Source organism: Nonomuraea sp. NPDC004580, assembly GCF_040609855.1.
In the GTDB taxonomy this organism is placed as follows: Bacteria; Actinomycetota; Actinomycetes; order Streptosporangiales; family Streptosporangiaceae; genus Nonomuraea; species Nonomuraea salmonea.
Genome location: NZ_JBEXLH010000011.1, coordinates 113,720 through 169,283, shown reverse-complemented (window position 1 = coordinate 169,283; position 55,564 = coordinate 113,720). Strand labels below are relative to the sequence as shown.

The following is a 55,564-nucleotide window of genomic DNA, read 5'->3' as shown; positions in this document are numbered from 1 at the left end:
ATCGGCGACCCCGACTTCCCGAAAGACGGAAACGGCGGCTACGACGTCGCCCACTACGACCTCGACGTCACCTACACGCCCAAGGGCAAGCGCCTCGACGGGGTCGCCACCATCCGCGCCGCCGCCACCCAAGACCTGTCCAGCTTCAACCTCGACCTCACCGGCCTGCACGTGCGGGGGGTGACCGTCGACGACGCGGCGGCCACCTTCACCCGGCAGGGCTCCGAGCTGTCCGTGCGCCCGGCCAAGGCGATCGGCGCCTCGTCCTCCTTCACCGTCAAGGTCACCTACTCCGGCCGGCCGAGGCCCGCCAACGACAGCGCCAACCTCGGCACCTACGGCTTCATCCCCACCCCCGACGGCGCCTTCGTGGCCTCCGAGCCCAACGGCTCCAAGACCTGGTTCCCCAGCAACGACCACCCCGCCGACAAGGCCACCTTCGACTTCACCATCACCGTGCCCGCCGGGGTGACCGCGCTGGCCAACGGTGAGATGACCGCCAAGCCCGCCACCAAGGGCGGCCTGACCACCTACAGGTGGAGCGAGCGCCACCCCATGGCCACTTACCTCGCCACGGCCACGCTCGGCAAGTTCGACCTGCGCGAGGGCAAGACCGCCGCCGGCATACTCAACCTCGCCGCCACCGACCCCAGGTTCAAGCGCTCGCTCGACCGCCTCTACACCGCCTCAGGCGAGATCACCGACTACTGGACGACGGTCTTCGGCCCCTACCCGTTCTCCTCCACCGGCGGCGTCGTCGACGACTACTCCGCCGGCTACGCGCTGGAAAACCAGACCAAGCCCCTTTACGGCGGCTTCGAGCCCGACGAGTCGATCATCGCGCACGAGCTGGCCCACCAGTGGTTCGGCAACAGCCTGACCATCAAGCGGTGGAAGGACCTCTGGCTCAACGAGGGCTTCGCCACCTACGCCGAATGGCTGTGGTCCGAGCACAAGGGCACCAAGACCGCCGACGCCAGGTTCAACGAGCTCCACGCGCGGCCCGCGTCCGACCCCATGTGGTCCTACCCGCCCGGCCGCGCCAAGCCCGACGACCTGTTCAACCAGTCCGTCTACACGCGCGGCGGCATGACGCTCCACGCGCTGCGCAGGGCCATCGGCGACCCCACGTTCTTCACCCTGCTCAAGACCTGGACGGCCGAGCACCGCTACGGCAACGTCACCACCGAGCAGTTCATCGACCTGGCCGAGCGGCTGTCGGGCAAGGACCTCGGCCCCCTCTTCGACGCCTGGCTCTTCCAGCCCAGCCGTCCCGCCTGACCGCGCTCGGAAACGCTTCCCGCCGTCCGGTCCAAGTAGGGGTGTAAGGGCGAACGACGAAGGGAGCGAGGCCGGTGCGCCTCAACGAAGACCCCGGGGCCTTCGAGGCCTTCTATCGCCGCCACGTCGACGCCGTCCAGCGGTTCGTGGTCCGCCGGGTCAGCGACCCCCACCTGGCCGCGGACCTGACGGCGGACGTCTTCCTGGCGGTGCTCGACTCCGCGCACACCTACCGCGCCGGCCGGGGCAGCGAGGTCGCCTGGCTGTACGGCATCGCACGCAACGTGGTGTCGGCCCAGCACCGGCGGGCGGCTCGCGAGTCGCGGGCCACGGGCAGGGTCGCCGGGCGGCGGCTGATGGACGACGACGACCTGGCCAGGATGGAGGAGCGCATCGACGCCGAGCGGCAGATGCGCGGCGCTCTCGAAGCCATGGCGGTGCTGGCCGAGGGCGAGCGGGCGGTGCTTGAGCTGGTCGCGATCGACCAGCTCACCGTCACCGAGGCCGCCGCTGCGCTGGGCATCAGGCAGGTGACCGCGCGGGTCAGACTCCACCGGGCCAGACGTGCACTCTCCGGCGTCGCTTCGCCATCGGCCGTGTACGTGGAAGGACAGACGTGAGCACCTTCGAGGAGCGCCTTCTCAGTGCACTCAAGGACGAGATGAGGACGAGGATGGCGACAGAGACGACGCCGGAAGTGACGCCGGAAGTGACGCCGGGAGTGGTGCCGGGAGTGGTGCCGGGAGTGGTGCCGGGAGTGGTGCCGGGAGTGGTGCCGGGAGGGACGCCGCCCGCGGGGCGCCAGCGCCGGCTGGTGGGGCTGACCGCCGCGGTGGCGGGGGTCGCGGCCGCCGCCACGGCGGTGGTGGTGGTGCTGGCCGGGGTGGGATCGGAGCCCGCGTACGCGGTCAGCAAGAGCTCCGACGGCGGGGTCAGCGTACGCATCCACGCGTTCACCGACCCCGGCGGCCTCGAACGCGAGCTGGCCGCGGCCGGCGTCCCTGCGGCGGTGGACTACCTGCCCGAGGGCCAGACCTGCAAGGCGCCGCGCGGCCGTCACGCGGACGCGGGAGGGGCCTTCACGACGAGCGTCCGCAAGGACGGCGACGGCATCGCCTTCACCATAGGGAAGGGCCAGGTCCCCCAGGGGTCCACGCTGGTCCTGACCGTCTCGAAGAGCGCCCGGGGCGACGCGGCGCCTCCTTCCGCCACCTCCCTGGAGGTCGTCGAGGGCCAGGTGGCCCCGTGCGAGCCCACCTCCCTCCCCCTGCCGCCTCCCGGCCAGGGCAGATCCGGCGGGCAGCAGGACGAGGGCCCGTCGACGAACACCCGCACCGAGCCCGACGACGGCCCCACCCTCACCACCACCCACCCCTGACCGGATCCGGCCCGGTGCCCCCTCCCCAAGCAGCGAGGCGGCACCGGGCCTTCACGCTGCTGTGGACTGGGCTCCCCGGCCTCAGCAGGCAAGGAGCGCGTCGCTTTCCGGGCCTCGTGGGTCGGGGGTCAGGTGGGCCAGTAGCGGTCGGCGGCCAGGTGGAGGGCGGCGGCGCCGACGAGGCCCGCGTCCTGGCCCAGCGCGGCGGGCAGCACCTCGACGTGCCGGGCGAACCCCATCCTGGCGTGCTCGCGCAGCGCCTCCTCCAGTGGGCCGAACAGCGGCTCCCCCGCCTGCGCCAGCCCGCCACCGACGGTGACCAGGCCGAGGTCGCACAGGTGCGTGGCAGAGGCGATCGCCACGCCGAGCGCCCGCCCGGCCCGCCGCATCGCCCGTACGGCCACCGGATCCCCGGCCAGCGCGTCCGCCGCCAGCTCCCGCGCCGTCACCTCCCGATCCTCCCGGTACGGGACCCCTTCCCCGTCGAATGCGCTCCCGGTCATCACGCGGCCCCCGGCGGCATCGGGGTGCAGCACGCCCTCGCCGTCCCGTTCAGCTGTCCGCACGTGCGTCCCGTCAGGCCGCCCGGACTCGCCACCTGCGACGCCGCCGAATCTCACGGCGGCGTCCGGCTGTTGGGGGGTGTCTGGGGACACGTCGAAGACCCGGCGGGCGGTGACCGGCGCGGGGACGGGAGTCGTGGGTCTTCGGGGGTTCGGGTGCCAGCCGTTCGCCAGGGCCCAGGCGGTCAGGGCGGGTCCGCGGGCCACTGCTTCGAGGCAGCCGTGGCCGCCGCACGTGCAGCGGGGGCCGTCGTGGGGCTCGACCACGACGTGGCCGATGTGCCCGGCGTTGCCGGTGCGCCCGTGGGCCAGGCGGCCGCCCAGGATCAGGCCGCCGCCCACGCCGGTGGAGACGACCATCCCGAGCATGTCGGTGCTGCCGCGCCCGGCGCCCAGCCAGTGCTCGGCGACGGCCAGGCAGACGGCGTCGTTGTGCAGGCGTACCGGTAAGGAGGGGAACCGCTCCGCGAGGCGGGCGCGCAGCGGGAAGCGCCGCCAGCCGGGGATGTTAAGCGGCGAGACCTCGCCGTCCGGCCAGCTCATCGGGCCACCGCACCCCGCACCCACCGCCTCCGCGTGACCCGCGAGGGGCTCGACCAGAGCGATGAGCGTACGCCAGAGAGTCTCGGCGTCCGCGCCCTGCGGCGTCGCGACCCGCCGCCGTCCGGTCACCGTCCCGTCGCGGGAGACCAGGCCGGCGGCCAGTTTGGTGCCGCCGACGTCGATGGCGAGGATCACGAAGGCCCGGCCCGCAGGACAGGCACGGCCGCCTCTGAGCCCCGGTCCGCTGGCAGCGTCACGGGGTGCTCGAAGGGCTGCTGAACACCAGGACGGAGGCGGTGAAGCCGTGGACGTGGTTGTGGCCGGCGACCGGGCCGACCTCGCCGGCGGCGAAGAAGCCCGCCACGCCGATCGGGCCCAGCGTGTCGCGCAGCGCTACCGGGTCGTGGTCGGCGGTGCCGAACATGGCGGAGCCGCGGCCGTTGCAGGAGAACAGCAGCGCCCCGTCCACCTTGCCGATCTCCTCGCGGTGCGCGTCGAGCAGGTCGTAGAGATCCTCGTCGGCGGTGGCGGCGTCGCGGACCTGGAAGCGTACGGTCCTGCCGACCTCGACGACGTCCCCGATGGCGACGGCCTCCCTGTCGGGGTCGATGCCGATGACGCCCCGGATGAGGAAGTCGCCGCGTTCGTGGCGTTCGGCGTACTCGTCCATGGCCAGGCCGATCTGCAGCCCTGAGGCGACCAGCTCGCGGTCGTCCTCGTCGAGGTCGCTGACGATGTCCTCAAGGCGGGCGAGCGCGGGCTGCCCGGCCAGTTCCAGGAGCAGGTTGTCCTCGGCGGCGGTGACGACCATGCTGGGGCCGATCGGCCGGCAGCCCTGGCTCACCACCGTGCTGACCTTGACCGGCCCGCTGAGCAGCACGCCGATGGCGCCCTCGGTGTAGATCTCGCCGTCGGCGAAGAGGCGTACGGACCCGCGTCCCTGCAGCCCGTTGGCCAGCCCGCCGATGAGCGGCAGCTCGCCGAGCACGTCGACCGAGCGTTCCACGAAGGCGTCGGTCGGGAAGGTGTACGGGTCGGCCAGCAGGATCGCCACGTGGTCGTCCCCATTGCGCTCGGGCAGCCCCACGACCACGAACCGATCCTCGGCCGCCAGCGTCTCCAGCGCGAACGTGGTGAGCCGGGCGCCCTCCAGTGTCGCCGCCCACGCGCTCACGGCGGGCGTCAGCTCCACCCCCTGACCGTCACCGATCACTCCGGTGGCGCTGCATCCGATCACGTGCGCTTCGGGCGCGAGTTTCATCGCGGCCTCGCCGGCCCTGGCGACGTCGTCGGGGTCGTCGCCGCAAATGAAGAAGCAGACCAGATCTGCTTGGCCGCTGAGCCTCGACAGTGCCTGGCCGACGGCGTTCTCCGCGGCCTCCACCAGGTCGGAACCCACGGCGAGGCCGTCGGCGAAGCGGCTTGTCATCAAGGCCACGGATCTCGCCTCCCTCGACATGTCCAAGTTCCCTAGGCCCGATTCTCCCCACTAAAGGGACAAGCACGCGCACGAACCGTCACCTAATAGTCAAGATCCGAAATCTCCGCCAGGTGCGAAAGTCTCTGCCACATTCCTCGCGGGGGACGTAGTCTCGTTCCCGTGCATCAGCCACGTATTCTCCGCGAGTTGCGAGAGAGCGGCCACGTTCATCGCAGCGTCAAAGCCGAGGTCCGGGAAAACCTGCTGGCCAAGCTGCGGGCGGGTGAGCCCCGCTTCCCCGGCATCGTGGGCTTCGACGACACCGTCCTGCCCCACCTGGAGCGGGCGCTGCTCGCCGGGCACGACCTGGTTCTGCTGGGCGAGCGCGGTCAGGGCAAGACCCGGCTCATCCGCACGGTCACGGGCCTGCTCGACGAGTGGACGCCGGTGATCGAGGGCTGCGAGATCAACGACCACCCGTACGCGCCGGCCTGCACCCGCTGCCAGGCTCTGGCGCGGGAGCTGGGCGACGAGCTGCCGGTGGCGTGGAAGCACCGCGACGAGCGCTACGGCGAGAAGCTCGCCACTCCCGACACCTCCGTGGGCGACCTGATCGGCGACGTCGACCCGATCAAGATCGCCGAAGGGCGCCGGCTCGGCGACCCCGAGACGGTCCACTACGGCCTGGTGCCGCGCACCAACCGTGGCGTCTTCTCCGTCAACGAGCTGCCCGACCTGGCCGAGCGCATCCAGGTCTCGCTGCTCAACGTGCTGGAGGAGCGCGACGTCCAGGTGCGCGGCTACAACCTGCGCCTGCCGCTCGACCTGCTGCTCATCGCCAGCGCCAACCCCGAGGACTACACCAACAGGGGCCGGATCATCACGCCGTTGAAAGACCGGTTCGGCGCCGAGATCCGCACCCACTACCCGCTGACCGTCGAGGACGAGCTGACGCTCATCCGCCAGGAGTCCATGCCCGACATCGGGGCCGACGTCCCCGAGCACCTGATCGAGGTGATCGCCCGCTTCACCCGGCTCGTCCGCGAGTCGACCGCGGTCGACGCCCGTTCCGGCGTGTCGGCCAGGTTCTCGATCGCCGCGGCCGAGACCGCGGCCGCCTCGGCGGTGCGCCGTGCCGCCATCATGGGCGAGGACCAGCCGGTCACCCGCGTGGTCGACCTCGGCTGCGTGGTCCACAGCCTGCGCGGCAAGGTGGAGTTCGAGGTCAGCGAGGAGGGCAGGGAGACCGAGATCCTGGCCCATCTGCTGCGCCGGGCGACGGCCGAGACGTTCAGGAGCCGGCTGGGCGGCATGGACCTGTCCCCGGTGACCGACAAGTTCGCCGAGGGCAACCAGGTGGAGTCGGGCGAGCTGGTCTCCGCCGGTGACCTGCTCACCCGCATCGGGCCGGTCGCCGGTCTCGCCAAGGTCATGTCGCGGCTCGGCATGGGCGCGGGCGAGGAGTCGCCCGGGCACGCGGCGGCGGCGCTGGAGTTCGCCCTTGAGGGTCTTTACCTGATGCGGCGGCTGTCCAAGGAAGATCTTGACGGCGTGACCGTTTATCGCACGTGAACATGTCGGCGGTCTCCCGCGTCAAAGGGGGTGAGTTCATCACTTAGCCGGGGGAGACCGTCATGCGCCTGCTTGCCTGCGCCACCGCCGCCGCTCTCGTCCTGGGCGGGTTCGCGGCACCCGCCGAGGCCGCCACGTCCGCGTACGGGTACGCGTGGGCCGACGGCCAGGGCCGCCTGCGGCTCGTGCCCAAGAAGGCGGCCCGCGTCAAGGGCACCACGTTCCACCGGCTGGCGAGCGCCGCCGGCGCCAAGGAGCTGCGGCTCGGCTACGCCAAGGCCGCGTACGGGCGGGTCACGACGGCCTGCGACCTGAAGGAGACCGAAGGCAGGGTCGCGCTCGACGGCAACGGCCTGGGCCGCACCCGCTGCGCGCCCGCCGACCTGACCGCCGCACTGGCCCGCGGGCCCGTGCCGGTGCGGGTCGAGTACCGCAGCGGCGCGGCGGTCCGGGTCAACGAGATCCTGCTCAACGAGTGGCCCGAGCCGCGGACGGCCACGGGGACGATCAAGCGGGTGAACGACACGACCGTGTTGTTCGCGAGCGGCGGAAAGACGGTCAAGCTGGGTTACACGTACGCGACCACGTTCTCCCGCACCACGGCCCGCTGCGGCGACGGCTGGCTCACCGGCCGCCCGGTCAACGCGGACAAGAACGGCCTGGGCAAGAAAGCGTGCAGGTGGACGGACCTGACGAAGGCCCTCAAGACCGTCAAGTACCCCGTCCTGGCGAAGATCGACTACACGCCCGGCTCCGGCGCGCTCCACCAGGTGTGGGAGGTCTTCGGCGACGCCTGAGCTCTCGGCGTAACACCACGGGGCTTGTTTCGGGGTTAGCGTGGTTTCGTGATGGCCTTCCGCTATGGCGAGTACCACGACGGCCCCGATCCCCTGGCGCCTCCCTATGACGTACGCGCCGCGCTCGACGAGATGGGCGACGCCATCCTGTCGGGTTCGACCCCGGTCCACGCCCTGCGCGACCTGCTCAAGCGCGGCCTGCCGGGCACCCAGGAGCGGCGCGGGCTCGACGACATGCTCAGGGAGGTCCGCAAGCGCCGCCGTGACCTGCGCGAGCGCGGGCGGCTCGACGGCACGCTGGAGCGGGCGAGGGCGCTGCTGGACAAGGCGATCGGGCAGGAGCGCGCCGAGCTGTTCCCCGACCCGTCCGACGACGCGCGGCTGCGGGAGGCGGGCCTCGACGCGCTGCCCGAGGACACCGCGAGCGCGATCCAGGAGCTGAGCTCTTACGACTGGCGCTCCCAGGCGGCCAGGCAGACCTTCGAGGAGCTGCGCGACCTGCTGCGCAGGGAGGTGCTCGACAGCCAGTTCAGAGGGCTGCGCGACGCGCTGGCCAACCCCGACCCCGAGGCGATGCAGCGCGTCCGCGAGATGATGGCGGACCTCAACGGGATGCTCGACAAGGACGCCCGCGGCGAGCACACCCAAGCCGATTTCGAGCAATTTATGGCGAAATATGGCGACCTGTTCCCGGAGAAGCCCCGCAACCTCGACGAGCTGGTCGACATCCTCGCCCGCCGCGCCGCCGCCACCCAGCGCATGCTGGCCTCGATGACGCCGCGCCAGCGCGAAGAGCTGGGCAACCTGATGAACCAGACCCTTGAGCAGGCGGGCCTGGCCGACGAGATGCGCCGGCTCGGCGAGGCCCTCTACTCCCGCCGCCCCGACCTCGCCTGGAACGCCCCCGAGCGCCTCACCGGCGAAGAGCCGCTCGCCATGGGCGACGCCGTCACCGCCCTTGAGGAACTGGCCGACCTCACCCAGCTCGAGACCGCCCTGCGCCAGGACTACCCGGGCGCGCGGCTCGACGACATCGACGAGGCCGCCGTGCGCCGCGCGCTCGGCCGCTCCGCCGTCGACGACCTCGAAGCGCTCAAGCGCATCGAACGCGAGCTTGAGGAGCAGGGCTACCTCCTGCGCCGGCGCGGCAAGCTGGAGCTGACCCCCAAGGCCGTGCGCCGGCTCGGCGAGACCGCGCTGCGCCGGGTCTTCTCCTCGCTCGACGCAGGGCGCCGAGGTGACCACGACCAGCACGACGCCGGCTCGGCCGGGGAGCTGACCGGGTCGTCGCGGCCGTGGCGGTTCGGCGACGAGCAGCCCATCGACGTCGTACGCACGCTGGTCAACGGCGTGCGCAGCGGCGGTGTCACGCTCGGCGACCGGGTCGGGGTGCGGCTGTCCGTCGACGACTTCGAGGTGGCCGAGACCGAGCGGCGCAGCGCGGCGGCCGTCTGCCTGCTGGTCGACCTGTCCTACTCCATGGCGTTGCGCGGCACGTGGGCCGCCGCCAAGCAGACCGCGCTGGCCCTGCAGGCGCTGGTGGCCTCGAAGTTCCCGCAGGACGCCGTACAGATCATCGGCTTCTCCAACTACGCCAGGGTGCTGCAGCCCGACGAGCTGGCCGGGCTCGACTGGGACATGGTCCAGGGCACCAACCTGCACCACGCGCTGCTCATCGCCGGGCGCCACCTCGACCGCCACCCCGACTTCGAGCCGGTGGTGCTGGTCGTCACCGACGGCGAGCCGACCGCCCACCTCATGCGCAACGGGCGCTCGGCGTTCGAGTGGCCGCCGTCGCACGAGACGCTGGAGCTCACGCTGTCCGAGGTGGACAAGATGACCCGGCGGCGGGCCACGATCAACGTCTTCATGCTGGCGGCCGACGACCGGCTGAAGGAGTTCGTGGACGAGGTGGCGCGGCGCAACGGCGGGCGGGTCTTCTCGCCGAGCGCCGACCGGCTGGGCGAATACGTGGTGAGCGACTTCCTGCGGTTGCGCCGCACGCGCTGACGGCCGCGAGATTGTCGGTGCCGCCTGCGAGGCTGCCCGGCATGGACGTACGGCTGAGAGACGTGACGGAGGCCGATCTGGAGGTGTTCCTGGCGCAGGAGCACGATCCCGAGGCGGCGCGGCGGTCGAGGTTCGCGCCACGCGAGCGTGAGGCGTTCCTGCGCCACTGGAAGGCCGACATCCTCGGCGACCCGACCGTCTACGTGCGGGCCGTGCTGGCCGACGGGGAACTGGCGGGCAACCTGGTGGCGTGGTGGGAGGAGGAGCGGCGCTACATCGGCTACTGGTTCGGGCGTGCCTTCTGGGGGCGCGGCATCGGCAGCCGCGCGATGGCCCTCTTCCTCGCCGAGGAGCCCAACCGCCCGCTGTACGCCGACCCCCACGAGGGCAACACCGCCTCCGTCCGCCTGCTGGAGAAACACGGCTTCCAGCGCGAGGGCATCGTCCACCACGGCAACGACCACCACATCATGCTGGCCCTCCACGCCCCCAAGCCCTAGCCACCACCACAGGCAGGGCACGCGCGAAGGCGTGCCCGGGCTGGTCTTCGTCGGGTGTTGCTCAGCGCTGCACTTCCAGGACCAGTTCGCCGGTGGTGGCCAGGTCGGCGTCGGTGACCGACTGGCACTCACAAAAAACACCATAAGCGACAAGACCGCTACGGACCGGCCTCCCGGGCGGCTGCGAGGAGGCGGGCGGACAGGGCTTGGCAGCGGGCGGCCAGCTCGGGTGGGTCGAGGACGTCGAAGTCGTGTCCGAGCAGCACCACGTGCATGAGCACGAAGTCGAGGTCGTCGGCGCCGGCGACCACCTCGCAGCCGTCGCTCCCCCGGTCGTGCACGACGCCCGCCGCCGCCGGCACCTGCGCCCGCACCACCTCGAACGGCGCGTGCACGAGGAAGCGCGCCTGGTGCCGGTAGACGCGGGTGGTGACGTTCTCCTGCACGTACGCCGCCGCGTCCGGCGCCTCCCGTAGCCGGAACCGCCGGGTCCGCGCGGCCACCTCGCTCATCCGATCGACCCGGAAGTTACGCCAGTCGCCGCGGTCGAGGTCGAAGGCGAGCAGGTACCAGCGCCGGGAGGAGGCGACCAGCCGGTACGGCTCCACCGTCCGCGTCCGCTGCCCCTCCCGCGACGGGTAGGCGAAGGCGACCTCCACCTCGTCCCGGCATGCCCTGGCCAGCGTCATCAGCACCTTCGGGTCGATCGGCTCCCGGCCGCCACCGGCGAAGGACTCCACCGAGCCGGCCAGCGCCCGCACCTCGTGCCGCAGCCGCGTGGGCAGCACCCGGTCGAGCTTCGTGAGCGCCCGCAGCGCGGCGTCACCCGCGCTGGCGACCGCGCCACCGGCCCCGACCAGCAGGGAGACGGCGGTGGCGATCGCCTCCTCGTCGTCGAGGAGCAGCGGCGGCAGGTCCTGCCCCGGGCCGAGCTGGTAGCCGCCGCCGACCCCCTGGCTGGCGTGCACCGGGTAGCCGAGCGTGCGCAGGCGTTCGACGTCGCGCCGCACGGTACGTGAGGTCACCCCGAGCCGGGCGGCCAGCTCGGGCCCGGTCCAGATCTGGCGCTGCTGGAGCAGCCCGAGCAGGGTGAGCACCCGCTCCGTCGTTCCGCGTTCGTCCTCGCTTGCCAGGGTCATTCTTTCAGCCTGCCAGAGATTGCGGACCGATCCTGTCCGCTAGGGGTGTCATCGTGGAGCCATGAGCACAACCGCGTTCGACTGGAACAGGACGCTGCGCGAGCAGTTCACCTGGCACTGGACCAACCAGCTGCGGCCCCGCTTGGAGGGGCTCACCGACGACGAGTACTTCTGGTCGCCGGTGCCCGACCCCTGGAACGTGTGGCCGCGCGGCCGGTCCACGGCGCCCATCCAGGGCGGGGCGGGAGACTTCATCATCGACTTCGCCTACCCGACACCGGTCCCAGCGCCGTTCACCACCATCGCCTGGCGGCTCGGGCACGTCATCGTCGGCGTGCTGGCCGCTCGCACCGCGTCCCACTTCGGGGGGCCGCCGGCGTCGTACGAGACCTGGGAGTACGCCGGCACCGCGGCACAGGCGCTCGGCCAGCTGGACAGGGAGGTCGAGGCGTGGCTGGCCGGCGTCCAGGGGCTGGGCGAGGACGAGCTGCGCGTCCCGGTCGGCGACAAGGAGCCGTACCCCGAATCCCCCATGGCGGATCTGGTGCTCCACATCCACCGCGAGCTGATCCACCACCTGTCCGAGGTCTGCCTGCTGCGCGACCTCTACCTGCACACCCATCTTGCGAACGACGCACGAACCACGGAAGGCGCCCAGCGATGAGCCGGAACGTTCAGGTCACCTTCGACGCTCACGACCCGAGGGCGCTGTCCGTCTTCTGGCGCGACGTGCTCGGGTACGTCCACCCCGCCCCTCCCGGGGTCGAGCTGCCCGCAGGCGCCGACCCGCTGGCCGCGTGGGACGACTTCCTGGAGCGCATCGGCGTGCCGGAGGAGCGGCGCAACAGCAGCTCGGCCATCGAGGACCCCGACGGCGCCGGGCCCCGGGTGTTCTTCCAGCAGGTGCCCGAGGACAAGGTCGCGAAGAACCGCGTGCACCTCGACGTGCGTGCGGCTCCCGGTCTGGCGGGCGACGAGCGCATGGCGGCGCTGGAGGCGGAGTGCGAGCGGCTGCTCAAGCTGGGCGCCACCCGGGTCCAGAGATACGAGCCGCAGCCGCCGATGAGCGGCGGCCACATCGTGATGCTCGACCCGGAAGGCAACGAGTTCTGCCTGGACTGACGGCACCCCGGGCGAGAAACCGGGACGGCTGCTCGCGGATCAGGCGCTCGCGGAGGCGCGAGGGTCAGGCGTCCACGAGGCGGGAGTAGAAGTCGAGGGCGACGTCGAAGCCGTCGCGGCAGTTGCGGTGGGAGCGGTAGCAGGGGCGCCAGGCCGAGCTGGCTCCCACCCCGGCGCGCGCGTCGCGCAGCGCCTCGCGGACCCGCTCGGGCCGGGGCAGCAGCCCATGACCGAGATAACGGACGCCCGAAAGCTCGGTGTGCTGCCCGCGCCCGCCGGCGACGAACCGGCCGAGCCGCCACCCGCTCTCTTCGTCCCACACGAGCGCGGTGCCGTCGGTGAGCTTGACCGTGGCGTCACGCGGATCGCAGGGGCCCTCCCACCAGTCCGAGACCTCTGACCCGAGCAGTTCGACAACGCGCTGCACGTAGCTGATCGGCTGCTGCAGCCACTCGTCGGAGTACGGCTCGACGTGCTTGATGGCCACGGACGGCACCTCCTTGTGCCCAAACGGTAAGGAAAAAGCGGCGTTGCCCAACCATACCCGCGCTGAACTTATTCCGTTGCACAGCCGTCTAGTCATTACGGACGATATTTACGTCCCCGACGGGGAAGGAGGAGGACCCATGATTACCGCGGTGCTCCTCGTCGTACTCATGGTCGTCACGGTGACGGCCATGGAGCTGTGCATGCATTGCTCTGCCAAGAGCAAAGAGAGTGTCGAATCCCCCAGCGAGATCATCGGGGACTAGTCTCTCCCGCATGGACCTGCTTCTCTGGCTGCACATCGGATTCGCGATCTTCACGCTCGGTCCGATCACCGCGGCGACGATGTCGGCGCCCCGGGTCATCCGCGCCAAGAACGTGCCCGCGCTGCGCTTCATCCAGCGCACGACCAGGATCTACGCCATCGGCAGCATCGGCGTGTTCGTGTTCGGCCTGATCCTCGGCATCGTCATGGGCGGCGGGCTGCTCGGCCGGTGGTATATGACGGCGTCGATGACGTTGTTCATCGTGGGCATCGTGCTGCTCGTCCTCATCGACCGCGACCTGCGCGCCGCCGTGCAGGCGCTCTCCAACGAGAGCGCCGAGGACGACGCGAAGGTCGAGAACGGGCGGATCGCCGCGATCAGCAGCCTGCTGTCGGTGATCTGGCTGGTGATCCTCTTCCTGATGGTGGTGCCCGAGTAGGGCCCCACCGTCAGGAACGGCTCAGCCCAGCGCCTGGGTGAGGTCGGCGAGCAGGTCGTCGGCGGTCTCGATGCCGACCGACAGGCGCACCAGGTCGGCGGGCACCTCGAGCGGCGACCCGGCGGCCGAGGCGTGCGTCATGCGGCCGGGGTGCTCGATGAGCGACTCCACTCCCCCGAGCGACTCCCCCAGCGTGAAGAGCTTGGCGCGGTCGCACACCGCCACGGCCTCCGCCTCGCCCCCTGCGACGCGGAACGACACCATGCCGCCGAACCTGCGCATCTGCTTCGACGCCACCACGTGGCCGGGGTGGTCGGGCAGCCCCGGATAGAGCACCTCGGTCACCTTCGGGTGCGACAGCAGCAGGTCGACGACGCGCTCGGCGTTGGCGCAGTGGCGGTCCATGCGCACGCCGAGCGTCTTGAGCCCGCGCAGCGTCAGCCAGGCGTCGAACGGCCCGGCCACCCCGCCGATGGAGTTCTGATGGAAGGCCAGCTCCTCGCCGAGCCCCGCGTCGGCGGCCACCAGCGCGCCGCCCACCACGTCGGAGTGCCCGCCGACGTATTTGGTGGTCGAGTGCACGACCACGTCGGCGCCGAGCGCGAGCGGCTGCTGCAGGTAGGGCGAGGCGAAGGTGTTGTCGACGACCAGCAGCGCGCCGTTGTCGTGGGCGAGCTGCGCCAGCGCGGCGATGTCGGCGATGCCGAGCAGCGGGTTGGTGGGCGTCTCGACCCAGACGACCCTGGTCTTCTGCGTCATGGCGGTGGCCACGGCGTCGAGGTCGTGGAGCGGCACGGGGTCGTAGTGCAGGCCCCAGCGCTCGTGGACCTTGGAGAAGAGGCGGTAGGTGCCGCCGTAGGCGTCACCGGGGATGATGACGTGGTCCTGCGGCTTGCAGACCGTACGCAGGAGGGTGTCCTCGGCGGCGAGACCCGACGCGAACGCGAGCCCGCGTGCTCCGCCTTCCACGGCGGCCAGCGCGGCTTCGAGCGCGGTCCTGGTCGGGTTGGCCGAGCGGCTGTACTCATATCCGGACCGCAGGCCGCCCACGCCGTCCTGCTTGTACGTGGACGTGGCGTAGATCGGCGGCACGACCGCGCCCGTCAGCGGGTCGGGCTCCTGACCTGCGTGAATGGCCAGGGTCTCAAAACCGTTGCTCATACCAGCCACGTTAGTGGACGCGCGCCGCGCTCAGGCCGCCCCGCACCCCCGCCCCGGCGTGACGGCTCGCGCTCCCTGCCCGCGCGAGCCGGGCCGCTCAGGCCGCCCTGGTCTCGTGCCGGTCCCCGCCGGACCGCGCGGGCAGCCGTACGACGTCCGCCTTGATGAATCGGCCGCTGCCGCCCTCCGCGTGCTCCCCGTTGATGCGCGAGAGCAGTACCGGGTCGGCCAGCGCGAGCATCACCGCGACGACCAGCCCGACCCCCAGGAGGGCGAACCCGATGGCAACCATGTCTGTCCCCTTTCCGACCTCTCCAGCATCGGCGAGGAACCCCGTCCGCCACCTCCCCTGAAGGACTGGTCTCTGGAACGCCCGGTCGGCCGAACGGTCGATACGCCTTGTCCGACTTCAGGCTTAGGCTCGACGCCGTGGGGGACTCGAAACGCGTCGTGTACTGGATCCGCCGGCTCAGCGAGCTGGCCATGTACGGCTGGCTCGGCCTCCTCCTGCTGATAGATCTCGTCTTCGCCGTGGGCCTGGGGCCTCAGCAGTGGCTCGTCCCGATCTGCGGAGCGGCCGGCATCACGGCGCTGGCGCTGCGGCGCAGGTTCCGTACGCAGGGCTACCTCGTCCTGCTCGGCCTGTCGTTCGCGACGTCGATGGCGCTCGCCGCCATTGGCAACGGCGGCCTGCCCGGCATGACGGAGACCGGCTCGCTGCTCATCCTGACCCTCGGCGTGCTGCGGCACGTCGAGCCGGTACGCAACGCCGCCCTGCTGTCCTGCCTAGGCCTCGCCGTCCTGATGGCCGAGGCCGGCGGCCGCGAGTACCACAACGCGGGGCTGATGTTCTCGTTCCTGCTGTTCGCGAGCTGGTCGCTGACCGCGGGCGTCGGCGGCTACCTGCGCTTCCAGCAGGAACGACGGATCGAGGCGGTCCACTCGGTACGCAGGGCGGAGCGCCTGGAGCTGGCCAGGGAGCTGCACGACCTGGTCGCCCACCACATCACCGGCATCGTGGTGCAGGCCCAGGCCGCGCGTACGGTGGCCGAGGGCAGCCCGCAGGCCGTGCTGCCCGCGCTGGACGCGATCGCCTCGGCCGGCTCGGACGCGCTGACGTCGATGCGCCGCATGGTCACCGTGCTGCGCGCGGAGGACGAGGCAGGCAGGACGCCCGGCGTCACGCTGGCCGACCTGCGCATGATGACCGAGCGGTTCTCGGCCGAGGGGCCGAAGGTGGCCTTCGAGATCGGGCAGGGCATCGACGACCGTACGCTGCCGCCCGAGGTCATGACCACCCTGCACCGCGTGCTCCTGGAGGCGCTGACGAACGTGCGCAAGCACGCGGCGCGCACCGCCTGGGTGGAGGCGGAGCTGCGCCGCCTGGAGCAGCTGGTGACGCTGCGGGTGCGGAACTTCGGCTCGGGCTCGGATTCGCGCGTGTCCCGGCTCGGCGGCGGGTTCGGGCTGGTGGGCATGGCCGAGCGGGTGGAGGCGCTGGGGGGACGGCTCTACGCGGGCCCGTCCCCCGAGGGCGCATGGGAAGTGGTGGCCGAGTTCCCGCTCTCCTGACGGGGAGCGGGAACCGGTCAGTGGTTGGCCAGGAAGGCGAGCAGGTCCTGGCGGGTGATCAGCCCGGCCGGCTTGCCGTCCTCCAGCACAACGGCCGCATCGGCCTTCTCCAGCGCTTCCACCGCAATGGCCACAGGTTCACCAGAGCCGATCGTGGGTAGCGGCGCGGACATGTGATCGGAGATCGGATCGTCGGAGGAGAGCCTGCCGTGATAGAGGGCTTCGAGGAGATCGCGCTCGACGATGGAGCCGACCACCTCGGCCGCCATGACCGGCGGCTCCTCCTTCATGACCGGCAGCTGCGACACCGAGTATTCGCGCATGATCGAGATGGCCGTGCCGACCGTCTCGTGCGGGTGCACATGGACGAACTCCGGCAGCCCCGCCCCCTTGCGGGCCAGCACGTCGCCGACCGTGCCCTCGTCGGAGGACGTGGTCAGGAAGCCGTAGTCGGCCATCCAGTCGTCGTTGAAGATCTTCGACAGGTAGCCGCGGCCGCCGTCGGGCAGCAGCACCACCACCACGTCGCCGGGCGCCGCCGTGGCCGCCACCCGCAGCGCCGCCACCACGGCCATGCCGCACGACCCGCCGACCAGCAGCCCCTCCTCGCGGGCGAGCCTGCGGGTCATGGTGAAGGAGTCCTTGTCGGACACGGCGATGATCTCGTCGCAGATCTCCGTGTCGTACGTGGCCGGCCAGATGTCCTCACCGACGCCCTCCACGAGGTAGGGCCGCCCGGACCCGCCGGAGTAGACCGAGCCCTCGGGGTCGGCCCCGATGATCTTCACCCGGCCGCCGGAGACCTCCTTGAGGTAGCGCCCGGTGCCGCTGATCGTGCCGCCGGTGCCGATGCCCGCCACGAAGTGCGTGATCCGGCCCTCGGTCTGCTCCCAGATCTCGGGCCCCGTCGAGTGGTAGTGGGAGTCGGGGTTGTTCGGGTTGGAGTATTGGTCGGGCTTCCAGGCGTTGGGGACCTCGCGGGCCAGCCGGTCGGAGACCGAGTAGTAGGACTCGGGGTGGTCGGGCGAGACGGCGGTCGGGCAGACCACCACCTCGGCGCCGTACGCCCGCAGCACCGAGATCTTGTCCTGGGCCACCTTGTCGGGCACCACGAACAGGCACCTGTAACCCTTCTGCTGGGCCACGATGGCCAGGCCGACACCGGTGTTGCCCGAGGTCGGCTCGACGATCACGCCGCCGGGGCGCAGCGCGCCCGACTTCTCGGCGGCCTCGATCATGCGTACCGCGATGCGGTCCTTGACCGAGCCCCCGGGGTTGAAGTACTCGACCTTGGCGAGCACCTGCGCGGGGACGCCCGCGGTGACTTTGTGCAGCCTGACGAGCGGCGTGTTGCCCATCAGGTCGACCAGGGAATCGTAAACGCGCACCGAGGTGTTCACCTTCTTTGCCGAAGCTTGGTCAGCTTGTCGATGGCCGAGGTCCAGTGGGGGTGGCCGGCCCTCGGTTAGTTTCATGCAAACGCTACCGCCGAGTTCGACTGGGGAGGGCACGTACGTGGTGTGGCCGGCTGGCATGGCACGCGCGGCGAGGAAGATCGCTACCGCTGCGGCGTTCGGAGGTGGCGGGCTGACGGCTCTCGGAGCCACGGCGTACGGCCTGCTGATCGCCGAAGGGCTGCTGGCACGCAAGGCCATCGGCCGCCCGCACGGCCTGGACGGCCCGCCGTCCGACGGCGTCTACGGCGTGGATTTCCCCGGTGAGCCGATCAAGATGGCCATGCTGGGCGACTCCACGTCCGTCGGCCTGGGCATGACCGACCCGGCGCGCACGCCCGCGGTGCTGCTGGCCAACGGCCTGGCCGCGGTGGCCGACCGGCCGGTCGAGCTGAAGGTGGTGGGCAAGTCGGGCGCGCCGTCGGCGGAGCTGGCCGAGCAGGTGGACGCGGCGCTGCCCATGGGCCCCGACCTGGCGGTGATCTTCGTGGGGGCCAACGACATCATCACGCAGACGCCGCCCGCGAGCGCCGTACGCCATCTGGTCAAGGCCGTGCGGCGGCTGCGTGACGCGGGGGCGGAGGTGGTCGTGGGCACGTGTCCCGACCTCGGCACCGTGCGTCCCATCGCGCAGCCGTTGCGCTGGGTGACGCGGCGCTGGAGCCGGCAGCTCGCCGCGGCGCAGACGGTGGCGGTGGTGGACGCGGGCGGCCGTACGGTGGCGTTCGCCGACGTCCTGGGCCCGGAGTTCGCTACAAATCCGACAGAAATGTTCGGACCGGATCGTTTCCATCCATCTGACCGAGGTTACGCGCAGGCCGCTTACGCGGTGCTACCGTCGGTGTGCGCTGCGTTGGGGCTGTGGCCTGAGCCGCGGCCCGCGCGCGGCGAAGCACTGCAACCGATCTACCTCGCGGCGGCTACGGCCGCGGAGGAGCCCGGCACCGAGGTCTCCGCGACCCGGGTCGACGGGCGGGCGACGGGCCTGCACGGCAAGTGGGCGACGTTGTTCCGCCGGCGGCTCGGCGAGGCGGTCAACGACACCTGACACCTGCACACCCTCGGCCGGTCACCCTCCGCGCCCGAGTCGCCACTCCCCGTCCTCATTGGAGTGGATTGCCCGTGCGCCGGCCCTCGTGGAAACCGTCCCTCGCCCTCGCTGGCACCTTCACCGCCGGCCTCGCCGTCGCCGGCTGCTCCGGCAGCGACGCCGCCACCTCCGCCTACCCCTCCTGGCACAACACCAGGATCAACGTCGTCAGCAGGATGGCGGTGGGCGCCGACGTGGTCGCCGTCACCTCGATGAGGCCGGAGGGCGCGCTGGAGACCGTCGCCATGAGCCTGCGCGACGGCCGGCAGCTGTGGGCCCATCCGGCCACCATGGCGGGCCGCCTGCCTGGCATGGGCGTCTCGGCCCCCGCGCTCGTGCGGCAGGCCGACGGTCACAGCGTGGTGGTGGCGCTCGATCCCGCCAAGCAGGGCCGCTGGAACGCCACGCTCATCGCCCGCGACGCGCGTACGGGGGCGAAGAAGTGGACCAGGCCCGTGCACTCGACGTTCGGCCCGCAGCGCTGCGGGCCCTACGTGTGCCTGTCCGAGCACACCGCGCTGGCCAAGGCCCGCATGGTGGTGCTCGACCCGGCGACAGGCAAGCAGCTGTGGAAGCTGCCCGGCATCTCCGAGGTCGAGTGGTCGGACAAGAACCGGGTGCTGCTGCTCAGGCTGGCCGCCAACCCCATGGTGGAGTCGTACGAGCTGAAGACCGGCAAGCTGCAGTGGCAGCAGCCGATCGAGCAGGCGCTCGGCCCCGGCATCGACCTGTCGGGCGGCTGGGCGTTCGGGGCGGCGGGCGACGACCTGGTGGGCTACGTCGCCCCTTACACGAACCCGAAGACGAAGAAGGTCTCGGCGTTCGGGCTGTTCAGCGTCAAGATCGCCGACGGGACCATCAACTGGATGCGGCCCTCGGTCGTACGCGTCTATCCGAGCGGCAGCCCGGGGCTCGCCCCCGTCGTCCGTCCCGTCGACCCCAACGGCGCCTACGGCGGCTTCGCCCGGCTCGACCCGGCCAGCGGGCGGGTGGTCGGCCAGATCACCGCCTCCGAGGTGCCCGGCTCCGGCTGGTGGCTGGCCTTCCCCGACCGCATGGACAAGCTGGGGTTCCTGCAGCACCGCGCCAAGGGCACGGCCTTCGACCTGGCGGCGGGCCGTCCGGTGCCGGCGGAGGGCGAGCGCGGCTGGTCGTTCTGCGTCACCGACCCCAAGCCGCTGCCGCTGCGCGGCCAGCCGCCCGGCTTCTACTCCACGGCCGCGCTCTGCGAGTACGACCTCGGCACCGGCAAGCGCATCACTCCCCCTTCGACGCCGCCGCCCTGGTTCACCGGCAGCCAGGAGGGCTGGCGGCTGTGGCGGGACGAGCGGGGCGGCCTGCACGCGGTGAACGACCAGACGGCGAACTCGCCCGGAATGTACGGATAAGCACGGCCCCGTCGGCCCTTGCACAGAGAACTGGAATATAGTTCTACTATTAGCGCCGACAAAGGAGGGGCCATGCCCGAGGCAGTCATCGTCGCAACCGCGCGTTCCCCGATCGGACGAGCCTTCAAGGGGTCGCTCAAGGACATCAGGCCCGATGATCTGACCGTGCAGATGATCAAGGCGGCGCTGGCCAAGGTGCCCCAGCTCGACCCCGCCTCGATCGAGGACATCATGCTCGGTTGCGGCCTGCCCGGCGGCGAGCAGGGCTTCAACATGGCCAGGGTCGTGGCGGTGATGCTGGGCCTCGACGACGTGCCCGGCACCACCGTGACCCGCTACTGCTCCTCGTCCCTGCAGACCACCCGGATGGCCTTCCACGCCATCAAGGCGGGCGAGGGCGACGTGTTCGTCTCGGCGGGCGTCGAGACCGTCTCCCGCTTCACCAAGGGCAACTCCGACTCGCTGCCCGACACGCACAACCCGGCCTTCCTCGGCGCCCGCGAGCGCAGCAAGGGGTTCGCCGAGGGCGGCCACGTCTGGCACGACCCGCGCGAGGACGGCGAGGTGCCCGACGTCTACATCGCCATGGGCCAGACCGCCGAGAACCTCGCCCAGCTCAAGGGCGTCACCCGCCAGGAGCAGGACGAGTTCGGCGTGCGCTCGCAGAACCTCGCCGAGAAGGCGCTGGCCGACGGGTTCTGGCAGAAGGACATCACGCCGGTGACGCTGCCCGACGGCACCGTGGTGGCCAAGGACGACGGGCCCAGGGCGGGCACCACGTACGAGAAGGTCTCCACGCTGGCGCCCGTCTTCCGCCCCGACGGCACGGTCACGGCGGGCAACTGCTGCCCGCTCAACGACGGCGCGGCGGCGGTCGTCATCATGAGCGACGTCAAGGCCGCCGAGCTGGGCATCACGCCGCTGGCCAGGATCGTCTCGACCGGCGTGACCGGCCTGTCGCCCGAGATCATGGGCCTCGGCCCCGTGGAGGCGTCGAAGCAGGCGCTGGCCAGGGCCGGCATGTCGATCGACGACATCGACCTGGTGGAGATCAACGAGGCGTTCGCCGCACAGGTCATCCCGTCATACCGGGAGCTCGGCATCGACATCGACCGGCTCAACGTCAACGGCGGCGCCATCGCGGTGGGTCACCCGTTCGGCATGACCGGCGCGCGCATCACCTCGACGCTGATCAACGGCCTCCAGCACCACGACAAGAGCATCGGCCTGGAGACGATGTGCGTGGGCGGCGGCCAGGGCATGGCCATGGTCATCGAGCGCCTGAGCTGAGCGTGCGGGCCGCACGCCAAGGCGGCGTGCGACCTCAGTGCGGGCCGCGCGACCGGGGACGCCTCCCGGCGCGCGGCCTCAGCCGTGGCGGTCGGGGCCGGCGTGGACCGGACTGATGCGCATGAGGACGCGGCGCTCGCGTTCCATGGCGGCGCGGTAGTCGTCCCAGTCGGGGTGCTCGCCCGAGATGTCGCGGTAGTAGGTGATCAGCGGCTCCATCGCCTCCGGCAGGTGGACGATCTCGGCGGTGCCGTCGACCTGGATCCACTCGCCGAAGAAGCGGTCGGTGAAGACGCACAGCGACACGTGGGGGTCGCGCAGCGCGTTGCGCACCTTGGCCGCGGTCTCGCGGGTGCTGATCACAACGTGGTCACCCTGCACGCCTGCCGTGACCGGCGACATCTGCGGGCGCCCATCGCCGTGCCGGGTCAGCAGGACGGCGTGGTGGTGATCGCGGAGGAAACCGAGGGCCTTGTTGAGATCCATACCCACATGATGACGCGCCCGCGCTTGCGGCACGGGCGCGGGACGGTTGGGCTTAGATGAAGCCCATGCGGTTACGGCGGTGCCGCTCGTGCTCGTGGACGATCGCGGCGGCGTAGCCGTGGGTCAGCCCGTGCTCGTCGGCGAGCCAGTTGGCCCGTTCGTCGCACCTCAGGAAGCTCGGGCCGTTGTCGATGGCTTGGAACCACTCTGGGAGTTCGCGTCCCGTGATGGTCGGGACCCTGGCGATGAGCTTTGTCTGCGTCTCCGGTGAGTGGTTCAAGGACATGGGCACCTCCGCGGATTAAGGTCCTTTGCTTGACACTGCAACACGGACGTGCGAATGGCAAGCCCTCAGTCCGGCATCATTTTGTGACGGCAGGTAGATTTTCCGTCGCAGAGCGAAAGGGCCCCGCCGGTGCGGCGGAGCCCTTCACGAGACGGTTGCGAGCAGGTCAGTCGCTACTGGTGAAGTAGCTGACGAACCGCAGCACCTCCAGGTAGATCCACACCAGGCTCAGCGTGAGGCCGAAGGCGCACTGCCAGGCGAACTTCTCCGGCGCGCCCTGCTTGACGCCCTGCTCGATCGAGTCGAAGTCGAGCAGCAGGAAGAAGCAGCCGAGCAGGATCATGGCGATGCTGAAGATCCAGCCGAGCGGGCTGTCGGTGCGCAGGCCCAGGCCGCCGTCGACCCAGATGCCCATGACGAGGTTGACCAGGACCAGGCCGAGCGCGGCGAGACCGGCCGCGATGGTGAACTTCACCAGCTTGGGTGTCACGCGGACGATGCGCAGCGCGTAGACGGTCAGCACCGCGCCGAACGCGAACGCCGTTCCCAGCACCGCCTGCAGCACGATGCCGCTGATCATGCCTTCGAAGACGGAGCTGATCTTGCCGAGGAAGACGCCCTCGAACACCGCGTACGCCAGGATGAGCGCCGGGTTGGTGCTCTGGGTGAACGAGGCGATCAGCCCGAGGACCAGCGCGACGATCGCCGCGCCGATGGCGACCATCGGGGGGACGTCGAGGATCCAGGCCGCCGCGGCGGCGACGACCAGCGCGCCGAGGGTCAGGAACCCTCGGACCACGACGTCGTCGAGCGTCATGGTCCGGTGCGCCGGCCGGGACGGTGGTGCGTACGACGGCGAGTCGTACATGTTCTGCAGCTGGTCGGGGGACGGGGTGGGACCGGCCCAGCCCGCCGCGGCCTGCTGCCGCGACCTGCTGAATACGGGGTTCTTGCTCTCCATCGCTGCCTCCTGTGACGACGAGCCTACGGTGCGCGCCGCCACCTTGGTCAACTGACGCTCATATGGATGTTCATACGGGATGTCGGCTGCGTTCACAACGATCCGGCCCGTCCCGGAGTTCCCGCGGTCCTGAATCGCCCGCGGGCGGCCTCCGGCAGGGCATCGACGTGCGCCGATGCGCCCAGGGGAAGAGTATGGCCCCTTTCGGCCGCGGGAAAGGGCGGTTGTCAGGCGTAGTCAGGCATTCACAGAAAGGAATCTCCGCAATGCGCGGAAGAAAGCAGAAAACCCGGGGTCTGTCAATGTCGGGGAGCCGGCGAAAACTTTTCGGCCGGGCAAACAGCGGCCGTCGGCCGGTCCGTACGCACCGGAGGTCAGGACCGGCGGCGGGGCCGCTCGGCGGGCGCGTGGCCGGGTATCCACCAGCAGTGATCACCTGGTGACAGGACAAACTCGATAACAACTCGATATCGGCTGGTAACACCGCAGCGCTGGTCTGTCCCGCGATGGCGGTAAACCTCCAGGTCAGAGACCTGGAGTCAATGGAGATGGCAAGTGCCCCCGGCGGGATTCGAACCCGCACGTCAACCCTTTTAAGGGGTTTGCCTCTGCCATTGGGCTACGGGGGCGCCGCAATCATACGAAACAGACCATGCTTCCGAGGAGCACAACTTCGCATCAAGCGTCACAAGTGTGAAGCTTGCGGTGAAGTGATAGCGCTCCAGGGACTCTGTCCAAGAAGAGTAGACCGTCTAGATGGTCCAGTTGGTGCTGAATGCAGCGAGCTTCCACGGCATCCGCTTCGATGGTGACGGTCTCCCCGGATCCTGGCAAATGCCCATGTACGGTGATACGCGTCGCTCGCCGTACGTCGGCGGTCAGCCCGGGGATCGACGCGCACCCCTCCCGCCCCGCGTCCCAATCGGCCGCCCCCGCGAGCCTGGGATTGACGAGGACGGTCTCTCCGGCCCGGGAACGACTCCTGGGGTGGCGACCGGCGTCAAAGGCGATCAGCCGCCAGCTGAGGCCGATCTGAGGGGCCGCCAGCCCCGTCGTGGCGGGCGTGTGGCGCAGGGTCGCCAGCAGATCGGCCGCGGCGGCCACCACCTCGGGGTCGCCCGGGTCCACGGGCTCCGCCACGGCGGACAGCACGGGATGCGGGGCGCCGAGCACGTCCCGCACGGTGCCGGCCGGTCTCGGGCCCCGCCGGCTCACAACAGGTCCGGTTCGACGGGACGGAAGGTGATGTCGGAGTCGAGGCTCGCGCCGACGGCCGCCAGCCTGCGCATGAGCGCGGCGACGTCGACGTCCTTCGGCAGCTCGACGTCCGCGATGAGCACGTACAGGCGGCCGGTGAGCCGCGTGCTCATGCCGGTGATGTTGCCGCCGTCCTCGGCCAGCACGGCGCTCACGGCGGAGACGATGCCGGGACGGTCGGGGCCGTGCACGGTCAGCACGTAGCCCAGCCCGCCGCCGTAGCCGCCGCAGAAGTGGCGGCGGGCGGCGATCGCCGAGGCGGTGACCACGAGATCGGGAGCACCCACCCGTTTGGTCAGCTCGGCGGGATCGAGGTCGCCCGAGACCAGGAGCATCATCGCGACGTGCCCGCCCAGCAACGTCATGGTCGAGTCCTGGATGTTCACCCCGCAGTCGGCGAGCGACCCGGTTACCGCGGCGATCACGCCTGGCCGGTCGACGCCCAGCACGGTCACCGCTGACAGACCCACCCGTGGCACCCCTTCCGCTTGCTCCATGGGCGCCGAGAACGCCCCGGCGCATGGATCGCCGGGGCGCTGCCGTACCCGAGCTAGCGGCGAGTCGTCGCCACCGCCGCCCTGAAGCCGTCGCGGGGGTGCTCCATCTCTCCCAGAGAGATCGTCTCTCGCTTGAAGAACAGAGCCAGAGTCCAGTCGACGACCACACGGACCTTGCGGTTCAGCGTCGGCACCCGCGACAGATGGTAGGTGCGGTGCATGAACCACGCAGGGAATCCGCGAAGCTTGACGCCATAGACATTGGCCACGCCCTGATGCAGGCCGAGTCCGGCGACCGATCCGACGTACTTGTGGCGGTAATCGACCAGTTCCTCGCCGCGGAGGTGGCGGACGATGTTGTCGGCCAGCACCTTCGCCTGACGGACGGCGTGCTGGGCGTTGGGCGCGCAGTATTGGCCGGGGTTGGTCACGTCGGGCACCCCCGCGGCGTCGCCCGCCGCGAACGCGCCGGGCGAGCCCGCCACGGTGAGCATGGCCGTGGTCTTGATCCGGCCGCGCTCGTCGAGCGGCAGGTCGCTGTCGTTGACCACCGGGCTGGGCTTGACGCCGGCCGTCCAGACGAGCGTCTCGGCGTCGAACTCGGTGCCGTCCGACAGCACCACGTGGCCGCCCACGCAGGACTCAAGCCGGGTGTCGAGCTTGACCTCGATGCCGCGCTCGCGCAGTTGCTCCAGCGTCCACCTGCCCATCTCGGGCCCGACCTCGGGCAGCACCCGGTTCGTCGCCTCGACGAGCACCCAGCGGATGTCGGACGGCTTGATGTTGCGGTAGTAGCGGGTCGAGTGCTTGGCCATGTCCTCCAGCTCGGCCAGCGCCTCGACGCCCGCGAAGCCGGCCCCGACCACCACGAACGTCAGCGCCCTGCGCCGCACCTCGGGGTCCTCGGTCGACTCCGCCACGTCGAGCAGGTGGAGCACCCGGTTGCGCAGCGCGATCGCCTCGCCGACGGTCTTGAAGCCGATGCCGATGTCGGTGAGCCCGGGGATGGGCAGCGTGCGGGAGATCGACCCGGCGGCCATCACGATCACGTCGTACGCGATCTCGCGCGGCTCGCCCTCGGCCGGCTGGAAGGTGACGACGCGCCCCGCGTGGTCGACCCTGGTCACGGTGCCGTTCAGGATGTGCGCCTTGGGCAGGACCCGCCGCAGCGGGGCCACCATGTGGCGCGGCGAGAGGTTGCCCGCCGCCGCCTCCGGGAGGAACGGCTGGTAGGTCATGTAGGACTGGGGGTCGATGATCGTGATGCGGGCTTCGCCGCCGCGCAGCTCGCGCCGGAGCTTGCGCTGCAGCCTGAGCGCTGTGTAGAGGCCGACGTAGCCGCCGCCGACGATCACAATGTGCTTGTTCATCCTGAGGCCCCATCCCTCGTGGAAAGTGCTTGTGAAAGCATTCACAAGCCTACGTCAAGGGCTCTCGAAGAAGCCAGCCGAGAGGTGGTGGGACGCGTCACACCGCCAGCGATCTGGCCCTGGAGAAGACGTCGTCCAGCATCTGGGCGGTGACGCGGCCGGTGAAGGTGTTCTGCTGGCTGGGGTGGTAGCAGCCCATGAGCGTGACGGGCGACCCGCCGTGACGGACCTCCACCTCCACCCCGTGGCCGAACGGCGGGCGGCTGCGCGGCAGCTCGTAGCCCGTCTCCTTGAGCGCCGGCCACATGGCCTGCCAGGCGTAGCCGCCGAGCGCAACGACCACCCGTACGGTCCCGGCCACCAGCGCGATCTCCCTGGACATCCACGGGAAGCAGGTGGCCTTCTCCTTCGGGGTCGGCTTGTTCGCCGGCGGCGCGCAGCGCACCGACGCCAGCACGCGGGCGCCGATCAGCCGCTGGCCGTCGCCGGCGTACGTGCTGGTCTCCTGTGCGGCCAGGCCGCACCGGTGGAGCGAGGCGAACAGCCAGTCGCCGCTGCGGTCGCCGGTGAAGATGCGGCCCGTCCTGTTGCCTCCGTGGGCCGCCGGGGCCAGCCCGACCAGCAGGATCCGCGGCCGCTCTTCGCCCCACCCGGGGACGGGACGGCCCCAGTACGTCTCGTCCGCGAACGCCCGCCGCTTCGTCCGCGCGACCTCCTCGCGCCACTCGACCAGGCGGGGGCAGGCGCGGCAGACGGACTGCGCGGCCGTGAGCTCCTCGATCGTGCCGCCGGCGGCGGCGATGCGTTCGACGTCGGCGGGGTCGAGGGCGACGGGCGTGTCAGGGGTCGCCGGGTCGCCGGGCCAGCCGGTGCCGGGAGGTACGAAGCTCATGACACCGATGGTGCCCGATCACTCCGACCGCGCGGGCTCCGGCGTGGCGCTCGGGTCCGCGGCGCTCCTGGTGGTGCAGGCGGACGGCGTCGCCGTCGCCGCTCCGGCGCTCTCCCGCCGGTCGATCAGCGGCAGCGGGTAGCGGTTGCGCACCGGCTCGCCGCACGATTCGTCGATCTCGAAGCCGAAGGACTCCGGCCGGGTGGTGAACGGCTTGCCGTCCTGGTCGTAGAGGTAGACGTCGGTCAGCGGGGTGCCGTCCTTGGCGTACGGCCGCAGGTTGGCCACCCCCTCCTGGACGCTGCCGCCGCCCACCAGCAGCACGTTCGCGGCCGTCTTGACCTGCGGCGACGGGTCGGCGCCCGCCCCCGCGAAGCCGGCGAGCAGCGCCATGGCGGCCAGCGCGTTCGCGGTCACCGCGGTCAGCACGACCGAGCGCCCCCGTGGCCGCCGGCCGAGCCAGACCGAGGCGATGATCGCGAGCACCACGAGCGCCCAGTCCGGCGGGTTCGCGGGGACGAGCCTGGCCTCGCCGGCCAGCATGAGGGTGGCGAGCATGCCCAGGGCGTAGCCGCGCAGCACCCACCAGCCGGGCCTCAGCTCGCGCAGGAAGCCCCCGAGACCGCTGCTCGAACCGGTGCGCAGCAGGGCGGCACGGGCCCGGCTGAGGAGCGTGGGGCCGCGCCTGACGCCGCTCGCCCCGTAGGCGGCGGCCAGCTCCGCCGCGTACGCCTCCGGCGGGCCGAGCCGGGCGTCGAGCGGCAGGTCCGACTCGGCGGCGATCTCCGCCAGGTGGTCGTCGAGGTCCTCCAGCAACTCCTCCCTGTCGGGATGGCCGGCCAGGGCGTCGCGTACGGCCTGTGCGTACTGGTCGGGGGTCATGCTCGTTCCTCCTTGAGCAGGGCTGCCATGGTGGCCGAGAAGGAGGCCCAGGTCTTGGCGGAGTCGGCGTACAGGCGCCGGCCGGTGTCGTTGAGCCCGTAGTACTTGCGGTGCGGCCCCTCGTCGGAGGCCACCACGTACGAGGTCAGCGCGCCCGCTTTGAACAGGCGGCGCAGGGTGCCGTAGACGGAGGCGTCGCCGACCTCGTCGAGCCCGGCCTCCCTGAGCCTGCGTACGACGTCGTAGCCGTAGCCGTCACGCTCGTCGAGCACGGCCAGGACGGCCAGGTCGAGCACGCCCTTGAGAAGCTGGCTGCTGTCCACGCGTCACACAGTAGTGTGCAATGCACAGTAGTAGCAAACGGAAAAACCGGGCGGCTCCCGAAGGGCCGCCCGGTTCAGCCGATCAGTACGGCGCCGCGCTCCTGGTCAGGCCAGAGGGCGTGCGTGCCGCACTCGTCAGAGCGCGTCCCCGATCTTGGTCTCGGGCGCGGGCGCGGAGTCGGTCGGCGTGGCCGTCGGCTTGGGCTCCGGCTTGCAGGGCGCGTAGCGGTCGCTGGAGGAGTCGCTGTTGTCCGGGCCGGTGATCGACAGCGTCACCACGCCGCCCTTGGTGGCGTGGCCGCTCAGAGCGGTGGAGAACCCGGGAACGACGATGGTGCCACCGTCACGGCCGAAGTAGGTCTGGCCGTCACTGACCGTCCGGCCGTTGAGCGACCAGCGGTAGGTGACCCGGCCGGCACCGGTGGCGGTGATGGAGCCGGTGGCCTTGACCGAGCAGTCGGTGCCGGTCGTGGCGTGGGCGGAGGCGGAGACCTTCGTGTCCGGCTTCGGAGCCTCGTAGTCCTTGCACCAGACCTTGTAGTAGGCCCGGTTGGACGACGCGCTGTCGGGGCTCAGGACCTGCAGCTGCGCCCAGCCGCGCTGGCTGTGACGCGGGGAGATGCTGAAGCCGACCTTCCGCGAGTCGTGGACCTTGATCTTGCCGTAGTCGACGGCGTCACCGTTGAGCACCCAGCGGTAACGCACCCAGGCCGGGCGCGAAGAGCTGATCACGCCGGTGAAGCCGATCCTGGCGCCAGGGGCGCAGCGACCGGCGTAGGAGCTCGGACTGGCCCACGCGCGGGCGCTGACGGTGGGGTCGAGGTGGGTGCGCTCGACCTCCTTCAGCGACTCGCAGTTGACCGAGAAGTAGCCCTTCTTGGACGTGACCTTCTTCGGGCCGAGGACCTGGACGGCCTCCCAGCCCTTCTTGACGTCGTCGGTGAAGGTGATGGACTGCTTGACCGTGACGGTCTTGGTGCCCTTGCCCTTGACCGTGACGGTCTTGACCTTGCTCTTGGAGCCGTCGCCGTGCAGCCAGCGGTAGGCCACCTTGGTGGAGCCCTTGACCGGGACCTTGATCTTGGCCGAGAAGTCGACCTTGACCGGGCAGGACCCCTCGTAGGCGCCGGGCGCGGCCTTCGGCGTGGTGGCCGAGACCGTGGCCTTGGACGTGGCCTTGGACGCGGGCTTGGCGGCCGTGGCCGCCTGGGCGGGCCCGGCGACCAGGCCCGCGGCCAGCGCCGCCAGTGCCGCGGTCGAGGCGCCGAACGCAGCGGCCTTACGGGCTAACCCAACAGACATCATGTGAGAGTGCTCCATTCCGTGAGGGAAGAGACGCGCTCGGGAACGGTCGCCAAGCCTGCGCCTTTCGCGCACGGCGATATGGCAAAGCCCCCGTAATGCCCCTTTACCTAAGCACAATACAGATCACACGCTCAACACGATCACGGATTATGAAATGTCCGGATTTCTTCAGCTATCGCGCTAGGGACCATGCCATTCCGTCGAGGATGTCGTGCTCACTGACGACGACCTGCGAAAACGCGAAACGGCGGACGATGCGGTCCAGAATGAGGGCGCCGGCCCCGATCACGTCCACCCGGCCCGGATGCATCACCGGCACCTGCGCGCGTTCACCATGGGTCATCGCGAGCAGCCGCCGCGTCACCTCGTGCACCTGCTCGGCCGAAATGACCGAATGGTGGATGCGCGCCGGGTCGTAGTAAGGCAGGTCCTGCGCGACGCCCGACACCGTCGTCACCGAGCCGGCGAGGCCGACCAGCGTCTTCGCCCGGTGCACGGGCACCTCGGCCTCGACCCGGTCGAGCGCGGCCTCGATGTCGGCCACGACCGCCTCCAGCGCGGGCGCCGACGGCGGATCGCCGGCGTCGCGCAGGTGCCGCTCGGTCAGCCGTACGCAGCCGATGTCGACCGACAGCGAGCCCTCCGCATGCACGGAGCCGACCACGAACTCCGTCGAGCCGCCGCCGATGTCCACCACCAGGTAGGGCGCGAGCGGGCCGCGCGCCACCTCGGTCTCCGGCGACAGCCGGGAAAGGCCCCTGGTCGCGCCGGTGAACGACAGCTCGGCCTCCTCAGCGCCGGTCACCACCTCGGGCTCGACCCCGAAGATCTTCCGCACGCCGGTCACGAACTCCTGCCGGTTGGCCGCGTCGCGGGTCGCGCTCGTCGCCACCACGCGCGTCGCGACGGCGCCGTGGCGCTCGATGAGCTCCTGGTATTCGCTCATCCGCTCGAACGTGCGCTCCAGCGCCTCGGGCGCCAGCCTGCCGGTGCGGTCGACGCCCTGGCCCAGCCGGACGATCTCCATCCGCCGCTCGACGTCGGTCAGCGTGTCGTCGCCTAGGTCGGCGATGAGCAGGCGTACGGAGTTGGTGCCACAGTCGATGGCGGCTACACGCATGGTCCGTCACTCCACCAGTCGGGGAGTGCGTCCAGCGCCTCCCTGCCGAACGGGTTGCTCCCGGGCACCGCCAGCTCGTGGGCCACGAGCGCGTGCAGGCACTTGACCCGCTCCGGCATCCCGCCCGTGCTCTGCATGTCACGCGGCAGCGCCGTCAGGCCCTCCTCGCGGGCCGCCTGGTCGCGCCTGGCCACGTAGTCCTCGTGAGCCGCCTGGTAGGCCGCCGCCAGCTCCGGCTCGGTCGCCAGCCTGGCCTGCATCTCCCGCATCAGGCCGGACCCTTCGAGCGTGCCGATGGCCGAGGCCGCCTTGGGACAGGTCAGGTAGTAAAGGGTCGGGAAGGGCGAGCCGTCGGGCAACCGCGGAGCGGTCTCCACCACATCGGGGTTGCCGCACGGGCAGCGGTGCGCGACCGCGCGCAGCCCTCTGGGCGGCCGTCCGAGCTGCTGCTCGACGACCTCGACGTCCTTACTGTCCAACACGTTCCCTTCCTGTCACCGACCCGCCGCTCGGCTGCTTCGTCGGTTCGCCGCTCGGCTGCCCGGTCGGCTGTTTCGTGGGCTGCTTGGTCGGCTGCTCAGCGGGCTTCTTCGAGGGCTGCTCGTCGCGCACGTCCTGCTGCCCCGTGACGGCCCTGCGGCCCGTGCCCTTGTCGGCGGCCTGCACCGACTCCCACAGCGTCTCGTACCACGGCGGCACCTGCGCAGGCTGCTTGACCGCCGCCTGCGCCCCGCCCTGCTCGGGCTCCATCACCACGTAGCACTTCTCGCCTGGCCCGCAGTAGTGCAACCGCTCCTTGGCCGTCTTCTTGATCCAGTTGGGGTCGTCGCTCTGCCTGTCACGGGCCAGCAACGCCTGCTTCTCGGCCTCGACCCTGGCCTTCTCCGCGCGCAGCTCCGAGATGCTGCGGCGCAGGCTGATGTATTCGCGGACAGGGTAGGCCAGGCTCATCGCGATCGCGCACACCACGACGGCCAGGATGGCCGCCCGCCCGGTGAGCTGCGGTCTCTTCGCCACTTGCTGCACACCCCCTCAAGTGCGGCTCGCGGCCGGAGAGATCGGGGTGCCGCGAGCCGTACTCGAAACTAGCGCCGGAACCGCGGGAACGCCGCACGACCCGCGTAGCGGGCGGCGTCATCGAGCAGCTCCTCGATGCGCAGCAGCTGGTTGTACTTGGCCACCCGGTCGGAGCGGGCGGGGGCGCCGGTCTTGATCTGGCCACAGTTGACCGCGACCGCGAGGTCGGCGATCGTCGTGTCCTCGGTCTCGCCGGAGCGGTGGCTCATCATGCAGCGGTAGCCGCTGCGGTGGGCCAGGTCGACCGCGTCGAGGGTCTCCGACAGCGTGCCGATCTGGTTGACCTTGACCAGCAGGGCGTTGGCCGCGCCCTCGGTGATGCCGCGCTCGAGCCGCTCGGGGTTGGTGACGAACAGGTCGTCGCCGACGAGCTGCACCTTGCCGCCGAGCGAGGCGGTGATGGCCTTCCAGCCCTCCCAGTCCTCCTCGTCGAGCGGGTCCTCGATGGAGACGAGCGGGTAGTTGTCGACCAGGTCCTCGTAGAAGGCGATGAGCTCCTGCGCCGACAGGCCCTTGCCGTCGATCGTGTAGACGCCGTCCTTGTGGAACTCGGTGGCGGCCACGTCGAGCGCCAGCGCGATGTCCTCGCCCGGCACGTAGCCGGCCCGCTCGATGGCGACCAGGATGAGGTCGAGCGCGTCGCGGTTGGAGGGCAGGTTGGGGGCGAAGCCGCCCTCGTCGCCCAGGCCCGTGGCGTAGCCCTTCTCCTTCAGCACGCTCTTGAGCGCGTGGTAGACCTCGGTGCCCATGCGCACCGCCTCGCGGAACGACTCGGCCCCGATCGGCGCGATCATGAACTCCTGGATGTCCACGTTGGTGTCGGCGTGGGCGCCGCCGTTGAGGATGTTCATCATCGGCACGGGCAGCACGTGGGCGTTGGGGCCGCCGAGGTAGCGGAAGAGCGGCAGGTCGGCGCTGTCGGCGGCGGCCTTGGCCACGGCCAGCGACACGCCCAGGATGGCGTTGGCGCCGAGCTTCGCCTTGTTGGGCGTGCGGTCCAGATCGATCATGATCTGGTCGATGATCCGCTGGTCCTCGGCCTCGATCCCGCTGATCTCCTCCTGGATCTCATCGGTCACCGCCAGGACGGCCTTCTCCACGCCCTTGCCGCCGTAACGCCTGCCGCCGTCGCGCAGCTCGACCGCCTCGAACTGGCCGGTGGACGCCCCGCTCGGCACGGCCGCCCGGCCGGTGCTGCCGTCGTCGAGAACGACCTCGACCTCGACCGTCGGGTTGCCCCGGGAGTCGAGGATCTCGCGAGCGTATACGACCTCGATGGTAGCCACGGGATGCGCTCCTAAATCGAAAGGTGATATGCCATCAGAGCCTATCGGTACGGCTGCCCCGCGCCGGCTTCAAGGTCACGGCCGCCCAGCTCAGCCCGACGACTCCCAGGCCCGCACCCGGTCGCGGTACGCCCGCGCCGCGCTCCGCAGCTCGGCCTCCGCGTCCAGCCCCGCCTCGGCCGCCCGCCTGACGAGGTCGAACAGCTCCCTGGCCACCCCCTGGCCGACCGCCGCCGACAGCGACTCGGGCGCGCCCGCCCGCTCGGCCCTGCGCACCAGCTGGGCCGCGAGCGACAGGGCGGGCTGCCCCATCGGCACCCCGTCGAGCACCGACTCGGTGCCCTTGGCCGCCCGCTCGGCCGCCTTGATCGCCTCCCAGTTGGCGTTGACCTCGTCGGCGCTCTCGGCGCGTACGGACCCGAACACGTGGGGGTGCCGCCTGACCAGCTTCTCCACGATGCCGGCCGCCACGTCGTCGATGTCGAAGTCGCCCGCCACCCGCGCGTGGAAGACCACCTGCAGCAGCAGGTCGCCCAGCTCCTCGCGCAGCGCCGGGTAGTCGCCCTGCTCGATCGTCTCGAGCACCTCGTACGCCTCTTCGAGCAGGTACGGCACCAGCGACTCGTGCGTCTGCTTGCGATCCCACGGGCACTCGGTGCGCAGCCGGTCCATCACCGCCACCAGGTCGAGCACCCGCGCGCCCGGCAGGTCGTAGGAGCCGGGCACCACCTCGATGACCGGCGGCTCGTCGAGCGAGAGCGCGGCGTGGCCGACGGCGCGCATGAAGTCCTCGCCGTCGTGCTCGGCCAGCCACACCACGGTCTCGGCGGCGGCCCGCCGCGCGAGCGCCGCCGGGTCGGGCTCGACGACCTCGGCCTCGACGCCGGCGTGGGAGAGGTAGGGGAGCGGGGGATGGTCGGCCGAGCCCGTCAGCACCGGGCCGGAGCGCAGCGCCTGCCACGCCTGATGGCTCAGCAGGCCCGGCGCGACCCTGGGCGAGGTGGTGACGACGATCAGCGGCACGGTCAGCCCTGTCAGCCCTGCGCCTGGGGCGCCTGCTGGGTGGCCTTGCCGAACCTGCCGGTGTCGACGAACAGCGCCGGGTTCTCCTGCGAGCGCTGCTGGTTGAGCTGGCCGTAGCGCGGGTTGAAGACCGGCTTGATGGAGTTGAACTCCTGCAGCAGCTTCTCCTGCCCGGCCTGGCCGAACTGCTGCTGCAGCTTCGACAGGCCCACCATGGCCCGGCCGTAGTCGCGGGCGTCGGTCGGCGCGACGGCGTTGGCCAGCAGGTTGATCTCGGCGGACTGGTACTGGCCGGGCTCCTTGAGCACGGCGTCCACCTCGCTCTCGCTGACCCGCACGTTGTGGCGGGCCATGAGCTGCTTGGACACGGCCACGTTGACCAGCCGCTGCAGCACGGCCTGGGTGGCCGGCACGCCGAGCGCGGACTCGTCCAGCTGGGCGCGCTTGAGCGCGGCCAGGTAGGCCTGGGTGTCATCGCTGAGCTTGTTCATGGAGATGCGCTCGTTGCCCACCACGGCCGCGGCCCCGGCCTGCATGGGCGAGGAGCAGGCGGACAGTGCCACGGCGGCCGCCGCGGCGGCCACAGCCACTCGTATCGACTTCACGTACGTCCCTTCCGACCAGAAAACCGCCGCTAGCTTACCCGGGCGGGTTCGAGGAACATGGCCTCGACCAGGTCACCACACCATTTGAGCAGGTCGAGATCGCGCAGCGGCTGCCCGCCCAGTGGCTTGGTCTTGGGCACCGGCACCAGCAGCGTCTCCGCGGCCTGCTTGTATATCGCCTTCTTGTAGAGCCGGTCGAGGCGCACCTGCTGCGACTCCTTGAGCCTCGCGGGGCCGAACTTGATGTTCTGGCCCTGCAGCGTGACGTCGGTGAGCCCGCCCGCGCGCGCCTTGATGCGGAACCGCGCCACCTCCAGCAGGTTCTCGACCTCCGCGGGCGGCTTGCCGTAGCGGTCGGTCAGCTCGGCGCGCACCTCCTCGATGTCGATCGGGGCGGCGATGGCCGCGATGCGCTTGTACGCCTCCAGCCGCAGCCGCTCCGAGGTGACGTAGTCGTGCGGGATGTGGGCGTTGATCGGCAGCTCGACCTTGACGTCCTGCTGCTCCTCCTGCACCTCGGCGCCCGACAGCTTGGCCTTCTGCTCCTGCACGGCCTCGGCCATGAGGCGGACGTACAGGTCGAAGCCGACGCCCGCGATGAAGCCCGACTGCTCGGCGCCCAGCACGTTGCCGGCGCCGCGGATCTCCAGGTCCTTCATCGCGACGTACATGCCGGCGCCCATCTCGGTGTGCTGCGAGATCGTGGCCAGCCGCTCGTGGGCGGTCTCGGTCAGCGGCTTCTCCGGCGGGTAGAGGAAGTAGGCGTAGCCGCGCTCCCTGCCCCGCCCGACGCGCCCGCGCAGCTGATGAAGCTGCGACAGGCCGTAGTTGTCGGCCCGGTCCACGATGAGCGTGTTGGCGTTGGGCACGTCGAGACCCGACTCGACGATCGTGGTGGAGACGAGCAGGTCGTACTCGCGCTCCCAGAACCCGACCATGATCTTCTCGAGCTGGTGCTCGTTCATCTGCCCGTGCGCCACCGCGATGCGCGCCTCGGGCACCAGCTCGCGCAGCCGCGCGGCGACCCGGTTGATCGAGGCCACCCGGTTGTGCACGAAGAAGATCTGGCCGTCGCGCATCAGCTCGCGCCGGATCGCCGCGGCGATCTGCTTCTCCTCGTACGGCCCCACGAACGTGAGGATCGGGTGCCGCTCCTCCGGCGGGGTGAGGATCGTGGACATCTCGCGGATGCCGGTCAGCCCCATCTCCAGCGTGCGCGGGATCGGCGTGGCGGACATCGCCAGCACGTCGACCTGGGTGCGCAGGTGCTTCATCGCCTCTTTGTGCTCGACGCCGAAGCGCTGCTCCTCGTCGATGATGATGAGCCCGAGGTCCTTGAACCTGACCTCGGGGCTGAGCAGCCGGTGGGTGCCGATGACCACGTCGACCGCGCCGGTCCTGAGCCCGTCGAGGGTGCCCTTGACCTCGCCGTCGGTCTGGAAGCGGGAGATCGGCTTGATCGTGACGGGGAAGCTGGAGAAGCGCTCGGCGAAGGTGGACATGTGCTGCTGCACCAGCAGCGTCGTCGGCACCAGCACCGCGACCTGCTTGCCGTCCTGGACGGCCTTGAACGCCGCGCGCACCGCGATCTCGGTCTTGCCGTAGCCGACGTCGCCGCAGATCAGCCGGTCCATCGGGACGCCGCGCTCCATGTCGCGCTTGACCTCGTCGATGGCCTCGAGCTGGTCGCCCGTCTCGGCGTACGGGAAGGCGTCCTCCATCTCGCGCTGCCACGGCGTGTCGGCGCCGAACGCGTGGCCCGGCGAGGCCATGCGGGCGGAGTAGAGCCTGATCAGCTCGCCGGCGATCTCCTTGACCGCCTTCTTCGCCCGCGACTTGGCCTTGGCCCAGTCGGCGCCGCCCATGCGGTTGAGCGTGGGCGCCTCGCCGCCGACGTAGCGGGTGACCTCGTCGAGCTGGTCGGTGGGGACGTAGAGGCGGTCGCCCTTGGCGTATTCGATGACCAGGTATTCGCGGGTGGCGCCCTGCACCGTGCGCTGCACCATCTCGACGTAGCGGCCGACGCCGTGCTGTTCGTGCACGACGTGGTCGCCGACCTTGAGCTGGAGCGGGTCGACCATGTTGCGGCGGCGGGAGGGCAGGCGCCGCATGTCCTTGGTGGACGCCTTCTGGCCGACCAGGTCGAGGTGGGTGAGGACGGCGAGCCCCGGGGTGATGAAGCCGTGCTCGATGAGGCCGGTCGAGACGTGGACGACCTTCGGCTCCGGCGCCTTGTCGAGGTAGCGCCGCAGCCTGGCCGGGACGTCGACGCCCTTGAGCAGCTCGACCATGCGCTCGGCCGGGCCGTGGCCCTCGCTGAGCAGCACCACGGCCTTGTCGTCGGCCAGCCAGCTCTTGATGTCGGCCAGTGCCTTGGCGGTGTCGCCGCGGTAGGCCTCGGAGTCGTGGGCGTCGAGCTCGACGCCCGAGCCGAACGGCGCCATCGTCCACCACGGCTGGCCGAGCGCGTCGGCGTGCTCGCGGATCTCCTCCAGCGAGCGGAACGCGGCCGCGCCGAGGTCGATCGGGGCCTCGCCGCCGGCCGCCGCGTTGATCCAGGAGGCTTCGAGGAACTCCTGCGAGGTGCGTACGAGCTCCTCCGCCCGCCCCCTGATCCGCTCGGGATCGCACACGAACACCGCGGACCTGACGGGCAGGTGGTCGAGCAGCAGGTCCATCTCCCCCGCCAGGACGGGCGCGAACGCCTCCATGCCCTCGACGGGGGTGCCGTCGGCGAGCTGGTCGAGCACCTCGGCCAGCGCCGGGTGTTCCTCGGCCAGCGCCCGCGCCCTGGCCCGCACCTGGTCGGTGAGCAGCAGCTCACGGCACGGCGGCGCGAACAGCCCCTCCTCGGCCGCCTCCAGCGAGCGCTGGTCGGCCACCTTGAACCAGCGGATCTCCTCGACCGTGTCGCCCCAGAACTCCAGCCGCAGCGGATGCTCCTCGGTGGGCGGGAACACGTCGAGCAGCCCGCCGCGCACGGCCACCTCGCCGCGCCGCTCCACCATGTCGACCCGGTGGTAGCCGTTGTCGACCAGGTTGCGCACCACCTCGTCGAGGTCGGCCTCGTCGCCGGCCCGCAACCTGATGGGCTCCAGGTCGCCGAGCCCCTTCACGATGGGCTGCAGCAGCGCGCGCACCGGTGCGACGACCACGCTGAGCGGCCCGGCGGCGGCGTCGCTCTTGACCGGGTGCGCCAGCCTGCGCAGGACCGCGAGCCGCTGGCCCACGGTGTCGCTGCGCGGCGAGAGCCGCTCGTGCGGCAGCGTCTCCCACGCCGGGAACACCGCCACCGACGCGGGCTCGACCAGGCTGGTGAGCGCGGCCGCCAGATCTTCCGCCTCGCGCCCCGTGGCGGTCACCGCGAGCACCGTGCGCTGGTCGTGCCCGGCCAGCGCGGCCACCCCGAAGGGCCGCAGCGCGGACGGCGCGATCAGCGCCACATCGCCGCCCTCCTCGAGAGCGGCGGTCAGCTTCGGGTCGGCGCGAACAAGGTCAAGTAGCCCGGAAAGACTCATCAGATACGTCCACAGCCCCACGACGGCAACACGACTACCCCCGGCCGGGTCAGGTCGCGGGGGTTCGTCACAAGCCTACTCGCCGTGAAAGCTCAGCCGACGCGGTAACCAGGCACGGAGGGCCAGCGTACGGTGAGGACCGTGGACGGCGCCTCGGCCCGCCACGAGTGGCCGACGCCCTTGCCCCACACCACATAGTCGCCCGGCTCGGCCAGCAGCACGCTGCGGCCGGGCAGCTCGACCCGGAACCGGCCGTTGATGAGCACCAGCAGCGCGGTGCGCACCTCGCCCTCGACCCAGGCGGCGCGCTCCTCGCCGGCCTCGTGGACCCCCCACTTGATCTCGACGTCCTCGCTGTGTCTTGGGTCACCCGGGGGTTTGAAGTGACCGAGCAGCCATCCTCGGTCGAGGGCCGCGTCCACACCGGCATTGCCCACGTACACCTGATCGCTCACCTGTTCACCCACGGCCAGGACGCTAGCAGGGAAATGCCTAACTGATTCCACTCGGTTGATTACTGTAGGTGACATGTCTGAGGTGCGATCGGTCGCCCAGAGAGGCGACCTCTTCGGTCAGCGGCTCCGCGAGCACTGCGCCGGGCAGCCGATCCGGCGGCTCGACGTCCTGGTCGCCGGGTGCGCCCACGACGAGCCGCTGGTGCTCGACCACATCGAGACCAGGGCCATGGGGGCCGACGAGGACCTGCCCGCGGTCAGGAAGGTGGTGGAGGAGCGGGCCGACCTGGTCTCCTACTCACTCGGCGACCTGCGCTCGGTTCCGCTGCCGCCGCGCGGCTTCGACGTGATCCAGCTGTCGTTCCTGCTGGAGCGCGTACGCCACGCGGAGCTGGTCTTCGACCGGCTGCTGCAGTCGCTGCGGCCCGGCGGGCTGGTGCTGCTGCGGGTCCGCGACCGCCGCTCGGCCTACGGCCTGCTCGACCGCATCACGCCTGGCTGGCTGCGCCGGCTGCTGTGGCGGGCCGTCGTCCGCCCCGGCACGCCAGGGCCGCTGCCCGCCGTGTACGAGCCGCTCGCCTCCAGCGACGGCCTGCACGCGTTCTGCCTGAGCAGGGGCCTGATGATCACCGACGAAGAGCGCACGACCAGCGGGCCCGCGCGCGCCCGCCGGCCCGGCGGCGCCGCGGTGGCGCTGGTGTCCAAGCTGACCAGCGGCCGCTTCCCCGCCTCCCACGACGAGATCACCATGGTGATCAGAAAGCCTCAGCACCACTTCGCCCGCCTCATCTGACGGTCGTGACAGGTGCCGGGGAGCGGCACACTGGTAGCGACCGTGCACACTCGAACAGTTGGGATGCAGATCGTGGAGTGGACCCCCGACCCGCGCGAGCTGGCCGACCTAGAGCTCCTGTTGTCGGGCGCGTACGAGCCTCTGACGGGGTTCCTGGGCCACGACGACCTGCACACCGTGCACGAGCGCGGCACGCTGGCCGACGGCACCCCGTGGCCCGCGCCCGTGACCCTCCACGTCCACGCCGACCTGTCCCCCGGCGACGAGGTCACCCTGCTCGACCCCGAGGGGCTGCCGCTGGCGGCGCTCACCGTGACCGGCCACGAGCCCGACGGGCTGACCTCGGGCCAGGTCAAGGCGCTCGGCACGCCCGAGCACGGCCCCTTCGCCCGGCTGCGGCGCACGCCCGCCCAGGTCAAGGACGAGCTCGGCGGGCGGCCCGCGCTGGCCGTCACGATGCGGGGGCCGCTCGACGACCTGTCGGAGGTGACGGCCACCGCCAAGGAGCTCGACGCGGTGATCCTGCTGCTGCCGCTCGCGTACGGCGAGGCCGGGCCCGCCGTCGTGCGCGCCGCGCTGCGCGCCAAGGAGCAGCTGCCCGCGGGCACGCTGGTCGTCCCGGTGCCGCTGGCGCCGCGCGACGAGCCGGAGATCGACCTGGAGCTGCGCGAACACGTCGCCACCTCTTATGGCGCCGCCGAGCACCTCGCGGGCCCCGACCCCGTGCGCATCCCAGGCCCGCCCCACCGCCGCGGCCTGGTCGTCTTCTTCACCGGCCTGTCGGGGTCGGGCAAGTCCACGATCGCCCGCGGCCTGCGCGACGCGCTGCTGGAGCTGGGCAGCCGCACGGTCACCTACCTCGACGGCGACGTGGTGCGCCAGCTGCTGTCGAAGGGCCTGACGTTCTCCAAGACCGACCGCGACCTCAACATCCGCCGCATCGGCTTCGTCGCCGCCGAGGCGGCCCGGCACGGCGGCCTGGCCATCTGCGCGCCGATCGCCCCCTATGCGGCGACCCGCGACGAAGTGCGGGAGATGGTCGAGTCGGTGGGCGCCGACTTCCTGCTCGTCCACGTCGCCACGCCGCTGGAGGAGTGTGAGCGGCGCGACCGCAAGGGCCTCTACGCCAAGGCCCGCGCCGGCCTGATCCCCGAGTTCACCGGCGTCTCCGACCCCTACGAGGAGCCCGACGACGCCGACCTGGTGATCGACACCACCCACCTGTCGATCGACGCGGCCGTCTCCCGCGTGCTCGACACGGTCAAGGGCGGCGGCTGGGTGCGCTGAGCCCTGTCAGGGCCGGGGCACGGGCGTCGAGCGGAAGTAGGGGTCGCGCGCCAGGCGGGTGAACGCCTTGTCGGCGCTGCTGTCGGAGTCGAAGCTGGTGTCGCCGCGCGGCGCCTGCGGCGAGTCGAAGTAGAGCAGCGCCTTGATCTGCGGGTAGCGCTTGATCTGGCGCAGCACGGTCTCGTAGAACGTGCGCTTGAACGAGCGGTCGTACGAGCGCTCGAACACGCCCCACTCCGCCACCATGACCGGCTTGCCGGGGAAGCGGGCCTGCATCCACCGGTAGAACCCCGGCCATTCCGGATATTCCTTGCGGGTCTTGTTGACCAGCCCGTCGAAGTCCTGCACCCGGTCGTCGGCGTACGGGTCCATCGCCACCCAGTCGACCACGTCGTCGCCCGGGTAGAGGTCCTCGAACCACGGCTTGGCCGCCCAGTTGGGCGCCCCCATGTACGTCATGACCACCACCGCGTTGCGCACGCCCTGCTGCCGCAGCCGCAGCACGACGTGGCGGAACATGGCGGCGTAGTCGGTGGCCTGCATGCCGGAGCCCGATCGGGCGTCGACGTCGTTCTCCGGCTCGTGGTGCAGGGTGAGGAAGAACCGTTCGGGGAACGTGCGCCTGATGTGGGCGGCCAGCCGGTCGATCCTGCGGTCGAGCCTGCCCGCGGCGATCTGCGCCCAGGTGTGGTCGAACGACGGCTTCCAGTTGACCATGAGCAGCCGCGGCCTGGCGGGGTCGCGCGCCAGCCTGACCTCAGCGGGCGTGGGGAACAGCTCGCGCTCGCGGTGATAGACGTGCAGCACGTCGGCCGCCGCGCCCATGCGCAGCTCGGCGCCGTGCAGCGCCTGCTCGATCGGCACCCCGGTGAACACCTCGGGCGCCATGCCCCACCAGGCGCCGCAGGACGGGATCAGCTTGGAGGTGGCCGTGCAGGCGGGCGAGCCCGCCGCCTGCTTGGCCGCGGGGGCGTGAACCGGCGCCGGGACGGGCGAGCCCGCGGCGGTGGAGCAGGCGGCCAGTGCCGCCGCCAAGGCCACCAGAGTGCCGCCGGACGTTGCTTGTCGTGAAATTCCCCGTAGCTGCAAAGTCTTCCAACCCCTTCGTCGAACGACTCCCGGCTCTGACACCTGAACCTTGCCATGTCATTCCTGGAACTTCAGCCAGTGTGAGAGTCTGCCCAGCTCGTGGCGGGTAAAGGCCCACTCCTTAAATACCGAAATATCGCCTTTTCGCGGCATTTCTTCGGCAGGTTATCCAGGAAAAATCTTGAAGTATTGAACCGGGGTGATCACCTTCCGCCCTATAGTGGGCGCACCACTTCGGCGGTGACGCGGTGGCGCCAGGCGGCCACGCAACGTACACACTCAGGAGACCATCCCCCATGAGCTCCGGCACCGACCTGGACGCCCACCTCTCGCTGCTGCGCAGGCGGTGGCTGATCCTCGTGGGCTGCGTCGTCGTCGGCGGCACGGCCGCGCTGGCACTGCTGCGGCTCGTCCCCGCCGCCTACACCGCCACCACGCAGGTGCTCGTCCAGCCGCTCGGCATCGGCGAGCCGGGCAACCAGGTGACCGCCCGCCAGCGCGAGGCGCTCAACCTCGACACCGAGGCCCAGGTCGCCCAGTCGGCGGTGGTCGCCGCGCGGGCCGCCCGAACGCTCGGCGTCGACGCCGTCGAGCCGGTCGAGGTGGCCGTGCCGCCCAACTCCTCGGTGCTGCTGCTGTCGGTCACCGCCGCCGACCCTGACGGGGCGGCGGCGCGATCGGCCGCGTACGCCGAGGCGTACCTCGCCGACCGCCGCGAGAGCGCCCTGACCGCCATGGCCAAGCAGCAGGAGGCGGTGCTGAGCAAGCTCAAGCAGGTCAACGCCGGCATCGACCGGGTGATCAAACAGGTCGCCGCGCTGCCCAAGGGCAGCCCCGAGCACGCGATCGCCGTCCAGCGCCAGGGCGTGCTCAACCGCCAGGCGGCCGGCCTGGCCGTCAGGTACGACGCTCTGCGCACGGTCGCCGTCACCCCCGGCTCGATCATCAGCCGGCCCGTGCCGCCCGCCGCGCCCAGCTCCCCCAGCCTGCCCCTCTTCCTCGGCACCGGCCTCATGCTCGGCCTGCTGGCCGGCTCGGCCGCCGCCTACGCCCGCGACCGCCTCGACACCCGTCTGCGCACGCCCGCCGACGTCGACAGGCTCACCGGCCTGCCCGTGCTCGGCGACCTGTCAGGACCGCGCGAGCACGGCGTGCTGCACGACCTGGCGAGCGCGCTCGTCGCCGCCTGCCCGGGCAAGCGGCTGCTGGTCAGGTCGCTGCCCGCCGACCTCTACGCCTCCTCGCTCGCCGAACCGCTGGCCGTGAGCGCGCCGCTGGTCGTGCTCGACGGTTCCGACGTCCGCGACCTGTCCAGGGCCGACGCCGCCGTGCTGCTCGTGGGGCTCGGCCAGGTCACCTCGGACGACGTGGCGGCGGCCACGCGCCGGCTGGCCCGCCACGAGGTGCCGGTCATCGGCGTCGTGACCGCCACCGACGCCGTCCCCTCGTTCGTGCCGCTGCTGGAGCCGCATCCGCCCGCCTCGCTCGGCAAGCTCGTCGCGACCGGCGAGCTGCGGCTCGCCCAGAGCCCGCAGGACGAGACGAGCGCGCTGCACGCGCTGCACCAGCGGCGGCCGGGCCGGCCGACGTGATCGGACCCGCGTGGCCCATCGCGGCGCTGCTGGTCGGTTACCCGCTCTGGTGGGCGCTCGGGTTCGGCGGGCTGTCGGTCGTGGTGCTGGCCGTGCCCATGGCGGTGCTGCTGTGGCGGCGGCGGCCGGTCAAGGTGCCGCGCGGGTTCGGGCTGTGGCTGCTGCTCCTCGCCGGCTACCTGATCAGCGGCCTGATGCTGGGCGAGTCGCCGCCCGGCACCTATGGCGAGTACGGCGCGGGCCGGCTGATCGGCTACGGCATGCGGCTCGCGCTCTACTGCGCGGTCCTCATCATGGTGCTCTACCTCGGCAACCTCACCGAGCGCGAGCTGCCGCAGCTCCGGCTGGTCCGGATGCTGGGGGTGCTGTTCGTCACCACCGTCGCGGGCGGGCTGCTCGGCCTGCTCCACCCCGGCTTCGAGTTCACCTCGCCGGTCGAGCTGCTGCTGCCCGAGTGGATCGCCGAGAACCCGTTCGTGCGCAACCTCATCCACCCGACCGCCGCGCAGACCCAGAAGGTGCTCGGGTTCTCGCTGCCCAGGCCGGAGGCACCGTACGAGTGGGCCAACGCCTGGGGCAGCAACGCGTCGGTGCTGCTGGTGTGGTTCGTGGTCGGCTGGTGGGTGTACGGGCGGGCGCGGCACAAGGTCTTCGTGGCCGTCGTGGTGGCGCTGGCGGCCGTGCCGATCGTCTACTCGCTCAACAGGGGGCTGTGGATCGGGCTCGGGCTGGCCGTGCTCTACCTGATCGTACGGGTGGGCGGGCGCACCAGGGCGGCACTGTGCGCGGTGGTCACGGCCGGGTCGCTGGCGTTCCTGCTCAGCCCGCTCGCGCCGCTGTTCGCCCAGCGGCTCGACCGGCCACACTCCAACGACATCAGGGCCTTCACGGTGAGCGCCACCCTCGCCGCCGCCACCCACTCCCCCGTGATCGGCTACGGCAACACCCGCAACGCCACGGGCAACCACCGCTCGATCACCACCGGCAAGACCGGCTGGTGCCGCACCTGCGGGCACCCGCCGCTCGGCAGCGACGGCCAGCTCTGGCTGCTCGTCATCACGCAGGGGTTCACGGGGGCCGCGCTCTACGTGGCGTTCTTCCTCGGCGCGATCCGCCGCCACTGGCGCGACCGCAGCCCGATCGGGCTCGGCGGGGTGCTCGTGATGGGGTTCGTGCTGCTCTACATGTTCGTCTACGACGGGCTCGTCACGCCGCTCAGCCTCTATCTCATCTCCTTCGCCCTTCTGTGGCGGAACGCGCAACCGGCCGGGGGAACGTCATGAGCGACGCCGCGGTGCGGCTCGGGTATCTCGCCGAGACCATACGCCTGCTGTATCCGGGCCCGGGCTCGCCCCGCCCGTACACGGTGCTGCCGCACCCCGCCGTGCCGCGCAGGCTGGCGCCGCGCCGCTGGTGGCACCTCGGGTCGCGGGTGGAGGTGCCGGTCGAGGGGTCGATCGCGGCCCACCTGAGCGAGGTGTTCGGGCGCCCGGTCGAGACCGTGCTCCACGTACGCCCCGCGCGCCGGGCCAACCGCAAGCCCGTCCTGGAGGCCCGCGCGGACGGCCGGCTGCTGGCGTTCGTCAAGATCGGCGATGCCGACCGCGCCCGCCGGCTCGTCGCCGCCGAGGCCGCGGCCCTGCGCAGACTGGCCGTGCTCCCCCTGCGCACGATCACCGTGCCAGAGGTGCTGCACCAGGGCGACTGGCGCGGGCTGTCCGTGCTCGCCCTGTCGCCGCTGCCGGTACGCCGCGGCCGGGTGCCCGCGCCGCTGCTGCTTGAAGCGGTCAAGGAGATCGCCGCGACCGGCGGGAACCGCCCGGCCTGGCACGGCGACCTCGCCCCCTGGAACCTGTGCCCCGGCCCCGGCGGGCGGCTGCTGGTCTGGGACTGGGAGCGCTACGAGAGCGGCGTCCCACTCGGCTTCGACCTGCTGCACCACTTCTTCCACCGGGCCCTGCGCGGCATGCGCCCGCCGGCCGCGGCCAGAGCCTGTGTCGCCCAGTCCGCACGCCTGCTCGCCCCCCTGGGCCTGTCGGCGGCCACGGCCAGGCAAACGGCGCTGCGTTACCTCATCGCGCTGGCCGACCGGCACGCCGCCGACGGCCACACGCCGCTCGGCCCGCCGCAGTCGTGGCTCAACCCGGCCGTCGATCACGAGGAGCTGCTCACATGAGGACGATGAAGCGCTCGGTCCTGTCGCTGTCGCGGGTCACCGGACGGTTCACCTCGGGCGCCCGCGTGCTGCCGTCGTTCCTGATCGCGGGCGCGCAGCGGTGCGGCACGACCTCGCTCTACCGGGCCCTGGCCCAGCATCCGCTGCTGCTCAAACCCGTGCTGCACAAGGGGGTCCACTACTTCGACGTGGCCTACTGGCGCGGCATGCCCTGGTACCAGGGGCACTTCCCGCTGCGGGTGGGCGCCGCGCTGCTCACCCACCGGTACGGCCACCGCCCCCAGGCGTACGAGTCCTCCCCCTACTACCTGTTCCACCCCCTGGCCGGTCAGCGCATCGCCGCCGACCTGCCCGGCGTCAAGCTGATCGTGCTCGTCCGCGACCCCGTCGAACGCGCCTGTTCCGCCCACGCCCACGAGCTGGCCAGGGGCTTCGAGACGGAGTCCCACTTCGAGCACGCGCTGGAGCTGGAAGAGGGCCGGCTGGCCGGCGCCGAGGAGCGGCTGCGCGCCTCGCCGCACGCGCTGCACCACTCCCACCGCCACCACGCCTACCTGGCCAGGGGCCGCTACGCCGACCAGCTCGACCGGCTTGAGCCGCTGTTCGGCCGCGACCGCATGCTCGTGCTCGACAGCCACCGCTTCTTCGCCGAGCCGGAGACCGCCTACGACCGGGTGCTGGAGTTCCTCGGCCTGCCGCACCTCGGCTATCCCGTCTTCGAGCGGTACAACAGGCGCTCGCTGCCGCGCCCGGTGCCCCGCGCGCTGGCGGCGAGGCTGCGCGACCACTTCGAGCCCTACGACGCGCGGCTCGTCCGCTGGCTGGACGGTGAGCCCTCGTGGCGGCGGTGATCGTCCGCAGGGGGCTCGCGGGGCTGTCCGGCGCGGCCTTCGGCGCGGTGGCGCAGGTCGTGCTCGTGGTGGTGGTGACCAGGACGTACCCGGCGGCCGAGGCCGGCGCGTTCTTCACCGCGACCGCGCTGGCGCTGATGGCCGCCGGCATCGCCAAGCTCGACGCCGGCAACGGGCTCGTCTACTTCATCGCCCGCGCCAGGTCCTACGACTATCGCGGCGTCTCCGGCTACATCAGGGCCGCCGTGCTGCCCTGCCTGGTCGTGGCGGTGGCGGCCGGCATCGTGCTGTTCCCGCGCCTCGGGCCCGCCGCCGGGCTGCTGCCCGTGATCGTGGCCGCCGACGTGCTGCTCGCCGCCGGGCGCGGGTTCGGGTCCGTACGGCCCACCGTGCTGCTCGACGGGCTGCTCGTGCCCGGGGGTCAGCTCGTGCTGGTGTCCGCCGCCGCGCTCGCCGGAGCCGGTGGCTGGTGGCTGCTGCCGGCGTGGGCGGCGCCGTACGTGCCGGTGCTGGTCGTCGCGGCCCTCTGGCTGCGCAGGCGGGTGACGTGGACCCCTTACCTGCCGGGGACCGCGCGCGACCTGTGGCGGCACACCGCGCCGCGCTCGCTCGCGGGCGCCATCCAGGCCGTCTTCCAGCGGGTGGACATCGTGATCGTGGCGCTGCTCGCCGGGCCCGCCCCTGCCGCCGTCTACACCGCCGCGACCCGGGTCAAGGTCGTCGGGCAGCTCGCCAACCAGGGGCTCGCGCAGGCCGTACAGGCGGGGCTCATCAGGGCGCTGGCCGACGGTGAGCGGGAGCGGGCGCGCGAGCTGTACCAGGCCGCCACCGCGTGGCTCGTGGTGCTCACCTGGCCGCTCTGGCTCGCGTACGCGGGGCTCGCACCGTGGCTGCTGCGCGTGTTCGGCCCCGCGTACGGCGCCGCCGCCCCCATCGCGCTCGTCCTGGCCGCCACGATGATGGTGGCGACCGCCTGCGGCATGGTGGACGTCGTGCTCACCGCCGCAGGTCACACCGGCATCAGCCTGCTCAACCTGCTGGCCGCCATCGCCTGCACGGTGCTGCTCGACCTGGCGCTCATCCCGGCGTACGGGGCTCTCGGCGCGGTCGCCGGCTGGTCGGGCGGGATGCTGGTGAAGAACCTGCTGCCGCTGTGGCAGCTGCACCGCCGCTACGGGCTGCACCCGTTCGGCCGGCACACCCTGCCCGCACTGCGCGGGTCGCTGTTGCGGCGGTCCGCATGACCGTGCTGGTGACCGGACTGCCGCGCAGCGGCACGAGCTGGACCGGCCGGATGCTGGCCGCCGGCGGCGAGCTGATCTACGTCAACGAGCCGCTCAACCCCCAGCACCCGCCGGGCCGCTGTCCCGGCGTGCTCGCCGCTCAGGTGACGCACCGGTTCCAGTACATCTGCGACTCCAACTCCGCCTCCTGGCTGCCCGCCTTCCGCGACACGGCGGCGCTGCGCTACCGGTGGCTGGCCGAGCTGCGCGCCAACCACTCCCCCTACGACCTGGCCCGCCTGGTGCGCTACGGCACCGCGTTCGCGTTCGGGCGGCTCACCCGGCGGCGGGCGCTGCTCGACGACCCGTTCGCGGTGCTGAGCGCGGGATGGTTCGCGCGGCGGCTGGGGTGCCGGGTGATCGCTCTCGTGCGTGATCCGGTGTCGTTCGTGGCGAGCTGGCAGCGGCTCGGCTGGTCCGTCTCCCTGCACGAGCTGCTCACCCAGCCGCTGCTCGTCCGCGACCATCCCGAGGTGCTGGAGCTGCGGGCGCTCGCCGGCTCGCCGGACCGGGTGGCCACGGCGGCGGCGCTGTGGCGGGTCACGACGGGCATCCTGCGCCGCACGCCGGGCATCCTGGTCGTGTCGTACGAGTCGCTCGCCGCCGACCCGGTGCCCGGTTTCCGCGAGCTGTACGCGTACGCGGGATTGCGCTGGTCCTCCGCCGCCGAGCGCCGCATCACGCGGGCCTGCACCGGCGACGGGCGGGCGGCGGCGTTCGCCTGGTCGGGCCCGTCGCGCACGGCCTACCGCCGCATGGACCCACGCCTCGCCCTGGCGAACCCGGCCCGCGGCCTCTCCTCCGGAGACGTCGAGCGCATCCGCGCCCTCACCCGGTGAGGCGGTGGGTCAGCCTCTTCGCCAGGCACTCAGTGAGCAGGCGGGCCGCGAACGGCAGGTCGTCCACGAGGTAGCGGCGCGCCAGCCGTCCCGGCTCGCTCACCAGCCGGTACGCCCACTCCAGCCCCGCCTGCCGCAGCCAGCCCGGCGCCCTGGCCACGGTGCCGGCGGCGAACGCGATGGCCGCGCCGCAGCCGACGTACCACGCCTCGGGCAGTTCCCGCCGTAACTCGGTGATGAGGAGGTCCTGGCGGGGGAACCCGAGCCCGACGAACACCAGCCGCGGCGCCGCCGCCACCACCTTCCCCAGGACTCTCGCCACCCCGCCGGGCGTGCCGTCGAACCCATACGGCGGCGCGTGCGCCCCGCTCACCCGCAGGCCGGGGCAGGCGTCGGCGAGGCGGTCCGCCGCCCGGTGCACCACCCCGGGCGAGCCGCCGCCCAGCAGGTACACCGGCCAGCCCCGCTCGGCGGCCAGCCCGCTGAGCGACCAGATGAGGTCGGCCCCGGTGACGCGCTGGGGCAGCGGCGTGCCGAGCAGCCTGGCCGCCCACACCAGCGGCATGCCGTCGGCGACGACCAGATCGGCCGACCCGATGAGGGTTCGCAGTGCGGGGTCGGCGGCGGCGGCGCGGCAGATGTCCACGTTCGGGGTGACGATGCGCCCGCCCCGGCCTGCCTCCAGCGCCGTCCCCACCCGCTGGAGGACCTCCTCCTCGCGTACGGCGTCCACCTCGACGCCGCCGACCCGCACCCGCCCCGGCGTCGCCGGAGAGGGTGGTGCGGCCGTGGTCGGCGCGGTCAAATGCCGTGCCCTCGCCGGTGCAGCGCCGCCAGCACGGCGGAGGCGGGGACTAGCCCGGCCGCCACCGCGGCGGCGATCGCGCCGCGCGGCTCCAGCGGGCGGGTGGTGACGGTGCGGGCGGCCCACCGCAGGGCCGCCCCCCGCTGCCCCAGCGCCGCGTGGCTGAAGGCCAGCTGGCCGTAGACCCGTGCCGCGCCGCACGGGTCCACGGCCAGTTCGGGATGCCGGGCGAGCATCCACTCCAGCCCGGCAATCCGGTCGGCCCAGCGGGCCGCGTAGTGGGACCTCGCCCAGCGCACCAGCACAAGCGGCCGGTCGACGTGGACGAGCGACCGCCGCTTGGCGGCGCGCAGGGCCAGATCCCAGTCCTCGTTCTGTCCGGCGGGCGCGCTCTCGTCGGGACGCAGCGCGCCGCGCCGGAAGAGGAACGTCGACGAGTGCACCATCATCATGCGCGACCGGGTGAGGTCGGCCGCGGTCACCGTGTCGGTGCCGGCCAGCCTGGCTACCCGCCGCCGCCCGTGCTCCACCTCTATCCCGCAGCTCGCGAACTCACCCCCGGCCCGCGTCAGCGCCTCCACCTGCGCCGCGAGCTTGCCCGGCCGCCACACGTCATCGTCGTCGCAGAACGCGACCAGCTCGGTCTCACAGGCATCGATCCCGGTGTTCCGCGCCCCGGGCAGCCCCGGCGTCCGCAGATTCCCCAGCACCCGTGACGGCAACCCCCGCAACGACCGCCCCGCCTGAAGCGGGAGCGTCGCGTCGCCGTCGGTGACCACCACGACGTCGAGGGGGCCGGTGTACTGCTGGGCCAGCACCGCCTCCACGGCCTCGCGCAGCTCGGTGGGGCGGTCGCCGCGGGTGGGAATGATGACGCCGACCGACGGGAGGCGGGTCATGCGGCCACGCTGCCGTAGCCGTAGCGGGCGCGGAGGGGCCAGGTGAGCGCGTTGACCAGGCGGCGGTCGCGGCCGGGCAGGGCGGAGTGCCAGGAGTCGTCGCGGCGCAGCTCGACCTGCCCGACCCGGAACCGCATGGGGTTGCCCGAGGCCGTGTGGGAGGCGGTGAGCCAGGCGGTGCGGCCGTCGAGGAAGCCGGGCTCGGGCAGGCCGAGCCGCCCGGTCAGCGACGCCAGGGCGGGGCCGGGGTCGGCGAGCAGGTCTTCGTACCGGATCCTGGTGACGCGCGCTCCGCGCCGGGCGAGCAGTTCGAGCGCGGCGTTCTGTGCCGACCAGTGCACGGCGGTGCGGGCGGGGCTCCATCGGGTCATCGGCCGCCCGTCCTCGGGCCGGTGCACGGTCCTGCTCCAGGAGTGTGCGACGGCCCGCGGGTCGCGTACGACGTGCACGACGTGGACGTCGGCCCCGCCGGCGACGAGGCAGCAGGCCAGTGAGGCGTGCTTGCTGGAGTCGATGACGACGGGAGCGCCGGCGGCGGAGTAGAGCCGCAGGTAAGACCGGGTGTACTCGGCCAGGTCGGGATGGCCGATGCGGGGGATCCTGCGGGTGCGGTCGATGCGCCCGCGCAGGGCCAGCACGCGCTCGGCGAGCGGACGGGTCCACCCGCCGAAGGCCCGCTCCCCCACCCGCCGCCAGAAGGGGCAGGCGGGGAAGGCGGCGCCGCACCCGCACGGCTCACCGGCGAGCACCCCGCGCTCCCACAGATGCACCACTTCGCCGAGCGCCACCACCCCGGGCAGCTCACCGAGGAGCCGCTCCAGCAGGGTGGTGCCGCTGCGGCCGAGGCCGCCCAGGTAGACGACCCTGGGAGTAGCGCGATCTGTCACGGAAGAGAGGGCTTTCGCGTCGATGGACACCGAACGCGACGACCCTACAACGGACGGTAATCGTCAGGTCAAGGAACCCAAAAAGATCTACCTGGCCGAATCGATGATCATGCCGGCGCCGACGGTGCTGTTGGTGGCCTCGTCGACCAGGATGAACCCGCCGGTCAGCCGGTTGCGCGCGTAGTCGTCGACGAACAGCGGCTGGGTGACCCGCAGCGAGACGCGGCCGATCTCGTTGAGCGCGAGCGCGGTCGCCTCCTCGTCGCGGTGCAGCGTGTTGACGTCGAGCCGGTAGTGCAGGTCGCGTACGAGCGCCCTGGCGGTCCTGGTGGTGTGCTTGATGGTCAGTTTGGAGCGCGGCGTCAGCTTCACCCCGTCGGCCATCCAGCAGACCATCGCCTCCAGCTCCTGCGCCGACTGCGGCTGGTTGTTGGGCCTGGCGATCATGTCGCCGCGCGAGATGTCGAGGTCGTCCTCGAAGCGCAGCGTCACCGACATGGGCGGGAACGCCTCCTCGACCGGCCCGTCGAAGGTGTCGATCGAGGCGATGCGGGTGGTCAGGCCCGACGGCAGGTGCACGACCTCGTCGCCCGGCTTGAGCACGCCGCCCGCCACCTGGCCCGCGTAGCCGCGGTAGTCGTGGAAGGCGGGGTCGGTGGCCCGCTGCGGCCTGATGACGTATTGCACGGGGAAGCGCACGTCGGTCAGGTTACGGTCGGAGGCGATGTGCACGTTCTCCAGGTGGTGCAGCAGCGACGTGCCGAGATACCAGGGCATGCTCTCCGACCGCGACACGACGTTGTCGCCGTTGAGCGCCGAGATCGGGATGAATGTCAGGTCGGTGACGTTGAGCTTGGAGGCGAACGCGGTGAACTCTTCGCGGATCTCCTCGAAGCGCTCCTGGGAGTAGTCGACGAGGTCCATCTTGTTGACCGCGAGCACGAGGTGCGGCACCCGCAGCAGCGAGGTCAGGAACGCGTGCCGCCGCGACTGCTCCAGCACGCCCTTGCGCGCGTCGATGAGGATGATGGCGAGGTCGGCGGTGGAGGCGCCGGTCACCATGTTGCGGGTGTATTGGATGTGCCCCGGCGTGTCGGCGATGATGAACTTCCTGCGCGGGGTCGCGAAATACCGGTACGCCACGTCGATCGTGATGCCCTGCTCCCGCTCGGCCCGCAGGCCGTCGGTCAGCAGCGACAGATCGGTGTATTCGGTGCCCCGGTCGCGCGAGGTCCGCTCGACCGCCTCGAGCTGGTCCTCGAAGATCGCCTTGGAGTCGTACAGCAGACGCCCGATGAGGGTGGACTTGCCGTCATCGACGCTTCCTGCGGTGGCAAAGCGCAGAATGTCCATCAGAAGTAGCCCTCTCGCTTGCGGTCCTCCATGGCGGCCTCGGACGAACGGTCGTCGGCCCTGGTGGCCCCCCGCTCGGTGATCCTGGTGGCCGCGATCTCCTCGATGATCGCCTCGACCGTCGTGGCCTCGGACTGCACGGCGCCCGTGCAGGTCATGTCGCCCACGGTGCGGTAGCGCACCACCGCCTCGAACAGCGGCTCGTCCTCGCCGCGCTGCACCACCTCGGAGTCGGGCAGCAGCATGCCGTCGCGCTCGAACACCTTGCGGGTGTGGGCGAAGTAGATGGACGGGATCTCGATGCCCTCCCGCCTGATGTAGTCCCAGATGTCGAGCTCGGTCCAGTTGGACAGCGGGAAGACCCGGATGTGCTCGCCCTTGCGGATGCGGGAGTTGTAGAGGTTCCACAGCTCGGGCCGCTGGTTCTTCGGGTCCCACTGGCCGAAGTCGTCGCGGAAGGAGAACACCCGCTCCTTGGCCCGCGCCTTCTCCTCGTCGCGCCTGGCGCCGCCGAAGACCGCGTCGAACTCGTGCTCCTCGATCGCGTCGAGCAGCGTCGTGGTCTGCAGCCGGTTGCGCGAGGCGCGCCGGCCGGTGTCCTCGACGACGCGGCCCTGGTCGATGGAGTCCTGGACCCTGGCGACGATCAGCCGGGCGCCCAGCTCGGCCGAGCGCCGGTCGCGGAACTCGATGACCTCGTCGAAGTTGTGCCCGGTGTCGACGTGCATGAGCGGGAACGGGATCGGCGCGGGCCAGAACGCCTTCTCCGCGATGCGGAGCATGACGATCGAGTCCTTACCCCCGGAGAAGAGCAGACACGGACGCTCGAACTCGGCGGCCACCTCGCGCATGATGTGGATGGCCTCGGCCTCGAGCACGTCGAGCTGCGACGTCGTGTAGTCGCGCTGCAGCATGGAAGCTTCCTCCGGCGGGTCAGCGGTGCAGGTCGCGGATGCCGGCGAGCAGGGATGTCGCCAGCTCTGGTAGGGAAACCAGGATATCCGGTAGGGACGGGTCGGCTTGGTTGTAGGTCAGCTCGGAGCCGTCGATGCGGCTGGCGTGGGCCCCCGCGGCCAGCGCGACGGCGACCGGCGCGGCGGAGTCCCACTCGTATTGGCCGCCGGCGTGGACGTACGCCTCGACCTCGCCGGTCAGCACCGCGGAGATCTTGGCCCCGGCCGAGCCGATCGGCACCAGGTCGGCGCCGACGAGGTAGGCCAGCTTCTGGACGAACTCGGGCGGCCTGCTGCGACTCACCGCGATGCGGAAGCGGCCCTTGTCGTAGGTGGGCAGCTTCGGCGGGTCGGCGGTCGTCAGCGTGCGGCCCTGGGAGGGCAGTGCCACGGCGCCGGCGGTGAGCCGCCCGCGCTCCCACAGCGCCACGTGCACCGCCCAGTCGGCGCGCCCCTCGCCTTCGGGGGTCTGCTCGGAGAACTCGCGGGTGCCGTCGAGCGGATCGACGATCCACACCCGGTCGGCGCTCAGCCTGCGCGGGTCGAGCCGCTCCTCGCGGGTGGCCTCCTCCGACAGCACACTGTCGGACGGCCGCAGCCGGGCCAGGCACTCCATGAGATGGAGGTGGGAGGACCTGTCGCCCTCGGCGCGCAGCGCGCCGGGGTCGGAGTAGCCCACCCGCTCGCGCACCCGCAGCAGCCGCTCTCCTGCCTCGGTCGCCAGGTCTGCGGCGAGGGCGTGGTCGTCGCGAATCGTCATCAATATGCTCCTTGCCCGCGGGCGACGGCCGACCAAGTCTTCCACAGGATCTGGAGGTCCAACATGAGGGACCAATTCTCCACATAGCGCAGGTCGAGACGGACAGATTCCTCCCACGATAGGTCAGATCTGCCACTGACCTGCCACAGCCCGGTCAGCCCAGGGCGTACGAGGAGTCGTCTGCGCACGTCGTCACCGTAGCGCGCCACCTCTTCAGGAAGCGGCGGCCGTGGGCCGACGAGCGACATGTGTCCGAACACGACGTTGATGAGCTGAGGCAGCTCGTCGAGTGAGTGGCGGCGCATGAACGCGCCCAGCGGCGTGACCCGCGGGTCGTTCCTGAGCTTGAACAGCACGCCGTCGCGGTCGCTGACGAGGGTGACCTTCTGCTGCTCGGAACCGCGCCGCATCGTACGGAACTTCACGATCGTGAACAGCCTCCCGTCTCTGCCCACCCGGGTCTGCCGGAACAGCGCCGGGCCCGGGCTCGTCACGCGGACGGCCACCGCCAGCCCGGCCAGCAGCGGCGCGAGCAGCACCAGCAGCGCGAGCGCCACCAGGCGGTCGAAGACGTTCTTGACCAGCTGCCGCGCACCGGCCAGCTCGGGGTGCTCGACGTGCAGCAACGGCATCCCGGCGACCGGCCTGATCATGGTACGCGGGCCCGCGACGTCCATCAGCGCCGGGGCCACCACCAGCTCGGTGAGCGTGCGCTCCAGCCGCCAGGCCAGCCGGCGCAGCGCCTGCCCGTCCATCTCGGGGCAGGCCAGCACGGCCACGGTGTCGGCATCGTGCTGCTCGACCGCGAGCGGCACGTCGCTGAGGTCGCCGGCCACGGCCACGTCGGCGACGCGCTGCCCGTGGTGCCCGCCGGGCAGGCAGGCGGCGACGACCTGCATGCCGTGGTGGCGCTCCCTGCGGAAGAGGCGGACCAGCTCGGCGACGGAGGCGGCGTGGCCGACGGCGACCACGCGGCGCATGCACGCGCCGGCCGCCCTGCGCCGGTGCAGGTTGCGGCGCAGCGCGTAGCGTGCGGCGAGGGTGAGCAGGGTGACCAGGGGCAGCGCCAGCACGACGTAGCCGCGGGCGACGTCGGTCTTGGTGACGTAGGAGCCGATGGCGGTGGCGGCGGTCAGCGCCACGCCGGCCTGGACGACCCGGCGGAACTCCTCGGGGCCGTCGC

55 protein-coding genes, 1 tRNA gene and 2 pseudogenes (2 of these 58 cut by a window edge) are annotated in these 55,564 nt (G+C 71.5%); 23 read left to right on the top strand and 35 right to left on the bottom strand.

All coding sequences use genetic code 11. The annotated features are described in order from the left end of the window. The 3 genes from ABZW11_RS15015 to ABZW11_RS15005 form a co-directional block, all read left to right on the top strand. Window positions 1-1,281, top strand: partial view of a M1 family metallopeptidase gene (locus ABZW11_RS15015; RefSeq protein WP_355416660.1) — the 3' portion only. 132 nt of this gene lie to the left of the window's left edge; only the last 1,281 of its 1,413 coding nucleotides appear in the window; its start codon lies off the left edge, out of view; its stop codon occupies window positions 1,279-1,281. A gap of 74 nt (window positions 1,282-1,355) precedes the next feature. Next, window positions 1,356-1,901: an RNA polymerase sigma factor gene (locus ABZW11_RS15010; RefSeq protein ID WP_355416657.1), complete on the top strand. Its 546-nt coding sequence runs from the start codon at window positions 1,356-1,358 to the stop codon at window positions 1,899-1,901. Window positions 1,902-1,954: 53 nt separating this feature from the next. Next, a complete protein-coding gene (locus ABZW11_RS15005) occupies window positions 1,955-2,659 on the top strand; it encodes a hypothetical protein (RefSeq protein WP_355416654.1) in 705 nt (234 codons plus the stop codon). 128 nt (window positions 2,660-2,787) lie between these two features. Here the strand turns inward: ABZW11_RS15005 and ABZW11_RS15000 are convergent, their stop codons facing one another. Both ABZW11_RS15000 and ABZW11_RS14995 read right to left on the bottom strand, forming a co-directional pair. Continuing rightward, a complete protein-coding gene (locus tag ABZW11_RS15000; protein ID WP_355416651.1) occupies window positions 2,788-3,960 on the bottom strand; it encodes an ROK family protein in 1,173 nt (390 codons plus the stop codon). A gap of 58 nt (window positions 3,961-4,018) precedes the next feature. Next, a complete protein-coding gene (locus ABZW11_RS14995; RefSeq protein ID WP_355416693.1) occupies window positions 4,019-5,194 on the bottom strand; it encodes an FIST N-terminal domain-containing protein in 1,176 nt (391 codons plus the stop codon). Window positions 5,195-5,365: 171 nt separating this feature from the next. Between ABZW11_RS14995 and ABZW11_RS14990 the strand changes: the two genes are divergently transcribed. The 4 genes from ABZW11_RS14990 to ABZW11_RS14975 all read left to right on the top strand — a co-directional run bounded on the left by ABZW11_RS14990 (window position 5,366) and on the right by ABZW11_RS14975 (window position 10,064). Continuing rightward, window positions 5,366-6,757: a sigma 54-interacting transcriptional regulator gene (locus ABZW11_RS14990; protein ID WP_355416648.1), complete on the top strand. Its 1,392-nt coding sequence runs from the start codon at window positions 5,366-5,368 to the stop codon at window positions 6,755-6,757. A 62-nt stretch (window positions 6,758-6,819) separates the two neighbouring features. Then, a complete protein-coding gene (locus ABZW11_RS14985; RefSeq protein ID WP_355416645.1) occupies window positions 6,820-7,554 on the top strand; it encodes a hypothetical protein in 735 nt (244 codons plus the stop codon). A 51-nt stretch (window positions 7,555-7,605) separates the two neighbouring features. Next, window positions 7,606-9,564 (top strand): hypothetical protein, encoded by a 1,959-nt coding sequence (locus ABZW11_RS14980; protein WP_355416642.1) that lies wholly within the window; start codon window positions 7,606-7,608, stop codon window positions 9,562-9,564. A gap of 41 nt (window positions 9,565-9,605) precedes the next feature. Continuing rightward, the gene (locus ABZW11_RS14975) at window positions 9,606-10,064 is read left to right on the top strand and encodes a GNAT family N-acetyltransferase (protein WP_355416639.1); all 459 of its coding nucleotides are present in this window, start codon (window positions 9,606-9,608) and stop codon (window positions 10,062-10,064) included. Between the two features lie 158 nt (window positions 10,065-10,222). On the opposite strand, the gene ABZW11_RS14970 is transcribed toward ABZW11_RS14975, so the two are convergent. Beyond that, window positions 10,223-11,203, bottom strand: coding sequence for a YafY family protein (locus tag ABZW11_RS14970; protein WP_355416636.1), 981 nt, complete (start codon window positions 11,201-11,203; stop codon window positions 10,223-10,225). 61 nt (window positions 11,204-11,264) lie between these two features. Between ABZW11_RS14970 and ABZW11_RS14965 the strand changes: the two genes are divergently transcribed. Beyond that, on the top strand, window positions 11,265-11,867 hold the full coding sequence (locus ABZW11_RS14965; protein ID WP_355416633.1) for a DinB family protein: 603 nt from the start codon (window positions 11,265-11,267) through the stop codon (window positions 11,865-11,867). Continuing rightward, the gene (locus ABZW11_RS14960; protein WP_355416630.1) at window positions 11,864-12,325 is read left to right on the top strand and encodes a VOC family protein; all 462 of its coding nucleotides are present in this window, start codon (window positions 11,864-11,866) and stop codon (window positions 12,323-12,325) included. The genes ABZW11_RS14965 and ABZW11_RS14960 overlap by 4 nt, the downstream gene beginning before the upstream one ends. Window positions 12,326-12,389: 64 nt before the next feature. Here the strand turns inward: ABZW11_RS14960 and ABZW11_RS14955 are convergent, their stop codons facing one another. Beyond that, complete coding sequence (locus tag ABZW11_RS14955; RefSeq protein WP_345390187.1) at window positions 12,390-12,812, bottom strand: DUF6292 family protein; 423 nt, start codon at window positions 12,810-12,812, stop codon at window positions 12,390-12,392. A gap of 139 nt (window positions 12,813-12,951) precedes the next feature. Here ABZW11_RS14955 and ABZW11_RS14950 point away from each other — a divergent pair, with 139 nt between their 5' ends. Both ABZW11_RS14950 and ABZW11_RS14945 read left to right on the top strand, forming a co-directional pair. After that, window positions 12,952-13,077, top strand: coding sequence for a hypothetical protein (locus ABZW11_RS14950; RefSeq protein WP_355416627.1), 126 nt, complete (start codon window positions 12,952-12,954; stop codon window positions 13,075-13,077). 10 nt (window positions 13,078-13,087) lie between these two features. After that, the gene (locus ABZW11_RS14945; protein ID WP_355416624.1) at window positions 13,088-13,516 is read left to right on the top strand and encodes a hypothetical protein; all 429 of its coding nucleotides are present in this window, start codon (window positions 13,088-13,090) and stop codon (window positions 13,514-13,516) included. A 21-nt stretch (window positions 13,517-13,537) separates the two neighbouring features. Here the strand turns inward: ABZW11_RS14945 and ABZW11_RS14940 are convergent, their stop codons facing one another. Both ABZW11_RS14940 and ABZW11_RS14935 read right to left on the bottom strand, forming a co-directional pair. Continuing rightward, window positions 13,538-14,677, bottom strand: coding sequence for a cystathionine gamma-synthase (locus ABZW11_RS14940; protein ID WP_345390193.1), 1,140 nt, complete (start codon window positions 14,675-14,677; stop codon window positions 13,538-13,540). 97 nt (window positions 14,678-14,774) lie between these two features. Then, on the bottom strand, window positions 14,775-14,969 hold the full coding sequence (locus ABZW11_RS14935; protein WP_355416621.1) for a hypothetical protein: 195 nt from the start codon (window positions 14,967-14,969) through the stop codon (window positions 14,775-14,777). A gap of 137 nt (window positions 14,970-15,106) precedes the next feature. Between ABZW11_RS14935 and ABZW11_RS14930 the strand changes: the two genes are divergently transcribed. Then, entirely contained in the window at window positions 15,107-16,249 is a 1,143-nt protein-coding gene (locus ABZW11_RS14930; RefSeq protein ID WP_355416618.1) for a histidine kinase, read from the top strand. Between the two features lie 17 nt (window positions 16,250-16,266). Here ABZW11_RS14930 and ABZW11_RS14925 read toward each other — a convergent pair whose 3' ends face one another. Next, the gene (locus ABZW11_RS14925; RefSeq protein ID WP_355416615.1) at window positions 16,267-17,637 is read right to left on the bottom strand and encodes a cystathionine beta-synthase; all 1,371 of its coding nucleotides are present in this window, start codon (window positions 17,635-17,637) and stop codon (window positions 16,267-16,269) included. A gap of 145 nt (window positions 17,638-17,782) precedes the next feature. Here ABZW11_RS14925 and ABZW11_RS14920 point away from each other — a divergent pair, with 145 nt between their 5' ends. From ABZW11_RS14920 to ABZW11_RS14910, 3 genes are all read left to right on the top strand, one after another. Then, on the top strand, window positions 17,783-18,751 hold the full coding sequence (locus tag ABZW11_RS14920) for an SGNH/GDSL hydrolase family protein (RefSeq protein ID WP_355416612.1): 969 nt from the start codon (window positions 17,783-17,785) through the stop codon (window positions 18,749-18,751). A gap of 74 nt (window positions 18,752-18,825) precedes the next feature. Next, complete coding sequence (locus ABZW11_RS14915; RefSeq protein ID WP_355416609.1) at window positions 18,826-20,181, top strand: PQQ-binding-like beta-propeller repeat protein; 1,356 nt, start codon at window positions 18,826-18,828, stop codon at window positions 20,179-20,181. Window positions 20,182-20,253: 72 nt separating this feature from the next. Beyond that, on the top strand, window positions 20,254-21,471 hold the full coding sequence (locus ABZW11_RS14910) for an acetyl-CoA C-acetyltransferase (RefSeq protein WP_355416606.1): 1,218 nt from the start codon (window positions 20,254-20,256) through the stop codon (window positions 21,469-21,471). Window positions 21,472-21,549: 78 nt separating this feature from the next. On the opposite strand, the gene ABZW11_RS14905 is transcribed toward ABZW11_RS14910, so the two are convergent. From ABZW11_RS14905 to ABZW11_RS14810, 20 genes and pseudogenes are all read right to left on the bottom strand, one after another. Next, complete coding sequence (locus ABZW11_RS14905) at window positions 21,550-21,957, bottom strand: PPOX class F420-dependent oxidoreductase (RefSeq protein WP_355416603.1); 408 nt, start codon at window positions 21,955-21,957, stop codon at window positions 21,550-21,552. Window positions 21,958-22,009: 52 nt separating this feature from the next. Next, entirely contained in the window at window positions 22,010-22,243 is a 234-nt protein-coding gene (locus ABZW11_RS14900) for a DUF4287 domain-containing protein (protein ID WP_080045101.1), read from the bottom strand. A gap of 166 nt (window positions 22,244-22,409) precedes the next feature. Continuing rightward, window positions 22,410-23,204 (bottom strand): Bax inhibitor-1/YccA family protein, encoded by a 795-nt coding sequence (locus ABZW11_RS14895; protein WP_355416598.1) that lies wholly within the window; start codon window positions 23,202-23,204, stop codon window positions 22,410-22,412. A 556-nt stretch (window positions 23,205-23,760) separates the two neighbouring features. Next, a tRNA-Leu gene (locus tag ABZW11_RS14890) sits at window positions 23,761-23,833 on the bottom strand. 49 nt (window positions 23,834-23,882) lie between these two features. After that, window positions 23,883-24,377, bottom strand: coding sequence for a peptide deformylase (locus ABZW11_RS14885; RefSeq protein ID WP_355416595.1), 495 nt, complete (start codon window positions 24,375-24,377; stop codon window positions 23,883-23,885). Between the two features lie 38 nt (window positions 24,378-24,415). Further along, window positions 24,416-24,931, bottom strand: coding sequence for an ACT domain-containing protein (locus ABZW11_RS14880; protein ID WP_345390223.1), 516 nt, complete (start codon window positions 24,929-24,931; stop codon window positions 24,416-24,418). Between the two features lie 80 nt (window positions 24,932-25,011). Further along, a complete protein-coding gene (locus ABZW11_RS14875) occupies window positions 25,012-26,328 on the bottom strand; it encodes an NAD(P)/FAD-dependent oxidoreductase (RefSeq protein WP_355416592.1) in 1,317 nt (438 codons plus the stop codon). 97 nt (window positions 26,329-26,425) lie between these two features. After that, on the bottom strand, window positions 26,426-27,220 hold the full coding sequence (locus tag ABZW11_RS14870; protein WP_355416588.1) for a uracil-DNA glycosylase: 795 nt from the start codon (window positions 27,218-27,220) through the stop codon (window positions 26,426-26,428). Between the two features lie 18 nt (window positions 27,221-27,238). Beyond that, window positions 27,239-28,102, bottom strand: a complete 864-nt coding sequence (locus ABZW11_RS14865) for a hypothetical protein (protein WP_355416585.1) — start codon at window positions 28,100-28,102, stop codon at window positions 27,239-27,241. Continuing rightward, a complete protein-coding gene (locus ABZW11_RS14860) occupies window positions 28,099-28,425 on the bottom strand; it encodes a PadR family transcriptional regulator (RefSeq protein ID WP_355416582.1) in 327 nt (108 codons plus the stop codon). The genes ABZW11_RS14865 and ABZW11_RS14860 overlap by 4 nt, the downstream gene beginning before the upstream one ends. Before the next feature lie 135 nt (window positions 28,426-28,560). Then, entirely contained in the window at window positions 28,561-29,727 is a 1,167-nt protein-coding gene (locus tag ABZW11_RS14855) for a hypothetical protein (RefSeq protein ID WP_355416579.1), read from the bottom strand. A 175-nt stretch (window positions 29,728-29,902) separates the two neighbouring features. Then, complete coding sequence (locus ABZW11_RS14850; protein ID WP_355416576.1) at window positions 29,903-30,850, bottom strand: Ppx/GppA phosphatase family protein; 948 nt, start codon at window positions 30,848-30,850, stop codon at window positions 29,903-29,905. Next, window positions 30,841-31,329, bottom strand: a complete 489-nt coding sequence (locus ABZW11_RS14845; RefSeq protein WP_355416690.1) for a DUF501 domain-containing protein — start codon at window positions 31,327-31,329, stop codon at window positions 30,841-30,843. The genes ABZW11_RS14850 and ABZW11_RS14845 overlap by 10 nt, the downstream gene beginning before the upstream one ends. An 18-nt stretch (window positions 31,330-31,347) precedes the next feature. Then, window positions 31,348-31,423, bottom strand: a pseudogene (locus ABZW11_RS14840) (PT domain-containing protein); the annotation flags it as partial. A 183-nt stretch (window positions 31,424-31,606) separates the two neighbouring features. Then, window positions 31,607-31,816, bottom strand: a pseudogene (locus ABZW11_RS14835) (septum formation initiator family protein); the annotation flags it as partial. A gap of 119 nt (window positions 31,817-31,935) precedes the next feature. After that, a complete protein-coding gene (gene eno / locus ABZW11_RS14830) occupies window positions 31,936-33,213 on the bottom strand; it encodes a phosphopyruvate hydratase (protein ID WP_355416573.1) in 1,278 nt (425 codons plus the stop codon). 90 nt (window positions 33,214-33,303) lie between these two features. Then, window positions 33,304-34,236, bottom strand: coding sequence for a MazG family protein (locus ABZW11_RS14825; protein WP_355416570.1), 933 nt, complete (start codon window positions 34,234-34,236; stop codon window positions 33,304-33,306). Between the two features lie 11 nt (window positions 34,237-34,247). Further along, window positions 34,248-34,841: a SurA N-terminal domain-containing protein gene (locus ABZW11_RS14820; protein ID WP_355416567.1), complete on the bottom strand. Its 594-nt coding sequence runs from the start codon at window positions 34,839-34,841 to the stop codon at window positions 34,248-34,250. Window positions 34,842-34,870: 29 nt separating this feature from the next. Then, a complete protein-coding gene (gene mfd / locus ABZW11_RS14815) occupies window positions 34,871-38,359 on the bottom strand; it encodes a transcription-repair coupling factor (RefSeq protein ID WP_355416564.1) in 3,489 nt (1,162 codons plus the stop codon). Between the two features lie 92 nt (window positions 38,360-38,451). After that, window positions 38,452-38,814: a signal peptidase I gene (locus ABZW11_RS14810; RefSeq protein WP_355416562.1), complete on the bottom strand. Its 363-nt coding sequence runs from the start codon at window positions 38,812-38,814 to the stop codon at window positions 38,452-38,454. 73 nt (window positions 38,815-38,887) lie between these two features. On the opposite strand from ABZW11_RS14810, the gene ABZW11_RS14805 reads away from it, so the two are divergent. Both ABZW11_RS14805 and cysC read left to right on the top strand, forming a co-directional pair. Further along, the gene (locus ABZW11_RS14805; RefSeq protein ID WP_355416559.1) at window positions 38,888-39,607 is read left to right on the top strand and encodes a methyltransferase domain-containing protein; all 720 of its coding nucleotides are present in this window, start codon (window positions 38,888-38,890) and stop codon (window positions 39,605-39,607) included. A gap of 63 nt (window positions 39,608-39,670) precedes the next feature. Then, entirely contained in the window at window positions 39,671-40,894 is a 1,224-nt protein-coding gene (gene cysC / locus ABZW11_RS14800) for an adenylyl-sulfate kinase (RefSeq protein ID WP_355416556.1), read from the top strand. A 6-nt stretch (window positions 40,895-40,900) separates the two neighbouring features. On the opposite strand, the gene ABZW11_RS14795 is transcribed toward cysC, so the two are convergent. Then, window positions 40,901-41,935 carry a hypothetical protein gene (locus ABZW11_RS14795; RefSeq protein ID WP_355416553.1) on the bottom strand — a complete coding sequence of 345 codons (1,035 nt, stop codon included), beginning with the start codon at window positions 41,933-41,935 and terminating at the stop codon, window positions 40,901-40,903. A 344-nt stretch (window positions 41,936-42,279) separates the two neighbouring features. Between ABZW11_RS14795 and ABZW11_RS14790 the strand changes: the two genes are divergently transcribed. The 6 genes from ABZW11_RS14790 to ABZW11_RS14765 are packed head-to-tail and all read left to right on the top strand — an operon-like array spanning window position 42,280 to window position 48,724. Next, the gene (locus ABZW11_RS14790) at window positions 42,280-43,575 is read left to right on the top strand and encodes a Wzz/FepE/Etk N-terminal domain-containing protein (RefSeq protein WP_355416550.1); all 1,296 of its coding nucleotides are present in this window, start codon (window positions 42,280-42,282) and stop codon (window positions 43,573-43,575) included. Next, window positions 43,572-44,858: a hypothetical protein gene (locus tag ABZW11_RS14785; protein WP_355416547.1), complete on the top strand. Its 1,287-nt coding sequence runs from the start codon at window positions 43,572-43,574 to the stop codon at window positions 44,856-44,858. Before ABZW11_RS14790 ends, ABZW11_RS14785 begins: the two co-directional genes overlap by 4 nt. Further along, the gene (locus tag ABZW11_RS14780) at window positions 44,855-45,751 is read left to right on the top strand and encodes a hypothetical protein (RefSeq protein ID WP_355416544.1); all 897 of its coding nucleotides are present in this window, start codon (window positions 44,855-44,857) and stop codon (window positions 45,749-45,751) included. The genes ABZW11_RS14785 and ABZW11_RS14780 overlap by 4 nt, the downstream gene beginning before the upstream one ends. Next, window positions 45,748-46,602 (top strand): sulfotransferase domain-containing protein, encoded by an 855-nt coding sequence (locus ABZW11_RS14775; RefSeq protein ID WP_355416541.1) that lies wholly within the window; start codon window positions 45,748-45,750, stop codon window positions 46,600-46,602. Before ABZW11_RS14780 ends, ABZW11_RS14775 begins: the two co-directional genes overlap by 4 nt. Continuing rightward, window positions 46,590-47,846, top strand: a complete 1,257-nt coding sequence (locus ABZW11_RS14770; RefSeq protein ID WP_355416538.1) for a lipopolysaccharide biosynthesis protein — start codon at window positions 46,590-46,592, stop codon at window positions 47,844-47,846. Before ABZW11_RS14775 ends, ABZW11_RS14770 begins: the two co-directional genes overlap by 13 nt. Then, window positions 47,843-48,724, top strand: coding sequence for a sulfotransferase (locus ABZW11_RS14765; protein ID WP_355416535.1), 882 nt, complete (start codon window positions 47,843-47,845; stop codon window positions 48,722-48,724). Before ABZW11_RS14770 ends, ABZW11_RS14765 begins: the two co-directional genes overlap by 4 nt. Here ABZW11_RS14765 and ABZW11_RS14760 read toward each other — a convergent pair. The 7 genes from ABZW11_RS14760 to ABZW11_RS14730 form a co-directional block, all read right to left on the bottom strand. Continuing rightward, a complete protein-coding gene (locus tag ABZW11_RS14760; protein WP_355416532.1) occupies window positions 48,714-49,529 on the bottom strand; it encodes a WecB/TagA/CpsF family glycosyltransferase in 816 nt (271 codons plus the stop codon). The two genes, ABZW11_RS14765 and ABZW11_RS14760, sit on opposite strands and share 11 nt — an antisense overlap. After that, on the bottom strand, window positions 49,526-50,428 hold the full coding sequence (locus ABZW11_RS14755) for a glycosyltransferase (RefSeq protein WP_355416529.1): 903 nt from the start codon (window positions 50,426-50,428) through the stop codon (window positions 49,526-49,528). The genes ABZW11_RS14760 and ABZW11_RS14755 overlap by 4 nt, the downstream gene beginning before the upstream one ends. Continuing rightward, complete coding sequence (locus ABZW11_RS14750; RefSeq protein WP_355416526.1) at window positions 50,425-51,315, bottom strand: sulfotransferase; 891 nt, start codon at window positions 51,313-51,315, stop codon at window positions 50,425-50,427. Before ABZW11_RS14750 ends, ABZW11_RS14755 begins: the two co-directional genes overlap by 4 nt. 87 nt (window positions 51,316-51,402) lie before the next feature. Then, window positions 51,403-52,668: a sulfate adenylyltransferase subunit CysN gene (gene cysN, locus ABZW11_RS14745; RefSeq protein ID WP_355416523.1), complete on the bottom strand. Its 1,266-nt coding sequence runs from the start codon at window positions 52,666-52,668 to the stop codon at window positions 51,403-51,405. Then, complete coding sequence (cysD, locus tag ABZW11_RS14740; RefSeq protein ID WP_355416520.1) at window positions 52,668-53,582, bottom strand: sulfate adenylyltransferase subunit CysD; 915 nt, start codon at window positions 53,580-53,582, stop codon at window positions 52,668-52,670. Before cysD ends, cysN begins: the two co-directional genes overlap by 1 nt. Window positions 53,583-53,601: 19 nt before the next feature. Further along, window positions 53,602-54,381: a 3'(2'),5'-bisphosphate nucleotidase CysQ gene (locus ABZW11_RS14735; RefSeq protein WP_355416517.1), complete on the bottom strand. Its 780-nt coding sequence runs from the start codon at window positions 54,379-54,381 to the stop codon at window positions 53,602-53,604. Continuing rightward, window positions 54,381-55,564, bottom strand: the 3' portion of a protein-coding gene (locus ABZW11_RS14730) for a sugar transferase (RefSeq protein ID WP_355416515.1). It continues 256 nt past the right edge of the window; 1,184 of the gene's 1,440 nt are visible here — the last part of the coding sequence; its start codon lies beyond the right edge, outside the window; its stop codon occupies window positions 54,381-54,383. The genes ABZW11_RS14735 and ABZW11_RS14730 overlap by 1 nt, the downstream gene beginning before the upstream one ends.

Coding starts and splice junctions, on each gene's coding strand:
- ABZW11_RS15005 (WP_355416654.1), top strand. CDS start 1,955: ATGGCGACAGAGACGACGCCGGAAGTGACGCCGGAAGTGACGCCGGGA.
- ABZW11_RS14895 (WP_355416598.1), bottom strand. CDS start 23,204: ATGGAGAGCAAGAACCCCGTATTCAGCAGGTCGCGGCAGCAGGCCGCG.
- ABZW11_RS14905 (WP_355416603.1), bottom strand. CDS start 21,957: ATGGATCTCAACAAGGCCCTCGGTTTCCTCCGCGATCACCACCACGCC.
- ABZW11_RS14980 (WP_355416642.1), top strand. CDS start 7,606: ATGGCCTTCCGCTATGGCGAGTACCACGACGGCCCCGATCCCCTGGCG.
- cysD (WP_355416520.1), bottom strand. CDS start 53,582: ATGCTGCAGCGCGACTACACGACGTCGCAGCTCGACGTGCTCGAGGCC.
- ABZW11_RS14965 (WP_355416633.1), top strand. CDS start 11,265: ATGAGCACAACCGCGTTCGACTGGAACAGGACGCTGCGCGAGCAGTTC.
- ABZW11_RS14975 (WP_355416639.1), top strand. CDS start 9,606: ATGGACGTACGGCTGAGAGACGTGACGGAGGCCGATCTGGAGGTGTTC.
- ABZW11_RS14995 (WP_355416693.1), bottom strand. CDS start 5,194: ATGACAAGCCGCTTCGCCGACGGCCTCGCCGTGGGTTCCGACCTGGTG.
- ABZW11_RS14805 (WP_355416559.1), top strand. CDS start 38,888: ATGTCTGAGGTGCGATCGGTCGCCCAGAGAGGCGACCTCTTCGGTCAG.
- ABZW11_RS14775 (WP_355416541.1), top strand. CDS start 45,748: ATGAGGACGATGAAGCGCTCGGTCCTGTCGCTGTCGCGGGTCACCGGA.
- ABZW11_RS14870 (WP_355416588.1), bottom strand. CDS start 27,220: ATGAGCTTCGTACCTCCCGGCACCGGCTGGCCCGGCGACCCGGCGACC.
- cysC (WP_355416556.1), top strand. CDS start 39,671: ATGCAGATCGTGGAGTGGACCCCCGACCCGCGCGAGCTGGCCGACCTA.
- ABZW11_RS14935 (WP_355416621.1), bottom strand. CDS start 14,969: ATGGTTGCCATCGGGTTCGCCCTCCTGGGGGTCGGGCTGGTCGTCGCG.
- cysN (WP_355416523.1), bottom strand. CDS start 52,668: ATGGACATTCTGCGCTTTGCCACCGCAGGAAGCGTCGATGACGGCAAG.
- ABZW11_RS14960 (WP_355416630.1), top strand. CDS start 11,864: ATGAGCCGGAACGTTCAGGTCACCTTCGACGCTCACGACCCGAGGGCG.
- ABZW11_RS14790 (WP_355416550.1), top strand. CDS start 42,280: ATGAGCTCCGGCACCGACCTGGACGCCCACCTCTCGCTGCTGCGCAGG.
- ABZW11_RS14920 (WP_355416612.1), top strand. CDS start 17,783: ATGGCACGCGCGGCGAGGAAGATCGCTACCGCTGCGGCGTTCGGAGGT.
- ABZW11_RS14940 (WP_345390193.1), bottom strand. CDS start 14,677: ATGAGCAACGGTTTTGAGACCCTGGCCATTCACGCAGGTCAGGAGCCC.
- ABZW11_RS14985 (WP_355416645.1), top strand. CDS start 6,820: ATGCGCCTGCTTGCCTGCGCCACCGCCGCCGCTCTCGTCCTGGGCGGG.
- ABZW11_RS14950 (WP_355416627.1), top strand. CDS start 12,952: ATGATTACCGCGGTGCTCCTCGTCGTACTCATGGTCGTCACGGTGACG.
- ABZW11_RS14765 (WP_355416535.1), top strand. CDS start 47,843: ATGACCGTGCTGGTGACCGGACTGCCGCGCAGCGGCACGAGCTGGACC.
- ABZW11_RS14945 (WP_355416624.1), top strand. CDS start 13,088: ATGGACCTGCTTCTCTGGCTGCACATCGGATTCGCGATCTTCACGCTC.
- ABZW11_RS14865 (WP_355416585.1), bottom strand. CDS start 28,102: ATGACCCCCGACCAGTACGCACAGGCCGTACGCGACGCCCTGGCCGGC.
- ABZW11_RS14855 (WP_355416579.1), bottom strand. CDS start 29,727: ATGTCTGTTGGGTTAGCCCGTAAGGCCGCTGCGTTCGGCGCCTCGACC.
- ABZW11_RS14780 (WP_355416544.1), top strand. CDS start 44,855: ATGAGCGACGCCGCGGTGCGGCTCGGGTATCTCGCCGAGACCATACGC.
- ABZW11_RS14900 (WP_080045101.1), bottom strand. CDS start 22,243: ATGTCCTTGAACCACTCACCGGAGACGCAGACAAAGCTCATCGCCAGG.
- ABZW11_RS14875 (WP_355416592.1), bottom strand. CDS start 26,328: ATGAACAAGCACATTGTGATCGTCGGCGGCGGCTACGTCGGCCTCTAC.
- ABZW11_RS14910 (WP_355416606.1), top strand. CDS start 20,254: ATGCCCGAGGCAGTCATCGTCGCAACCGCGCGTTCCCCGATCGGACGA.
- ABZW11_RS14735 (WP_355416517.1), bottom strand. CDS start 54,381: ATGACGATTCGCGACGACCACGCCCTCGCCGCAGACCTGGCGACCGAG.
- ABZW11_RS14970 (WP_355416636.1), bottom strand. CDS start 11,203: ATGACCCTGGCAAGCGAGGACGAACGCGGAACGACGGAGCGGGTGCTC.
- ABZW11_RS14755 (WP_355416529.1), bottom strand. CDS start 50,428: ATGACCCGCCTCCCGTCGGTCGGCGTCATCATTCCCACCCGCGGCGAC.
- ABZW11_RS14850 (WP_355416576.1), bottom strand. CDS start 30,850: ATGCGTGTAGCCGCCATCGACTGTGGCACCAACTCCGTACGCCTGCTC.
- mfd (WP_355416564.1), bottom strand. CDS start 38,359: ATGAGTCTTTCCGGGCTACTTGACCTTGTTCGCGCCGACCCGAAGCTG.